The sequence below is a fragment of the Spirosoma sp. KCTC 42546 genome (assembly GCF_006965485.1).
Taxonomy (GTDB): domain Bacteria; phylum Bacteroidota; class Bacteroidia; order Cytophagales; family Spirosomataceae; genus Spirosoma.
On sequence record NZ_CP041360.1, the window covers coordinates 5,896,344 to 5,954,014 of the forward strand.

General features: G+C 45.2%; 46 protein-coding genes and 1 pseudogene (2 of these 47 cut by a window edge). 13 read left to right on the plus strand and 34 right to left on the minus strand.

Annotation, left to right across the window (positions count from 1 at the left end):
• Positions 1 to 1,045: the 3' portion of a phage integrase SAM-like domain-containing protein gene (locus tag EXU85_RS24355; protein WP_142774581.1), read on the plus strand. 293 nt of this gene lie to the left of the window's left edge; 1,045 of the gene's 1,338 nt are visible here — the last part of the coding sequence; its start codon lies off the left edge, out of view; its stop codon occupies positions 1,043 to 1,045.
• Between the two features lie 225 nt (positions 1,046 to 1,270).
• On the opposite strand, the gene EXU85_RS24360 is transcribed toward EXU85_RS24355, so the two are convergent.
• From EXU85_RS24360 to EXU85_RS24385, 6 genes are all read right to left on the minus strand, one after another.
• Positions 1,271 to 2,206, minus strand: coding sequence for a PLP-dependent cysteine synthase family protein (locus tag EXU85_RS24360; RefSeq protein WP_142774582.1), 936 nt, complete (start codon positions 2,204 to 2,206; stop codon positions 1,271 to 1,273).
• A gap of 21 nt (positions 2,207 to 2,227) precedes the next feature.
• A complete protein-coding gene (locus EXU85_RS24365; protein WP_142774583.1) occupies positions 2,228 to 2,830 on the minus strand; it encodes a DinB family protein in 603 nt (200 codons plus the stop codon).
• Between the two features lie 290 nt (positions 2,831 to 3,120).
• A complete protein-coding gene (locus EXU85_RS24370) occupies positions 3,121 to 3,570 on the minus strand; it encodes a hypothetical protein (RefSeq protein WP_142774584.1) in 450 nt (149 codons plus the stop codon).
• 211 nt (positions 3,571 to 3,781) lie between these two features.
• Complete coding sequence (locus EXU85_RS24375; protein WP_142774585.1) at positions 3,782 to 4,597, minus strand: tetratricopeptide repeat protein; 816 nt, start codon at positions 4,595 to 4,597, stop codon at positions 3,782 to 3,784.
• Between the two features lie 12 nt (positions 4,598 to 4,609).
• A complete protein-coding gene (locus tag EXU85_RS24380; protein WP_142774586.1) occupies positions 4,610 to 5,881 on the minus strand; it encodes a hypothetical protein in 1,272 nt (423 codons plus the stop codon).
• 231 nt (positions 5,882 to 6,112) lie between these two features.
• Positions 6,113 to 6,289: a DUF1059 domain-containing protein gene (locus EXU85_RS24385; RefSeq protein WP_142774587.1), complete on the minus strand. Its 177-nt coding sequence runs from the start codon at positions 6,287 to 6,289 to the stop codon at positions 6,113 to 6,115.
• Positions 6,290 to 6,429: 140 nt separating this feature from the next.
• Here EXU85_RS24385 and EXU85_RS24390 point away from each other — a divergent pair, with 140 nt between their 5' ends.
• Together EXU85_RS24390 and EXU85_RS24395 are read left to right on the plus strand one after the other, a co-directional pair.
• On the plus strand, positions 6,430 to 9,600 hold the full coding sequence (locus EXU85_RS24390) for a sensor histidine kinase (protein WP_142774588.1): 3,171 nt from the start codon (positions 6,430 to 6,432) through the stop codon (positions 9,598 to 9,600).
• Positions 9,590 to 10,234 carry a response regulator transcription factor gene (locus EXU85_RS24395; RefSeq protein WP_142774589.1) on the plus strand — a complete coding sequence of 215 codons (645 nt, stop codon included), beginning with the start codon at positions 9,590 to 9,592 and terminating at the stop codon, positions 10,232 to 10,234. Before EXU85_RS24390 ends, EXU85_RS24395 begins: the two co-directional genes overlap by 11 nt.
• Positions 10,235 to 10,615: 381 nt before the next feature.
• Here EXU85_RS24395 and EXU85_RS24400 read toward each other — a convergent pair whose 3' ends face one another.
• Positions 10,616 to 10,939, minus strand: coding sequence for a hypothetical protein (locus EXU85_RS24400; protein WP_142774590.1), 324 nt, complete (start codon positions 10,937 to 10,939; stop codon positions 10,616 to 10,618).
• An 858-nt stretch (positions 10,940 to 11,797) separates the two neighbouring features.
• The gene (locus EXU85_RS24405; protein WP_142774591.1) at positions 11,798 to 12,067 is read right to left on the minus strand and encodes a hypothetical protein; all 270 of its coding nucleotides are present in this window, start codon (positions 12,065 to 12,067) and stop codon (positions 11,798 to 11,800) included.
• Between the two features lie 83 nt (positions 12,068 to 12,150).
• On the opposite strand from EXU85_RS24405, the gene EXU85_RS24410 reads away from it, so the two are divergent.
• From EXU85_RS24410 to EXU85_RS24420, 3 genes are all read left to right on the plus strand, one after another.
• A complete protein-coding gene (locus tag EXU85_RS24410) occupies positions 12,151 to 12,453 on the plus strand; it encodes a hypothetical protein (RefSeq protein ID WP_142774592.1) in 303 nt (100 codons plus the stop codon).
• A gap of 339 nt (positions 12,454 to 12,792) precedes the next feature.
• Positions 12,793 to 13,224, plus strand: a complete 432-nt coding sequence (locus tag EXU85_RS24415; protein WP_142774593.1) for a response regulator — start codon at positions 12,793 to 12,795, stop codon at positions 13,222 to 13,224.
• Between the two features lie 134 nt (positions 13,225 to 13,358).
• Positions 13,359 to 13,793, plus strand: a complete 435-nt coding sequence (locus EXU85_RS24420; protein ID WP_142774594.1) for a response regulator — start codon at positions 13,359 to 13,361, stop codon at positions 13,791 to 13,793.
• Positions 13,794 to 13,857: 64 nt separating this feature from the next.
• Here EXU85_RS24420 and EXU85_RS36025 read toward each other — a convergent pair whose 3' ends face one another.
• From EXU85_RS36025 to EXU85_RS24430, 3 genes are all read right to left on the minus strand, one after another.
• Positions 13,858 to 13,980, minus strand: a complete 123-nt coding sequence (locus EXU85_RS36025; RefSeq protein WP_256366002.1) for a hypothetical protein — start codon at positions 13,978 to 13,980, stop codon at positions 13,858 to 13,860.
• Positions 13,981 to 14,024: 44 nt separating this feature from the next.
• Complete coding sequence (locus EXU85_RS24425; protein ID WP_142774595.1) at positions 14,025 to 14,468, minus strand: hypothetical protein; 444 nt, start codon at positions 14,466 to 14,468, stop codon at positions 14,025 to 14,027.
• 660 nt (positions 14,469 to 15,128) lie between these two features.
• Positions 15,129 to 16,214, minus strand: a complete 1,086-nt coding sequence (locus EXU85_RS24430; protein ID WP_142774596.1) for a hypothetical protein — start codon at positions 16,212 to 16,214, stop codon at positions 15,129 to 15,131.
• 458 nt (positions 16,215 to 16,672) lie between these two features.
• Between EXU85_RS24430 and EXU85_RS24435 the strand changes: the two genes are divergently transcribed.
• Entirely contained in the window at positions 16,673 to 17,230 is a 558-nt protein-coding gene (locus EXU85_RS24435; RefSeq protein ID WP_142774597.1) for an RNA polymerase sigma factor, read from the plus strand.
• 33 nt (positions 17,231 to 17,263) lie between these two features.
• Here EXU85_RS24435 and EXU85_RS24440 read toward each other — a convergent pair whose 3' ends face one another.
• The 5 genes from EXU85_RS24440 to EXU85_RS24465 form a co-directional block, all read right to left on the minus strand.
• Positions 17,264 to 17,503 (minus strand): hypothetical protein, encoded by a 240-nt coding sequence (locus tag EXU85_RS24440; protein ID WP_142774598.1) that lies wholly within the window; start codon positions 17,501 to 17,503, stop codon positions 17,264 to 17,266.
• Positions 17,504 to 17,508: 5 nt separating this feature from the next.
• Positions 17,509 to 17,835, minus strand: coding sequence for a hypothetical protein (locus tag EXU85_RS24445; protein ID WP_142774599.1), 327 nt, complete (start codon positions 17,833 to 17,835; stop codon positions 17,509 to 17,511).
• 1,043 nt (positions 17,836 to 18,878) lie between these two features.
• Positions 18,879 to 19,433, minus strand: a complete 555-nt coding sequence (locus tag EXU85_RS24450; RefSeq protein ID WP_142774600.1) for an RNA polymerase sigma factor — start codon at positions 19,431 to 19,433, stop codon at positions 18,879 to 18,881.
• Between the two features lie 1,168 nt (positions 19,434 to 20,601).
• Positions 20,602 to 23,448, minus strand: a complete 2,847-nt coding sequence (locus EXU85_RS24460) for a PAS domain S-box protein (protein WP_142774602.1) — start codon at positions 23,446 to 23,448, stop codon at positions 20,602 to 20,604.
• A 378-nt stretch (positions 23,449 to 23,826) separates the two neighbouring features.
• Entirely contained in the window at positions 23,827 to 24,246 is a 420-nt protein-coding gene (locus EXU85_RS24465) for a response regulator (protein ID WP_142774603.1), read from the minus strand.
• A 212-nt stretch (positions 24,247 to 24,458) separates the two neighbouring features.
• Here EXU85_RS24465 and EXU85_RS24470 point away from each other — a divergent pair, with 212 nt between their 5' ends.
• Positions 24,459 to 24,863 carry a response regulator gene (locus EXU85_RS24470; protein ID WP_142774604.1) on the plus strand — a complete coding sequence of 135 codons (405 nt, stop codon included), beginning with the start codon at positions 24,459 to 24,461 and terminating at the stop codon, positions 24,861 to 24,863.
• A gap of 292 nt (positions 24,864 to 25,155) precedes the next feature.
• A complete protein-coding gene (locus tag EXU85_RS24475; RefSeq protein ID WP_142774605.1) occupies positions 25,156 to 25,605 on the plus strand; it encodes a CHRD domain-containing protein in 450 nt (149 codons plus the stop codon).
• A 577-nt stretch (positions 25,606 to 26,182) separates the two neighbouring features.
• On the opposite strand, the gene EXU85_RS24480 is transcribed toward EXU85_RS24475, so the two are convergent.
• The 6 genes from EXU85_RS24480 to EXU85_RS24505 form a co-directional block, all read right to left on the minus strand.
• Positions 26,183 to 26,389: a hypothetical protein gene (locus tag EXU85_RS24480; RefSeq protein ID WP_142774606.1), complete on the minus strand. Its 207-nt coding sequence runs from the start codon at positions 26,387 to 26,389 to the stop codon at positions 26,183 to 26,185.
• Positions 26,390 to 26,755: 366 nt separating this feature from the next.
• A complete protein-coding gene (locus tag EXU85_RS24485) occupies positions 26,756 to 28,240 on the minus strand; it encodes a capsule assembly Wzi family protein (RefSeq protein ID WP_142774607.1) in 1,485 nt (494 codons plus the stop codon).
• 202 nt (positions 28,241 to 28,442) lie between these two features.
• Complete coding sequence (locus tag EXU85_RS24490) at positions 28,443 to 28,793, minus strand: hypothetical protein (RefSeq protein ID WP_142774608.1); 351 nt, start codon at positions 28,791 to 28,793, stop codon at positions 28,443 to 28,445.
• Positions 28,790 to 29,203 (minus strand): LytTR family DNA-binding domain-containing protein, encoded by a 414-nt coding sequence (locus EXU85_RS24495; RefSeq protein ID WP_142774609.1) that lies wholly within the window; start codon positions 29,201 to 29,203, stop codon positions 28,790 to 28,792. Before EXU85_RS24495 ends, EXU85_RS24490 begins: the two co-directional genes overlap by 4 nt.
• A gap of 221 nt (positions 29,204 to 29,424) precedes the next feature.
• Positions 29,425 to 29,697, minus strand: coding sequence for a hypothetical protein (locus EXU85_RS24500; RefSeq protein WP_142774610.1), 273 nt, complete (start codon positions 29,695 to 29,697; stop codon positions 29,425 to 29,427).
• 579 nt (positions 29,698 to 30,276) lie between these two features.
• Positions 30,277 to 30,444: a lmo0937 family membrane protein gene (locus tag EXU85_RS24505; protein ID WP_142774611.1), complete on the minus strand. Its 168-nt coding sequence runs from the start codon at positions 30,442 to 30,444 to the stop codon at positions 30,277 to 30,279.
• Positions 30,445 to 30,677: 233 nt separating this feature from the next.
• Between EXU85_RS24505 and EXU85_RS24510 the strand changes: the two genes are divergently transcribed.
• Both EXU85_RS24510 and EXU85_RS24515 read left to right on the plus strand, forming a co-directional pair.
• Complete coding sequence (locus EXU85_RS24510) at positions 30,678 to 31,220, plus strand: hypothetical protein (protein WP_142774612.1); 543 nt, start codon at positions 30,678 to 30,680, stop codon at positions 31,218 to 31,220.
• A gap of 957 nt (positions 31,221 to 32,177) precedes the next feature.
• Positions 32,178 to 32,615, plus strand: a complete 438-nt coding sequence (locus EXU85_RS24515) for a response regulator (protein WP_142774613.1) — start codon at positions 32,178 to 32,180, stop codon at positions 32,613 to 32,615.
• A gap of 638 nt (positions 32,616 to 33,253) precedes the next feature.
• On the opposite strand, the gene EXU85_RS24520 is transcribed toward EXU85_RS24515, so the two are convergent.
• The 9 genes and pseudogenes from EXU85_RS24520 to EXU85_RS24555 form a co-directional block, all read right to left on the minus strand.
• Positions 33,254 to 33,580, minus strand: a complete 327-nt coding sequence (locus EXU85_RS24520) for a hypothetical protein (RefSeq protein ID WP_142774614.1) — start codon at positions 33,578 to 33,580, stop codon at positions 33,254 to 33,256.
• An 805-nt stretch (positions 33,581 to 34,385) separates the two neighbouring features.
• Positions 34,386 to 35,477, minus strand: a complete 1,092-nt coding sequence (locus tag EXU85_RS24525) for a response regulator (protein WP_142774615.1) — start codon at positions 35,475 to 35,477, stop codon at positions 34,386 to 34,388.
• A gap of 45 nt (positions 35,478 to 35,522) precedes the next feature.
• Positions 35,523 to 38,819, minus strand: coding sequence for a PAS domain S-box protein (locus tag EXU85_RS24530; protein ID WP_168207863.1), 3,297 nt, complete (start codon positions 38,817 to 38,819; stop codon positions 35,523 to 35,525).
• Positions 38,820 to 39,423: 604 nt separating this feature from the next.
• A pseudogene (locus EXU85_RS35845) lies at positions 39,424 to 39,864 on the minus strand (DNA/RNA non-specific endonuclease).
• Between the two features lie 60 nt (positions 39,865 to 39,924).
• A complete protein-coding gene (locus EXU85_RS35850) occupies positions 39,925 to 40,155 on the minus strand; it encodes a hypothetical protein (RefSeq protein ID WP_246859228.1) in 231 nt (76 codons plus the stop codon).
• 79 nt (positions 40,156 to 40,234) lie between these two features.
• Positions 40,235 to 40,882, minus strand: a complete 648-nt coding sequence (locus EXU85_RS24540) for a hypothetical protein (RefSeq protein ID WP_142774617.1) — start codon at positions 40,880 to 40,882, stop codon at positions 40,235 to 40,237.
• 541 nt (positions 40,883 to 41,423) lie between these two features.
• Positions 41,424 to 42,806: a metallophosphoesterase gene (locus EXU85_RS24545; protein ID WP_142774618.1), complete on the minus strand. Its 1,383-nt coding sequence runs from the start codon at positions 42,804 to 42,806 to the stop codon at positions 41,424 to 41,426.
• A 553-nt stretch (positions 42,807 to 43,359) separates the two neighbouring features.
• Positions 43,360 to 45,231: a VWA domain-containing protein gene (locus EXU85_RS24550; protein ID WP_142774619.1), complete on the minus strand. Its 1,872-nt coding sequence runs from the start codon at positions 45,229 to 45,231 to the stop codon at positions 43,360 to 43,362.
• A 228-nt stretch (positions 45,232 to 45,459) separates the two neighbouring features.
• A complete protein-coding gene (locus EXU85_RS24555) occupies positions 45,460 to 49,668 on the minus strand; it encodes a PAS domain S-box protein (RefSeq protein ID WP_142774620.1) in 4,209 nt (1,402 codons plus the stop codon).
• Positions 49,669 to 50,096: 428 nt separating this feature from the next.
• Between EXU85_RS24555 and EXU85_RS35490 the strand changes: the two genes are divergently transcribed.
• Positions 50,097 to 50,240, plus strand: coding sequence for a hypothetical protein (locus tag EXU85_RS35490; protein WP_168207864.1), 144 nt, complete (start codon positions 50,097 to 50,099; stop codon positions 50,238 to 50,240).
• A gap of 323 nt (positions 50,241 to 50,563) precedes the next feature.
• Here the strand turns inward: EXU85_RS35490 and EXU85_RS24560 are convergent, their stop codons facing one another.
• Both EXU85_RS24560 and EXU85_RS24565 read right to left on the minus strand, forming a co-directional pair.
• Entirely contained in the window at positions 50,564 to 54,307 is a 3,744-nt protein-coding gene (locus EXU85_RS24560; protein ID WP_142774621.1) for a PAS domain S-box protein, read from the minus strand.
• 175 nt (positions 54,308 to 54,482) lie between these two features.
• Positions 54,483 to 54,905, minus strand: a complete 423-nt coding sequence (locus EXU85_RS24565) for a PleD family two-component system response regulator (RefSeq protein ID WP_142774622.1) — start codon at positions 54,903 to 54,905, stop codon at positions 54,483 to 54,485.
• A 1,569-nt stretch (positions 54,906 to 56,474) separates the two neighbouring features.
• Between EXU85_RS24565 and EXU85_RS24570 the strand changes: the two genes are divergently transcribed.
• Entirely contained in the window at positions 56,475 to 57,455 is a 981-nt protein-coding gene (locus EXU85_RS24570) for a peroxiredoxin (RefSeq protein WP_168207865.1), read from the plus strand.
• A 156-nt stretch (positions 57,456 to 57,611) separates the two neighbouring features.
• Here the strand turns inward: EXU85_RS24570 and EXU85_RS24575 are convergent, their stop codons facing one another.
• Positions 57,612 to 57,671: the 3' portion of an SDR family oxidoreductase gene (locus tag EXU85_RS24575; protein WP_142774624.1), read on the minus strand. It continues 951 nt past the right edge of the window; 60 of the gene's 1,011 nt are visible here — the last part of the coding sequence; its start codon lies off the right edge, out of view; the stop codon is at positions 57,612 to 57,614.

Sequence of the window (57,671 nt, forward strand, 5' to 3'; positions counted from 1 at the left end):
GAAAATAAATAAGCAAAAAGCCATCCCGGCACTACCCTTAGGCCTGCTTCATTTCGGCCGTACGGTTGTAATTCCCTTTTGGAAGCACAGAAATAATCTAGCTAATGCGGGTAAATATACCTTAGAGATAGATATTTTCGAAGATTTCTTAAAAACCCTTCAGCCGCCACGGACTGATATTTCTATGATTGATATCGACACAGAGTTTGTTGAGTCTTATCTCAATTACCTCCGTACTAAACCGGTGCCTTGCCGCAAAGACAGCACATTAAGACGACACTTGGCCCAATTAAAAGCAATTTTAAATATGGCCTTACGTCGGGGAATTATTCCCATCTTACCTTATTGGGAAATTGATCTGGACGTACTCAAGTCAAAAAAACAGAAGCTTACCAAAGAGCAGATTGAACAGCTTGAAATCTTCGCCATGGATTTTTCGCCACTCCCAGATCAAAAGATACTTAGGCATCGAGAGTCCATGCGTTTGTCTGTCCATACATTTCTGATACAGTATTATCTATTTGGAGCTCGGGTAGGGGATGTACTGTTACTTCGAAATTCGAATGTGATCTTGGTAGGAGGAAATCCCGCCCGGATCGAGTATTACCAACAGAAAGGACGCAAGAAAGGAGGGAAACAGATGTTAAGCATTTATATTAACCCGCGATTATTACCCCTAATTCGGATCTATTGGAACCCCGTTAACCCTGACGGTTTCCTTTTACCCTGGTTAACTTCTCGCTGGAAGGAGCGTCTAACCTTATCACCACCGGAGAATGCTTATGCCTTAAAGCTAGCTGTCAATCAGGCCACAGCATCCGTTAACCATAACTTAAGACGGGTTGGCGTATTTCTAGAGATGGATTATACTTTTTCGTCCCATTCTGCTCGTCACTCCTATGCCCAACGAGCCAAGCAGAAAGGGAAGCCAATGGAATGGATTAAAGATTCACTGGGTCATAGTAGCTATGATATCACGGCGAATTATCTACAAGATCTGGACACTGACGAATTGAACCGGGGAATGGCAGATGTCTATGACTAGTGAAGTAAATCAATACAAAGCGCAATTATCTGACTAACAATTACTTCTTGATGGACTTAAAGAGCCAACTCGAGCGACTTCGAACGGAAACTATTTAAATGATTAAGCAAGCTGTCTATAATCGGGTAAGGCCAGCTAGCTTGTGACTAGCTGGCCTCTATATATTTCGCCAATCACTCTTCTCTTTTCACCCGCATCTGTTCACTTTTGATTGACGACATACAGTTAATAGTCAAATAAACCACCTGCTAAATACTTCATGCCTGAATCACAGGCAACGGTCACAACGGTATAACCAGGGCCCAACTGGCAACCAAGATATAGGGCAGCCGCTACGTTAAGCCCCGTAGAGGTCCCGGCAAAGATGCCTTCCCGAGCAGCTAACAGCCTCGCTGTTTCTCGAGCCTGAGCTTCTGGTACAGCACGTACTTCATCGTAGGTTTCAGCCGATAACAGCGGTGGAATAAAACCTACTCCCACCCCATCAATACTATGGTTGCCTTTCACTCCCTGCGTCAATAGGGGTGATTCGGCCGGTTCAAGAGCAATTACTTGCGTGCCCGGACTGACCTGTTTCAGTTCCAGTGAGACCCCGCTCAACATACCCGCGGTGCCCACTGCTGCCAGGAAAACGTTTACCCCAGCAGGACACTGTTGCAGAATTTCCCGTCCCATTTTACGATAGCCTTCAATAGCATCCCGGTTTTCGAACTGGTGTGTCCAATAGTTTTCCGGGTGTTGGGCTAATTCCGAAGCTACCCCAATCATTCGAGGAATTAAGTCGGGCGTAATGCGTCCTCCCTCACTAGGGACAAGCTGAATATCCGCGCCCAGAGCACGCATAGACTGAAGTTTTTCTTTGGCAAAAGCATCCGACGAAATCACCCGGAAGCGATATCCTTTCACCGCGCAAACAAAGGCTAAGGCGGTTCCTGTACTACCCGCCGTACACTCTACTACGGTCATTCCGGGCCGGAGTGTACCGCGTTGTTCGGCTTCTTCGATAATGGCCTGCGCCATGCGATCTTTATATGAGCCCGTTGGATTGAGGTACTCCAACTTCAGGAAAATATCAGCACACTGTGGAGGAACGATGTTGCGTAACTGCACGAAGGGTGTATTGCCAATGGCCGAGAGTGCACTATATGCTGGTGAATACATGGGATGTGAGCGATAGAGGTGTCACCAGGGATCAAAATCGGCTTTGTTGGTATGAAAGACTCGGCTGTAGGTACCCCGAATGTAGCGTACCTGATACCGGTGACCGGACATATGTAAGGTGTGGGTTTGTAGCAGGCTATGAATGGTTACCGGAAACCGGCCAACATAGATAATTTCTTTTTTAAATGAATCAACGGTCAGTGACTCGATGAGTCTTGCTGAGCAAACTCGGGCAGCGTCAAACCGTTCTTTGAGTTTCGGCATGGAAGATTCTTGTACGATCGTTGGTTTTTTATCGGTTAAATAGCGCCCTGTATTCTCTAAGGCGTCGGCTACATACTCCTCAAACCAGCAAAGATGCCCGACCACCCAGCGCACTGAATTGGATTCAGGATTTGGCTGCCAATCGGCTTCCTTCTCGGTAATACCGGTTAAGTTTTTCCACAGATTGGCGTACGTGTCAGCCGCCATTTCCCGAAGGAGGCTGACCTTGTTTATTAATAGCTGATCATTTTCAGGGGTATCAGTCCCTGCCAGTATAGGTATCATACCGGACGAAGCGGTGAAAGCAGTAAAGCCCTGTTTCACAAAAGATCGTCGGGAAGGCAACTGTGAATCAGCCATAGGACACGGGAATAGTAGTTATAAACATGTGACTTTTTTTGAAAAAGAAGAGTTAATGTAAAACTAATGATGGAGCGAATCGCCCAGTCAAAGTAGTTGGCGTTAAATCAAGTCCTTAGCCCACATAGCTTGTCCTATTTAGAAAACGTCCCAGTTATAAAGGGCTAATCTTGATGTGAATAGTAAGCGCAACTGTAAATTATTTCCTAATTCAAAATCTCACTAGCCAAATTTAGAAACGCATTTATGAGAACTACTTTACGTCAGTAATCACTTAATCAAAACACGGGTTAGGAGCCGTGAATAAGTATACATTGGCGGAAGATGCCTGGAGCCGACCACCGAATTTGTAGTTCTTCCTTGAGCATGAATTTTTCATCGGTGTAGGGCAGGAGAACCCACTTACCGTCGATGCCTACTATGGGTGAATAATGACCCACATCCCCTTCGGCATTATAAAGAATGATGGGAATGCAACAGGAGTTAACTTTGGCTAATATGCTATCTAATGCGGGCGGCTCATTCCTATAAATACCTATTTCTGCTGCGCGCCCATAACACTCTACCTCAATGAAGTGCATGTCTGGATCAGCTTCGGAATAAAACTCTACCCCTAGCCCATGCCCTTGCTCATGAATGGCAACTGCCAGAGCGATTGCGAATGTGCCATGTTGATGGGTATGTCTACAAGCTTTGAGGAGACTGGTAGCAGACGTTCGTTTGCGAAAATGTTGTAGCACCCCCCATGCCGCGAGAGGTCCGCAGGGGCCGTCCACTGCATGAAGTGCAATTGGTGCTTCAGAAAGTTTAGGCAACTCGAAAGGTGACATCTCAGATCTTTAATACTAACAAACTATTTGTAAGAATACGGAGAACCAGTAAAGTCGCAATGATTTGGATAGACTAAAGCTTTCATTTTCTAGGCTAATTGCTACTCATTAATATACTAGTTCAAAACCGCATCCGAACGGCCAGTCCAGCAGTTTGCTGATAGGGAGTATAGTAGGGAGATAAGGTTATTTGTTTTTTCGTGCTATTAGTTTCCAATCGTTCAAGTTCTTGCCGATAAAACTTGTTTGTTCGACGTAAATTTTTCGCATTAGAAAATGAACTGATCGAACACATTATTAGTACTCCCGTTCCCACACCAGCAATAACTGGAAGGGATGCGTCAGAATCTTTATTACTGTCTTTATTTGAGATTTCCTGAGCTATAAAACCACCAAAAAGCCCAATACTTGCTAACATCGTCAGCCACCCTTTAGCTTTTTTACCAGTAATCCTACGCTGGTTTTCAGGAATAATTACACGGAGATTTCGCATCCTTTCAAAACTTGCCAAACGTTGCTGTTGCAATGCAGCCAATGAATCATCACTCCTTTTCTTAGTTTGAACGGCTTCGCGTTCTTGGCTTTCTTTCCTCATCCTTTCTACGAAAACTACATTCTTCACCATCTCATCATAACGAGCATCACGAGCTATTTCAGGCGTTACGGCAAAATAGGTTTTCAGTTCTGCGTCGGCAGCCGGGTATTCTTTGGCGTTGAGCAGCACTTTCACGAGCAGATACTGGATCTTGCTATTGGTCTTGCCCAACAGGTCGCGAGCTTGTTTGAGATAGCTGAGAGCCTCGGTGTAGTTTCCTTTTTCATAAGCATCATTGGCCGTTAGATAAGCAGATTGAGCTTTTTCATCGGTCGTTTGAGCCCATACTGGTTTGCTCCAAAGTAACAGGCAGAGAAAGCAGACATGTAATAATGATTTCATAGATGGTTGGGATTAATTGTTCCAGAAAGAAGTTTTTGATTTCTGCTTTTCAGCTGATTTTGACTGACCGGATGTGTCTTTCTTTTCCCCCCAGAAATCGGTTGATACGTTGTCCTGCCCTTCGGCATTTGGAGAGCCAAACGAAAACGGATACACCATAAAGCCAGTCTGTTTAAGACTGCGGATTGTTATTTCTGTGCGAGCCTGTTGTGCTTCCTCCATACGGATGTAGTAGCCACATAGGACGGGTAAAACGTCAGCTAAACCATAGTCTTTTTGAAGTTTGCCTTGAATTTGTGCTTCCACGTCTCTCAGTAACGGCCAGCTACCATCAGCGTACCGGGTAATGGCAAACGGCTCGTCGGCCAGCCAAATTTGTGTTTCGTTCAAAACGACGTAGGGGAGGTAATAAATCGACCGCGTCTGGCTATTAATAGAGGCCGATGGCAATTGTTTCGCTTTCGCTGGCGACAGAATGTAGTCGCGTTGCTGACGGATTAGCGCCAGCCGCTGCCGTTCGGCTTCGGCGCGGGCTTCTTCAGCTTCCCGGGCCTCTTCGCGTTTTTCAGCCAGCCGTTCCTCATAAGCGGCCCGTTTCTGTGCTGCTGCTTCAGCCTTTTCGCGTCTCTGCCGTCCCGCATCGAGAAGGCCAGCAATTAAACCCCCTACGGCTTCTACACTCTGATTGACTGCCGCCTGCTGAGACTGGTACTGATTGATGGTATTGAGGTAATCGCGCCGTTGCGTTGGGTCTTTTATGGTCTCCCCAAGCTGCTGTTGCTGTTCGTATAAGGCTTGGTTGGTAGCATTGGTACTACTGGCAGCCCGTTGGCGAATCTGCTGATCTACGGCATACGAATCTCTTTCCAAAGACTCACTACTGGCAAGAGATTGCTCATTATCATCGGCGCAATAAATCAGTTGCTGAGTTGGCTTAGTGCAAGTAGCTATCGAACCAATTCGCAACTGATCAGCTAAACAACTATGATAGGTTGCCTGGGCCGAATAAAAAATCCGATTGGCTTCGCACTTTGTTTTACGAGCGGCCTCCCCATATAACTGAGCCGCTTTTAGATACTGCTCCGCCATTTTCGATTCACCACCATCTCCTTCAACAACCGGATAACCCGTATATCCAGGGCTGCTGCTAGGGTTTAGGGGCTTGGGGGGCGAGGAAACTGGTTTTGTGGTAGTATGAATAGTGCCTGCCCATGACCCCTGGCTGAAAGCTTCGTACTGGATAAACAGGTAAACAGTTATAATACCGCAGAAGATCTTTTTCATAAGTGAAAATGGCGTGAATAGCCTGATAAATTCGTAGATGATGATACTTAGGCTAAATAAGAATGCTCATTAACAGTTTCTTAATCAGGAATCCATTGCTTTGACAACCCATTTGAGTTGACGATTTGGTATCGTTGTACACCCACCATAGACGAATAAACTGGCGGTACCTACCCGTCACTTCTCTGCTAAGTCAAGCGTACGGTCCTGTCGAAAAGCACTATTTTTAGGTCAATCCGCTTCATCCCGGATAAGCCCTTTCATTTGGTCAACCAGCACGGGTGTAAGGGTTACCTGATGGACCAGCTCAGCATGCTGAGTGGCCAGTTCGAGCACTTCGCTTTCGGTGGATGCCCGAATAATGCCCGCGCAATTGAATCCGGCATCGTGACAGTGTAATACTTTCATAGTAGCTTTGAGTAGCTTGACTAAACTTTTTCTACTGGCAAAGGTCGAATCGAGCTAGCTGCTGGACTATACCACGAAAGGGGTATTTTTACTCAAAAGTATGATACCTTACTTTGGGTGGTTCTTTCTATCGGTCAATCATGAATCGTATATCCCTGCACATCCGTGAGTTCATTAGCTCAGGAGTATCTCGTTTGATTTTCATCATCGGATGGGTAGTGGTTCTTTCACTGGGTAAGGGACGGGGACAAGCGCACTTAATTTATCCCATTGTTCCGCCCGAGAACATTAACTGGGTACGATTGACCACCATTGCCCAGGATCAGCAGGGCTATATCTGGCTGGGCGGTATGGGGCTGTACCGATTTGATGGCCACCGCTTTACCGCTTACCTGCACGATCCGACCAATTCCAATTCACTGGCAGGCGATAAGGCGGAGGTCGTCTACTGCGACCGCCAGGGCTATATCTGGATCGGGCTAATGGGGGAAGGACTCGACCGATTGGATCCGGCGACGGGAATCTTTACCCACTATCGGCACGATCCGCGTAACCCAAGTAGTCTGAGCCATGACGAAGTAACCACCCTTCTCGAAGATAAAAGCGGCAATCTGTGGATCGGTACCCACGGAGGGCTGAACCGTCTCAATCGCCGTACGGGTCAGTTTACCCGCTTTCTCCATGATCAGGCCAACCCAACTTCACTGAGCAATGATCAGATCCGGGTCTTGTATGAAGACCGCCATAACGTTCTTTGGATTGGTACTGGCAGTGAGTGGGGCCAGACAGCGCTCAACGCGGGTGGACTTAATCGGTTCAACTCTGCTTCCCAGACGTTTACCCGCTTCTTACATCAGAAAGGTAACCCGCGTAGCCTGGTCGACAACAAGGTACGCGCCCTGTATGAAGATAGCCGTGGCACATTTTGGGTAGGAACCTATGGCGATGGTCTGCATTCCATGGACCGCAAGAGCGGTCAGTTTACCCGCTATCCATACGATGAGAAACAACCAAACCGACTCAGTCGGCCGCTTCTAAAAAACAAAGCCTCCCGCGAGCCCGATGGTATTTCCTTTATTCGGGAAGATTCAACCGGAGCCCTCTGGATAGGGGCCTACAAGAACGGCCTGAATCGGTACGATCCCGTCCTGAGTAAAGTGCAGCATTGGGAAGCACAGCCCGGTCAACCCAATTCGTTTCAGGAAAACGGTCCCTGGGCATTTTTCACCTCAGCCGATGGCGTCCACTGGGTCAGCACCTTTGATGGCGGACTATACCGAATCGTTCCAACGCAGACGACGATCGGCTTTACTCGCCTGGGCACAACGGCTCATGCGTTCTGGCAGGATCGATCGGGTAAACTATGGATTGGTACGGCTTCGGGCCTACACTATCAGGATCCTTCCTCAGGGAAGGTGGGGTGGTTTACCCATAACCCGGACCAGGTAACTAGTTTAGGGGCAGATGATATTAGAGAAGTCTATCAGGATCGGAAGGGGACCCTATGGATTGGCACCAAAGGGGCTGGGCTGAACCGGTTTGACCCAACATCCCAAACCTTCTACCAGATTCCGTATAGCGGGAAAAACAACACCTCACTCATCACCGATAACGTGCATGTGATTCGGGAAGATCGGTTCGGTAAGCTGTGGCTGGGTACTACCCAGGGGCTGGATGAATTTGACCCAGCGACGGGCCGTTTTATCCACCATCAACATAATCCACTTGATTCAACGACGTTGAGCGATAATGGCATTCCTATTTTGCTCGAAGATCATCTGGGTACCCTTTGGGCGGGGGGCTACTTTAAAGGGGGCGTTAATCGCTACAATCACTTAACCCATTCCTTTCGGCGTTATCTGCCTGGGTTACGGGTAACAGGGATGGTGGAAGATCGTCAGGGTGTGCTCTGGGTAAGTGGTGTGGGGGGGCTGTTTCGCTATAATCGGGCCACTGATCAGTTTGGCTTAGCCTTTCCGACCGATCCCGACCGACCCACGAATATAACCAGTGTTCAACTCGATAAGGCGAATGGCTTATGGATCAGTGATCTGTCTGGCATCAAAAACTATGTGCCTCATCAAGGGCGATTCAACCGCTATGGCCCTCTACAGGGCGTTAATGGCCGGACGATGTGGGAGTTTTCAGGCTATCAGGCACCTGATGGGCAATTGTTCTTTGGGGATCGCATGGGCTACTACGCCTTCTACCCAAGCCGTATTGAGCACCGTGTTCGACTAGCAAAAACGGTAATCACGGCTCTGCTGGTCAATGGCCATTCGTTCCAACCCTCTGCTACCGACGGACCAACGGATCGACCGTCTAATCCACTACAACTAGCCTATCATCAGAATGACCTATCCTTTTCGTTTGCTTATATGGATTATCAGAGCCCGGAAACGAATCGTCATCAATTTAAGCTGGAGGGTTTCGATCCAGCATGGCACCTCGCTGGTCCAGACCGTACGGCCTCGTATCTGCAAGTCCCCCCGGGGACCTATACATTTCGGGTTCGGGGGACCAATACTGATGGGGTCTGGGTTGAGCAGCGACTCCGCATGGTTATCCATTCGCCCTGGTGGGAAACCCTGTGGTTTCGGCTGGCCGTTATAGTGGGCTTATTGCTACTGACAGCCTTGTTAATCCGGCACTATACCCGCGCTAAATTAAGTCGGCAACGGGCCGATCTCAAACGGGTACTGCACGTCCAGGAGGAAGAACGGCAGCGATTGGCAGCGGATCTACATGATGATCTGGGTGGTACACTGGCCACTATTAAAGGGCAGTTGGAACTAATGGCTCAGTCCAGTACTGGATGGCGTAATCCCATTGAGTTACTGGAAAAAGCGATTCGTGATTTACGGTTGATCTCCCATAACCTAATGCCGCCTGAATTTCGCAAACTTGGCTTAACTGAAATCCTTAGGGAGGCCATCCAACGGTTGGATGCCACTAGTCCTACCCGCTTTTTATTCGTTACGTTTGGAGCGGTTCGCCGACTCGAACCGGAAACCGAACTGATGATCTATCGCATCGCGATTGAGCTGGTTACCAATGCTTTAAAACACGCTCAGGCATCGACCATTACGGTTCAATTGCTTTTCCACCCTACCTTTCTATCGTTAATGGTGGAAGACAATGGAATAGGAAGTGGGGCGACGGTAACTCCCTCGGATGGGCTTGGGTTACGAACGATTCGATCTCGAGCGAATTATCTCGAAGCAGCCCTACTGGTTGACACAAACCAAAACGGAACAACCATTACGCTCACGGTTCCTACTGAGCAACAGACCGTAACTTATGGAAAATAAAACCAGTTCGACCACTGTTCTTATTGCTGATGATCATCAGCTGTTCAGTGATGGTTTGCGTACCTTACTGACCTCCGTCAGCCCATCCTACACTGTAATCGGGCAGGTGTACGATGGGCGTGATGTGATTCCGGTCGTCCATACCCTTCAGCCCGAGCTGGTGCTGCTGGACATTAATCTACCCCATCGCAACGGGATCGATATTGCCCGGCAACTTCAGCAGGAATTTCCCCGGGTCCGGGTGGTGATTATTACCATGTATACTTACAAAACGCTTATTGAGGAGTTACGGGGAGCCGGGGTGGCGGGTTACCTACTCAAAAGTGCTTCTCCCGATCGGCTGCATACCTGTTTGGTAAACGTAATGAAGGGCCAATCGGATTATGATCTGCCCGTACCGGGGTTTAGCCCAGACTTACATCGTGGCGATTTGTTCATCAAACAATTCAGTTTAACCCCCCGGGAAACTGAACTCATCAGCCTGATGCGCCAGGGCTTGTCAACGCCCGAAATGGCAGATCGATTGTTTTTATCTGAAGAAACCATAAAAACGCATCGCAAAAATATTTACTTTAAATTAGGCATCAGCAAGTTGTCCGAGCTGATCCAGTTTGCTCATGGTCATGGGCTTTGAGTAAGTCAAATCTGCGTCAACCACTAGTTTTTTAGCTAGTCAACCTACTGTTTTGTCAAACAACGGGCCAAGTGTATCCATTGATAAATAGGTGTGTAGTGCTACTAAAGGCCATAATTTAAATAACTGTCAACCACAATCCGTAGCATATACCATTGCCTGGAAGAAAAAGTAGACCTATTCGAGTAGAAAGCGGCCTTGCTCTCGGAGCGTATCGCTCAGTACGAGATTGCCTTTTTGGCTCAGGCAATCAATGATGTCAGGCGACTGAATTGAAGCTGGGCCTTACACATCTGTGACTTTCTCTGTTCGATAGAATCAAATAAGTTTGACGCCTACTTTAAAGCCCGGAACCCAATTTGCGGCCGGGCTTTTTTATGTTCATACTAGCAGCGAGATGGCTAAGTCAAGTTGCTCCATAAAATGGGTAAATGCCATCTCATACGTTTCTATGGCCTGAGCAGAGAACTCAACCCGTTGTGAATTGGCAAACGATTCTTGAAGTGTCTTCAGATCAGATGGAGCATAATAAGTGACTAGATTCCAGGCTAGCAAATAGCGAGGATTGTGCTCGTTGGTCTGCCGGAGCCGGTCCAGCAACTCTTGGAGTTGAGAAAAGGCTTTTTCCAGGCTGGCGATTCCTTTAGCAGGGGTCATTTGCTGAATGGCCGTATTGAGGTGGAGAATCTCTCTAGTTAGCGGCATAGATCGGTGTGGTAACGTTGAGATGAAGTGACCCTATAAACTACGTTCAGGAACAAGACCTGGATTCTCATTCCCTAATGAAAGCTTGAAAAGAGGCCAGTTAAAAGACTAGTTAACGTTCTATTGCTTTAACAGGCGTAGTGGGGCTCAGCTACCATATAATTGATTTTGATGAGTTTTTGGGTGTTAAAACTAGGCCAATTGGAAGCCTTTTTGCATATTGTGACTACATATATGGGTAAATAAACGCTGGTTCTCCTGGGGCCAGCATTTTTTTTGTGAGGTGAGGTAACGATCTATAACTAATTGAGTCTTAAGTGGTAATTACCCATATATGTAAAGGAGCGCCTGATAAACCAGCGAATGCCTTTGCCGCCTGGCAAAGGCAAACACCTTAACGGGTTCGTTGACAAGTCAGGTGCTTCCTTCCTCATTGCTAAATGAAGAACTAGAAGTTCCAAATGAGGCTTCACTATGCTCGCTAAGCGGCAGAGCATCGAGCCCTACAACAATCGGCTGGCTGGCCTAAAGATGTGAAAGCAAAGGAGACTAGGCAGAACGTTGACCACCAGGTAGTAATTGGTCCGGCGACAATGAAGCCGGTCGAGTAACTGATTTATAGAAAAACGCCCCACTCAATTGAGTCAGGCGTTTGGGTAATTTCCGTAACTTAAATAAGTTATTGGCAAATATCACGTAAAAAACTTGATTCAACACGGACGCGTGTTTCCATTCCTTCCTCTTTTAATTAACTACTCAATTATTTAGGCCGCTTTCTGAATTGTAGCGTTTGCACCCTTGCTCCAAAATTGGAAACACCAACCCTTTAGCTTATTGGCGTCAAACCCATGCAAGTCATTAACGACCCGTCGAGGAGTAAGACTTAGCCTTGCTGGTTTTGCTTGTACTCTTCATTTTTCGACTACTGCTTTTCGATCCACCCCGGCTCATGGTGCCTGAGCCGGTCTTGGTACCCGAAACGGTAGCGCCTGTCGAGCCATTTTGGGCAGGGGTGGATCCTGTTGTTGGCGTTCCGGTATTACTACTGCCGGAAGCTGTTGATTGTGCCTGAGCGCTAAAGCTGGCCAGGCTCACTAGTAAAGCGCCTAGTATGATTCCCTTTTTCATAATCTTGAGTCAATTTAAAACCACTGCATACCCTAACCACCTTGATTAAGGCATTGATTAATTAGTAGGCACTAATTGAGTGAATGGCTATTGTATTGTTGCTGGGAAACGAACGTGGTCAGGGAGCATACCGGCTGACGGGTCTTTGCTGTGAATACATTATCCTTCCAGAAATCAAGCTGGACAATAATCGCGCGTTTTCTACGCAAGGAACCTATTTTACCTTCACTGGGGCCGGTTTCGCTAGCATCCCAATCACCATCAGCGGTCAAGTATCACTCAATGGCAACCTATTGACGATCCGTTATTCCGTCAACTCTACATTAGCGACCTATTCACTTAGACCAGGAAAAGCGACGATGGCTTATTTATGTGGTTGTGATTAATCCCAATTCGGGTTTTACGTCGGTGTAATTGTCAGGCCGCTTTATAAATTTTTGGTTGGCGGGCCTACTTTAAGCGGAGCAACTTTCAGTGGTTAATTGGCAGTTTATTTGTTCAACAATAAAGCATATAGAAATTCCGGCAGCTTCCGAGAAGACAGGGAGGGTAGCAACCGTTCAATCTAACATCTAATGATGGTTTGGCTATAGCTTTGGTTGCTGAACGATGTAGAAACTGACGTAGACACTTATCCGAAAGAAAAACCACATTAACAGCTGGGGAACACTAAGCAACTTATGGGTAAACAAGTATATTTGCGCATGACTCCCTGACTTGGTTCAATGCCTACTACCTTCACCATTCTTCTTGTCGATGATGATCCTGAAATAGCTGACATTTTAACGCGGGTATCCATCAAATCATTTCCAGAAGCCAGGTTCATCCATGTTAGGCACTTCGCCGATGCAGTAAAATACCTTGATAATTTGAATGGCCTTGGGCCAAATGTTGTCCTGTTGGATATCCACCTACAGACTGAACCCAGCGGTTTCGAATTTTTAACCTTAATGCGCAATCATCCCATTGGTTGTCTAGTCCCCATTATTATCCTGACGGCTACTTCAACCAAAACCTTAGCGTTAGAAGCCTATAATCGCGGAGCTACCGCTTTCACCGTCAAGCCTTTTACCTATCATGATTGGAAAACGTACGTCGATCAGCTTCGGCTGTACTGGTTTGAAACAGCTACGATTCCCAGACTCTATTTCAGGTAATACGCTCATCAACGTTGCCAAATCAATTGCCCAAAAGAAACAGAGTTGACTTCACATCCTTTACCAGCCTCACGCCAAAAACAAGTTAGTTAATTCGCCTGTTAAGTCCTACCTTGTTTCAATAGTCATCTAGTATGCCAGACGTAAAGCCCTTTACAATCTTAGTAGTGGATGATGAGCCACCCATCTGCGAGTTATTAGCCAGACTAGCTAATCAGCTTTTTCCTGAAGCCTCGTTTGTCAATGCGCGGTCGGCCCAGGAAACGCTTTCTTATTTAGATAAGCATTATGAAGAACCTCCTCAATTGATTTTGTTAGATATTGACCTTGGCCACTCGATTAATGGGCTAGACTTGATCCCTCAACTGAATGATCACTTAAAAGGACGGGTCCCTATTGTCATGTTAACCTCCACGCTTGAGCAACCTGTCGTAAAGCAGGCGTATGAAAAAGGAGCAGTAGCCTATACCCGCAAGCCTGACCAATTACAGCAATGGAAGAATTATGTGTCAAGTCTACGATCCTACTGGCATGATACCACCCTGTTACCGACAACTGCCCAACCTTAGTTAATAACCTGTCCACCCTGATGTTAAGATCGATACGAGGGTTTTCATATACCTCGCCATACGCTCAAAACGAATAGCCCAGACTAACCCCTGCCCGCAAATCCAGGCGATGATAATCGAAGCCATTGGTGGAAATGACGGTACTGTAGCGCATGGTATGCTGGTAGGTGCTTAATCCGGCAGGCATAGACCCAAGTCCAAAGAATAGATCGCCCGTAAAGCCGCTTCGGCCTACCCACTGATAGCCGACCGTTCCCCAAACCCAATGGACTGAATAATCACCTCGTCCAGATCACCAACTTTGTTAAAACCCCAACCAATTTCATTGATATACTTCAGCGAGCGGGCTTTTAGATAAGGGCTTACATATAAACCAGCCGGATGCGCTTGTTTGGCCAGCCAATGGGCATCGTTCAAATAAAATCGGGCTTCCAGGGCAACATTGACAAAGTGTACAGGATGCCGTTCGGTATAGCTCAACCAACGGATACTTCCCTGAAGGGCAAACCGCTCGGTGAGCGCCCGCTCAAAAAAGAGGGACACAGGTGCCAGCAAATTCGTTTTTATGCCGTTTGGTCTGTGCCAGTGGCGAGTCGAATCCTGGGCAGACAAGTCGCTATTGGTTGCAGCACTAACGAAAATAATATAGACTGTTAATCGTAGTAGGACAGCCATGGGATAGGTACTGAAGTCGTGTTAAGTATGGATAGATTGGGAGCGTACATCAGATGATAAATTACTGTCGATTGTTGAGGGGTAACCTGCCTTCTGTGCGCCTACAATACTATCCGATTAATTCGATTAGATCAATCAGATAAATATATGATTGGACTTTGGAGATCCTGCTTCGGCAGCAGTTAGACTATGGGGCCTTATTAAATGGGATAGTAAGGCCAAAATATGTGTCTTCAAACCTCTTTTCGCAACCAAAGGTCCCAACTCTAAAAGGGCTAGATTTTCAAAACCCACTCTATGAAGGCTACTCTTATAGTTGTAATTCGTGTTTTCTGCTTTCTTATAAATATGCGCACTGGGAATTGCACCACTAGTAACAGGAGTCTCCTAACAGCATAGAGGGGTTCTATCCACTTCAAATACATGGCATTCAGTTCTTCGTTACTGGGAGAGAATCTTGCGAATAGTTAGTAGTCTATGTCGTTAAATCTAACCAACTTGTAAATTTTCGAACACCTCGGCAGCCTCATGTTTAATCTGAATCAGCAGCTATACTTTTCTTGCTTATAAGTCGATTCATTAGCTTAGCCTGAGCTAACTGTAGTGCTCAGTTCTAGCAAGACTACTACGTAAAAATCAGAGATATAGGATACCAAGGCCCTATTTCTTGTGGGCAACCAGCCACCGATCTACTTCGGCGCTCACCGTGAAGCGGATGCCTTTAAATCGTTCGGGAGGTGGGGTGTTCAGGGCCTGCTGTAGTCTGAGTACACCCGGATAATAATCAACGCCCTGTTGCTGAAACTGATCGTCAATGGCTCTTAGTAGATGACCGATTCCATACGAGTCAAATGTCCAGTCCTGGAGGTTGTTGCTGTCGTCAATACCTGTTTGTATGCTGACCGATAGCCTATCAATGCTCAAATTTAGTGGCTGGGCAAACATTGCGGGATGATCGACCCGATTACTACCTAAAAAGGAATACACTTCCTGGTAGTAGTACTGATTAGCCAACAAGGCCAGGAGTTTGGCTTCCCAGTCAGGATGAGCTTTGATTTTGGCTAGAGCAGCCTGACGCACATCCTCCTCATGGTAACGAGTCGTAAACACTAATAGTCCGACTAGGGAGTCCTGGGGTTTGTAAGCAGCTATCTCGTTTAAATTTAGTTGGTGCTGCTGGGTCTGCTGGTCGATTTGGCGGGCCACTTCGGCCTGTGCCCTCTGGTCAGCCTCCCGCACATAACCGACTAATAACCCACTACTAAAAACGGCACTCATACTCAATCCAACCCAAAAGGGAATGGTAATCAGGGGCAGCGAAAGGGTTGTTTGCCAGCCTGGGTTCAGAGAGAGTAAACACGCTATCAGCCAGGGTAAGGGTATCCATAGCTGGCCCTGGGTGAGGGCTATCCAGTGCAAAAAGGGCGGATACAGGGATTCGGCTCGCCATTCCCATTTGAAAATCGTACAAAAAAAGATCGTTAGGGCTATCATCAGCCAAGCCAGCAATACCACTGCCGTACGAGTGGCTGCTTCTTGGGCTACCCAATCAAAACTACCTTTAGAGCGAATCAGGATCGTGAGCAGCAAGCTGGAGATGGCAAAGCCAATCGTTAAAAACAGCAATGCCAAGCCATATCCCATAGCATCATTGCCATTCAGGGTGGGCTTGGACATATTCAGTATAGCCAGACCTACGTAGAAGATGGCCGTGAGGATAAAGAAAATGAATCCAAGTAGTTGCATAGTATTTTTCTTCGATAGACACACTCTTCACCGTTTTAAGCTGTTCCTATCTAGTTGACAAAGCAACTTCTTTCGCAGCTACCCTTAAGCCAGTAGTGAATAGAAGGCGGAAATGAATCGATAAGTCGCGGGTTTGAGCCAATTTCAGGCAACCTGGCCTTAGCCCCAAGCTGGCTAGACAACTCAATCCTAGGGGGATTATTAGCCCTACCGTCTAATAAATTTCACGTAGGCTCTCCAAGCACTTGAAATAAAGCGCTATTAATTAAATAGGGTATATACTTTACTTACCACTACAAATAGGCCAATTTATTATTCGGTAGGTTATATTTTAGATTAACCACAAGTATAGACACTAATTGTATAAACACTATTTGGTATAACATCTAGTAAACTATTTATACATCCAGCCTGGTTATGTAACCATTATCAGTATCTAACCCATAAAATAGCTCTTCATGAAACGCACTTCCTTAACAGCTGACCAGCTGCTGAGTCGGCATGGCTTTAGCTCACCACCTAACACCTTTGAATCCCTCTACACTCAATACGCCAGTAAAGTCTATCGAAAATGCCTGAGTATGACTAAGGATGCGGACATGGCCCAGGATTATACCCAGGACATTTTTATCAAAGCCTTTGAAAAGTTTGCTTCCTTTCAAAATCGCTCCTCCTTGTCCACCTGGCTTTACTCGATTACATACAACTATTGCGCTGACCAGATTCGATTAGCCAAACGATTACCCACCACGAATTGGTTACCAGAAAACCCTACCCATGACCGGGCGGATACATCAGAAACTGATCTGCATGAAGAAACGCTTCAGGTAGTCCGACAGGCGTTGGGACGGCTTTCGGTTGAGGAGCGAACTTTGCTTCGTTTAAAATATAATGAGGGTTTGACCATTAGTGAGCTTACCACTTTATACGCCCTCAAGCCCAGTGCGGTCAAGATGCGACTGAGGCGAAGTCGAAAGCGAATACAGCTGCTGTATGCTAAGCTTACTAGCGACTGATGCTGAACAGGTAAAAAGTGAGTACTCGACGGCCTACTTCTCAGGACTGATTCTTATATAGCTCGCCCTAATCAAATCATCAATAAAATGATCCGGGGTATCAGTTCGGATCAATTCGCCCCGCTTATTCATCAACTGAGTGGCAAAGTGGATCATAAATGCCGATAAAGACAGGTTTTTTGGGGGGTGACTCATGGCTTGCAACTGTTCAACCAGTTGGGTCGAGGAACTAGCCTGAAGCTGGATGGAGCCTTTACGGGGTGAGTGAGCCATGAGTTTTAGGCATCGGCTCGCAGGAGGCTTTCGATTTCCGTTGCCCTGATCTGCAATCGTTCTAAGATTATCTTCCGTTCATCAATAGATGAGTTGCTACTCGTCTCAGCAGGCGAGAAATAAAGTAAGTCCGCTTCACTTTGCCCGTGTGCCAAATTGTAAGCTTCTACCTCAGGCTGTGTCTGCGGGGCAGGATAAACCGGTAATTCATCGGCAAAGACCTTTATGGTTGTAAATAAAGTGGTGATGGTTTCATTATCGGCCGTTGGTTCCAGCTGAACAAATTCATGGATGGCTTGGTATAAATCCTGCTTAACGGTTTGATTATCCATAGGCTTGACTGGAAATAGAAAAATGGAGAAGCTACTTTTCTATGTGGATTGCAGAAGATTAGATATCTTAGGAGTCTTGGGTTTAAGCTGAATTAGACCTGCCCGTTTTTCATCATGACTGACTTATTCATTAAGTTAGAGCAGGCTTAACTTAATACCCAGTTAAAGGAATAAGTACTAAGTGTGTAACTGAAATCCAGGGCTTACTTCTTATTAATGTAGTCTATAATAGATGATACAAGTATGTAAATTATGGCAAGCTAAAAAAATAATAGAGAGCCCAATGAAATACCAGCGGTGATACAGCAAGTTAACGTAGAATGGATCGCCGATTAGGCCAATTCCAGTTAGCCACACCAATGGCGTGTAAGCTGGAGCCACAAATCCTGGCAAGCTAGTACTCCAGACGCTATGAGGGAAAAAAATCAGAACTAGCCAGGACATGAAGTAGATCAAGGTTCCTGAAAGATATACCCAAAGGCCTTGTTTCTGTGCAGGCCTTTCGATGCCCAAAGGCATCAGTATCGCCATAATAAACACACCCATCCTTGATGTATTTTCAGCGTACACTAAAACCAAAGGGATGTTGTGCCAAAACACTTCCGCTTGAAAAGCTTCCGGTAATTTGTTGGCTAAGATGATATTCCAGATCAGAATTGGCAGGGTCAACAGGGAGCAATTATAGAGGTATCTTTTGGAGCTGCTTAAGGTCATATACAGTTCATTTACCCGTTACCAAGAGTGTATATTGTCGAGGAAGGTCTTTAGAATCAATAGTATCCCAATGGCACAGGAGTCCTTATCCATGCCAAGCCGATCAATATTTCACCCATCATTTTCTCAACCCGTTAGGCTCGCAAAGAAGACCGGATAAGTTTGACAAAGTTAATTTGGCCAACAGGTGAATCAACTGACTTTTCTGACCACCCAAACTGATAGATATCAGCAACTTTTTTACTAAGTTGAAGAAGCTAGCTCACCTCTAATAGCCATTATGGGCTAATAAGCCACTCTTACTCGCTGGGAATGAGACTAGTAAGCGGTCAACTTACACACTGTTGAACACATAAACTTTTTACCTTTTCCCGGCTCCTCTTGAGCCGCATCTTGACCGCACTAGGCTTGAGATCATACAACTGAGCAAGTTCGTCAATACTCATGCCGTCCTCGTACTTCAGGCGCAGGAACGTTCTCTCCTCGACCGAAAGAGTAGTCATGGCTTGCTGAACGACTTGGAGGGTTTCCTCATGCAACTGAGTTTCCTCCTCATCAGCAGTATTGTGGTCAATGCCGGCTTCTTCCCAGGTAGTGGTGGGCAATCGCTTGGCCATACGGAGTTGATCAGCACAGTAATTATACGAAATTGAATAGAGCCAGGTCGAAAAACTAGACCGTTCTTGAAAGGCATCCAGTTTGTTGAATACTTTCAGGAAAATATCCTGTGTAAAATCCTCCGCCTGTTCAGCATCTTTGGTCATTGATAGGCACCGCTGATAGACCTTTTTCACGTATCGGGAATAGAGGGCTTCGAAGCATTGATTGGGTTGACTAGGCAATAATTGACGAATAGTTTCTTCGTCGGATAAGGAAGCGTACATGAATAAAAGAAACGTTATAAGTTTAAGCTTTCATGTATGATTAAATAGAGAGGCGTTTATAATATACTTTAGACAATAATCGAGTACTTAAGACACAATTAATCTACTAGGCGGTATACAAAGTTAGGCTTACGAGTCAGGGCGAGTTTTAGCTCGATCCGTAGAATTACTTAATCACAAGAAGCCCTGGCCAATCCAGTCCACTTAAGGTGCGCACCGGGCATATAACCCCTGCTTATCGTTACTTTTTGAGATTCTTACCGTCTAAGGAATATGAGTATTCATACTTCCATTTCCACTATACTTTTGGTTAATAGCGGTCAACCTCAGCTACTATTTATTGAAGGGCCTTTAGTACAATCATCCTTTAACTAGCTAATCTTCTGGTCGATAGTTGCTGTCAGTGACTCCCTTGTTCTTCGACGCAACCTTTCTGCTAATACTTCCGTATCCAGGGATAGGCTTGAAAAGCTCCTATTGGTAGCAAACGTCAAGCCCCATTTTACCAGTTGAGGGCTACCCTATACTAATTTTTACCCTTTACCATCTATGGATACTAACTCCTTCCAGAGCCACCGACTCCACGCCAAGCCAGTAAAAAGCCAAACACTGATCGCCCATTGGGCCGAATCGCTAGCCACATTTACTAGCAACTATCATAAAGTGTTAGCCTGTCTGCACCACCAGCCCAGCGTCGGAGAGTGCCCCTCGAAATACTCCCAAGAGACATTTGAGGCGTTGCTGATGAAAATGCAGACAGAGGTACAACTACTCAATCAAGACATAGATAATTTTGACCCCTTTACAGCTGAGCCTAATCAGTGCTTTCACAAAAAGCTAGCCACTCACACTAGATACCTAACTCGATTGAATCAGCGTGCTTTTCTGCTACTGGTTGATCAGTCCCCCAATTAGGTGTTTTACGCTTGCTCAGCTGCTCAAGCTTCGACCGTGACATTCGCAATCGGCATCCCAATGGCGACCCGGCCGCATTACCCTGCGTCTATGCCACTACAGCATATCGGGTTATTCAGGTTACATTATCCGTTCCTACTGGCAATACCACCATCATCTTACCCAGCTTGGCAGGAACTCTAAGCTTTCTATATACAAGCCTGTGGCTCAGCTTATTTTCTCACTACTGCTTCCAGAAGGTTGCAAAAATAGGCTATATCGGCAAGTAGACACTGAAGGTAGCCCCTTGTCCTGGCTTACTGGTGGCCGTGATAGCTCCGCCATGATTTGTTACCACTTTTTGACAAATGGCTAGCCCAATTCCCGTCCCGGCAAATTCATTCTTGCCATGTAGCCGCTGGAACACTTGAAAAATGCGATCCCTGTATTTCTCGTCAAAACCGATGCCGTTATCCATAACCTCAATACACTGGTAAATTCGGGCCAATCTTGTCGGCTTCAGTAAAGCCGGTAAGTCCGAAGCCAATACCTGATGAGTCCGCACGATGATGCGAGGAGGCTGGTTACGGTCCAAGTTATCGGTACGACTAAATTTGAGCGCATTACTGATCAGATTTTGAAACAATTGCTCTAGTTGTAGAGCATCACCCGGCACCATCGGTAATTCGGCCACTATAATTTCCGCCTTAGCTTCCTTGATGGCTACCGCTAAATTATCGAGTGCGTTAAGAATAACCTGACTAAGAGCGACCGGATCGGTAGGGGCGGGTTGGGTTGAAATACGGGAAAAGGCCAACAGATCTTTGATTAAGCGGGACATCCGGCTGGCCGCCACCTGCATCCGTTCCAGATGAGATCGCCCCTCTCCTAACTCACTACCGTACCGGTTGATTAACAAATCACCAAACTGTTGAACCTTGCGTAAGGGTTCCTGTAAATCATGGGAAGCAATGTAGGCAAACTGTTCGAGGTTTTGATTGGAACGGATCAACAGGTGATTGGCTTCTTCAAGCCGTTGATTGGCCCGCATGACGTCTTCACTGGCAGCGATAAGTTCCTCATTATTGGCGGCCAGTTCTTCATTGATCGCTTCCAGTTCCTCCGTGCGTTGTTGCACCTGCTGCTCTAAGGCTAATTGGACATTGCGTTGCTCGGTAATATCCTGTACGGTCCCACTGAGTCGATAGGCAATGCCTTCGGCAGTAAAGTAGGCTTTGCCCTTGGCCCGTAAGATCCGCTCCTGGCCTGTCAGATCAGCGTCCACCGTATATTCGATATCATAGAGGCCTGAAGAACCCGGTATCATGGCTTTGGAAAGTGCTTGTTGAATCCGAGGTAAGTCCGTTGGGCGAATAGCTGCTACTGATTTCGGTTGGGTTAACGGTTCATCCGAATCCAACCCATACCAGGCCCTGAGCCGGGGGGAATACTCAATGGAACCCGTTGCCAGCTCAATTTGCCAAGTCCCTAACTGAGCCAGTTCAATGGCTTCCTGTAGGGCCGCTTCGGTTTCTTCCACTTTTTGGCGGGCCAGTACTTGCCCCGTTACTTCGGAGGCCGTCACAATTACCCCATAGGTTTCACCGGCCGTATTGCGTAACGCTTTGTAAATGCAATCATAATACCCCCATTCCGCTTGGGCTGACCCGCCCAGCTGGATTCTAACTTCGGGTTGGTAATTAGTTTCTCCGGTGGTAAATACTTGATCTAGTGGCTGGGCAAAAGAACTAGCCAGTAAGGTAGGCATCGCTTCCTTGAAAGGCTTTCCAATGATCGAGGTAGCTGTTCCCAGCAAAGTCAGCATCTTTTCATTGACGGTGCGGACGACCATCTCCTCCCCTACAAAAACCACCTTAGCCACTGGTGAATGATGAAACACATTCCGGGAGAACAACTCACTTTCTTCCAGCGCCCGTTGAGCAAGCAGTTCCGGCCTTCTATCCCGCATGACAGCACCTACGGCTATGGGCTGTCCATCATGGGGATCGTCGATGCGAATGGTATTATTAAACACGGGGAAGATCTCGCCCGTTTTTAGATGGCGAACCAGCATTTCCCCCGACCAGCGCCCAGTATTCATTACCGACGGCAGCACCTGTCGTTCAACCAGGTCAAAATGTTCAGGCGCATGAAGCTGGGATATAGGAGTTTGTTGAACTTGCTGGGCATTATCAAAACCCAGCATGGCTATTCCTGCCTTGTTGATATAGGAATTTTTGCCATCCATTTCCAAAATAGACATCAGCTCAATGCTGTTATCGACCAGCGTCAGCAATTTTCGTTGCATTTCCTGGGCCGCTAGCTCGGCGCGTAAGTCCCGTAGGGTGAACCCTCTTCCGATTGGCTTTCCCGAATGAGGATCATCGATCCGAATAGCGCTTGCCTGACAGGGAATTGTTTCGCCGGTTATAAAATGCCTTACCTCTACCCGGCCTGTCCAGTGTCCCTGACTCAGCAGGGTTGGCAGGGCCAGTTCCTGGATCTGGCGGTAGTGTTCGGGAGTATAGAAATCCGCTATCTTTTTATCAACCAGCCTAGCGTTATCCAAGCCGACCAGCCTCCGACCAGCCTCATTCATATAGGTGACCCGTCCCTCCCAATCAGCGATGGTCATAAAGTCGAGTCCATTGTCAACCAGCGCTACTAATTTTTGCTGTTCATCTCGTTGGGTTACCTCTTGGGTAACTTCCTCAACGATCGAAAATAGGCTTTGGATTTGGTCTGTTTCGGGCTCAAGGATCGTTGTATGAAGTTTGACCCATATCTGATGGCCTTGTTTATGGAGGCAACGTAGGTGGATAACTGGTGAACCCGGTCTACTCCTTATTAATTCACTCAGGTGATGCTCATAGTACCTCTGATCATCCGGGTGAATCACGAACTCAAACCGGTTGTTGATCAGCTCATTTAGTGAGTAACCCGTTAGATGCCCGTATGCGTTGTTAACGTGGATAACTGTTCCGTTTATCTGAGAAATTACCAGGCCTAGGGGTGCCTGGCTAAAGGCTGTAGCGAGGTGTTTTTCTATTGGCCGCAGCTTACGCTTCCCGACTCTTCCTAAAGTAGTTTGTTTCTTAACCAGGTTCTTGTCGTTTGCCACACGTCTTTACGTCAAGGGAGAAGTACTAATTGATAGTTTGTCTGGATACTAACGGATTATACAGGTAAATCTACTCGGTCGCCAAATAACTCAGTACTACTTCAACGTAATAATAAGACCCGGTTGATTCTGGGCTTTATTTGTTGATGAAAATACCGTGGATTAGGCAGTTATGCGGAGGTTTGGGATTGAGGACTACGGTTTGGCGGATAGTGAGAGAGTAGAATAAGAGGAAAATTTTAACTGGATAAAAACCAATCAAGCCTTTCCTGCGTATACTGCTATGACGCCAATGCTTTCTTAACCAACCTAATCAAAATAGCATATCCTTGTGATTAGAGCCTATTTTTAGAGTAACAAACAGCCGTAAAAGGAGGATTATTCGTGTATATTATCTTGCCAGATAAGTTGGGGGAGCTGAACTAGTTTTAACCAATAGGTACAGAAAGCATCTATATCCTCTAAAGCCGTTTGTTTTAAAAGTAGCGAATTAACCCCCGCCCGATAATATCGCGTCACTTCACGCTCTGAGATTTCACCGGTCCAGATCACAATCGGTATATGCCTCCAGGAGGCAGAATCCATTAACCAAACGACTAGTTCATACCCATCCATTAAAGGCATCTGTACATCAACTAGAATTAAGTTAGGGTGTAAGCCATTTATCAGCTTTTGGGTTGCCTCCAGTCCATTCTGAGCATAGTGTAGGGTTACATCTTGATGGCACTGCTTGATTAAACTGGATAATAGCATAAAGTCATCGTCGTCATCATCGACTACTAAAATAGTATACTGCATAAGTAGTTGAGTAGGAAACTGACAAAAGATAGGACTCGCCCAAAAGCCAAACTCGTAAAAACATTAGTTAGACATGAACTTATTAACAGCTATTATTAAGAATAGTTTTAAACTGATTATAATGGAGTTAAACACTAACTTACCCCTATGTCAGTGCTTGTTTATTGATTGTCAATCCGGTAACATTGTATCTATCCGTAGCTTATCACATCATGGCCTTATCAATACCACCCACCGTTTGGATTATTGACGACGACGAAGATGATCAACTTTTCATTCGCTATGCTTTCCTGGATGGGGAGCCTTCGATTAGTGTCCTGTCGTTAAGTGATGGGGTCGATCTGCTACCTAGGCTGGCTGAATGTGTTGAGTTACCCCGCTTACTGCTACTAGACATTAATATGCCGCTGAAAAACGGTTTTGAAACGCTGAAGGAATTGAGGAGTATACCTGCTTATGCCCAACTACCTGTGGTCATGTTAACAACTTCATCCGATGAAGATGATCGTCAGCGTTGTTTATCCCTGGGGGCAAATCAGTTTTTGACTAAGCCTCTTACGTATGAGCAGTTACGTGAAATGGCGCAGGAATTGAGCAGCAACTGGGAGTTAATCTAACTCGGCTTTGTCGTTTGCGATTGCTTAAAGTTTTGATCTAACCGCTCCAGCGGCCTGGCGCAACAGCTTGTACGCTGGAGCGGGACTGTAAACTATAATACAAGTGATAAATTCTCCGGTCGGCTGCTACCGTTTGAAACAGCAAAGCGACCTAAATGCCTAACTTCTATTACTTTATACTGTTTTTAAGGGCAAATAAATAATTCTCTTTGCTTGATGATTCAAAATACAGTAGGTTAATTTGTAAAGCTCAGGATTTTCAAGGAATACATAAGCTCAATCCCAATCCTTTATGATCCTTAAATACACGATTCTATCCGCTACACTCGCTTTAGGCCTACCTCTTTTGTCCTGTCAGGATCACCGAGATCTATCCGTTACCCTGAAAGCTACGCTCGATGGCAAATCGGTAAAGCCATTACCGACCACTTCGACGGCGACTGGTTTATTTACGGCTAACCTTGATTTGACAACCAGGGAGTTAGCCTACACCCTTTCCTATTCAGATTTGTCTACGCCATCCGTAGTGGCTCACCTGCATAAAGCTACGGGGGTAACCGGTACGGGTCTGGTTGATATTATTATTCCAACGCCGAATAACACATCGGGTAGTGTCAATAGAACCACATTTCCGCTGAGTCAGAATCAGGTTGACAGTCTGGTAGCAGGCTTTTACTATGTTGATGTGCACACGCTATCTTATCCAGCTGGCGAAATTCGCGGAGAGGTCATAAAGCAATAGGGTGTTATTGGTGTCAAGAAGACTTGTTATTTATCATCTGTACTACTTAATGGCTTAGCTATATCCTTTTTAGGTTGCTTTTAGGCCATTATTTATCCTTCCCACGAGCTGTACCGACTTAGTAAAAAAGCGGGAAAGTGAGAAAGGATGAATTTGGTATCTCAAAGTATTGCCTGTATAAACCATCAGGGTAGCAACCGAATTGCTTCTCTTACTTTATTCTGAAAAGCCTGCTGTCATTACCTTGCTGAAAATCCAGAAGGTCGACCTTTGCGTAGAGGTTGATCAGGTTTCAGGTTTGGGTAAAGGGATCAGGATCAGGAGACACTTCAATTACAGTCCAGAGTAATTCACGGAACTCTTCGAACTGCTGGGTAATCACTTCGGCTCCTGATCCAGGGGGCAAGCGTATTTATTTATCTGCTGCCAGCATCAGTTGCGCAATAGGCGAATCGGCTGGCGGCTTAGGCTTACACATGAACAGGGTTTGTTGTATAGTCTACAAAATTAGTTTGATTGGATGAAGTTGCTCCTTTACATAAGAGATGACTGGAAACCTATCTGATCAGTTTCTACATCAGCTATTAAGTTTTCTGCTCGTAAAACGAAGGCCAAGAACGGTATAAACAACCAGGGCTGAGGTTTCACAACAGGCTTCAAAAGGCTCCCGATGATAAACTCCTGTTCGATAATCCTGCACCCAATCAATCAGGGCATAGCAGTAGCCAGCGAAGCCAAGCAAAGCGCCTAACCCTAACAGAAATAGAACGAATGAATATTTCATAGTGCCCCTAGTGGGTGAGGTTTTATGTGAATTATTAACATTATGGTGTGACTGCGATATAGACCGTCAATCCAGTAGAAAGTTAAAGGGGGCTTTGCCAAGCCGTGCGTTAATCCAGGTAGCTATTGGTAGGTTGATCAACGTTTTCTTATTTTGTCTTATTCAATATGGAAACTTGACCTAAGGCCACCGGCCAGTTTGGTTGCTTATCCACCATTGAGTAAAATAGTTATTTGATTCAGAAAGGCTATCCGCATTGTGGGTAGCCTTTTTTAGTGTTTTAGCACACCTAAAAACCAGGCAAAAACCTAAGCCGTAGGGAGTATCTTGCCTGGCTTTGCAAGGACTGTTTCAAGGACTAGGAGGTCAAAACAGGCCTTCTTTGCGAAAGCCCACATAAAAGCCCATTCGATTCTCGTACAGCTCACCCTGGTCGGTCGCTAGAGAAGCCGTGGCCGTGGTTCCTTTTAAGTGTCGGACTGGTGAGGAGATCGATAGTAGACCAGAAAATTGATAAACAGGATTTAAAAACGGCACTTCATAGGTACCTATATTCTCACTATAGGAAGCCTTCAGATAGAACCGAAAATAATCCATGATCAGCCCCGATAGCCCCAGATGCATTACCGCCACCCGGTTGTTGTTAGTAAAACCGTACCGGGGTAATTCAGCACGGCTGTCAGTGGTTGGGCTAATAAACGGGGTGCCAAGCGTTAAGCCGTAGCGCGACCAGCCGTCCTGATATTGCGAATGATTGAAGTAATTATCCCGGCCCCGCTGTGCGTCATTTTCCAGAAATAAGCTGCCGCCCTGGCTTTGGGTATATACATATTCCAGCAGAACATCCTGAATCTGTAAGCCGTTGGGATTGCGGGGGCGACGGTTGCGAATCCGCAGCCCATTTAGTCCATCCGCCAGATTGGTCAGGTGAAATAGAGAGCCATCTTCGTATATATTTTGCCGGTAGGCAAACACCGAAAACGAGCGGGCTGTGTATTCAAGCGCCAGATCAACGGTTCCCAGATGATTGCCAATCCGATTCTCATGATCAAACGTACTGATCCGACTGGTGTCCAGATCCGTCCGGTCGCCCAATGGCCGGGCCAATACGACATTGATATAGTCACTGAATTGGTTGGGCAATTGATCATTCTTGATCACCGACTTACCCGCTAACTGGTTCGTCGTACCGCTCCACATGACTTCATGATTCATGCCGGTGTAGAGCTTAAACCGCCAGTTTGGCTTTCCCAATCGGCCATAGAGCGCTTTTTGATGGAGCAGTACATGATTGACTAATCGATCATTTTCAAACCAGCCATGGGCATAGAATCCTTTAATGCCAAACAGGGCATTTCCGGGTACGTAGTCTGGCAAGCCAATCTGGAGCTTAGTCATGGGCAAGGCGTTGCCCGACCAGGCGTAGGAGCCCGACGAAAGGGTTGAGTCCACCAATCCAATGATTTCCCGTCGTCGGCCCGCCCACACTTCCAGGTTTTTGCCAAACTTGACCTTTACGTAGGCAACGGGAAGGAGTAGTTTATAGCTAGCGCCCGCATTCAAAACGCCTTCCACTCCCCAGCCCCAGTCAATCCGTCGCTTGTGGGCTGGAAGACTGTCGTTGTTTCTGGTTACACTACGATATGCCCTACTGAAGCCTTGACGCAAGGTCACGGAGGGTCCCTGGCTGGGTACAATACCATACTGATTGGCGCGTAGCCAGAACGGAATGCTCGTTCCGTAAAAGCCCACTTCGGTTTGATATTGGACTGGGTGGGTAGGCTGTGCAAGGGCCGAATAAACCGCCAACAGGCTACTCGCGAACGGAATACAAAGCTTAACGTTGGTCATACTATCGGCTATCGCCGGGATACAAATAAGTTCGTGTGCGCTTTATTGTTGAGGAAGGAAAGTGCCTGAATAGAGGCCCGCCATAGGAGGATGTGGAAAACCTCATTCGGGGAATCCCATACGGTTGATATAGACAACATCAATGCCCCGAGCTGATCGCTACCCATCCCGGTATAGGGAAGCGACCAGCTTCAATATGTTTTTAGGCCTTGCGGGGCTGTACAGGGGCTGGATTACCCGTTGGCCACTGGGATACAGTCGATCCAGTTGCCTCCTTTTTGGTCCAATGAATAGGAAAGGATTTACCCTTCGCCTTGGCGACACCTGGTTGGTTCAGTAAGGGGATACTTCGCTTTAACCGGCTCGTAATAAACTGATAAGCCAGATAGCAGTAGGCCACAACAACAACTATCTGACAAACGGCCTCTAACGGATCGCTATCATAGCGGCCGGTTTTCATATCCCAAAACCAGTCCAGTACTACCCAGCCATAGGCCGCCCCACCTACCAGGGCCACCAGAATCAGGCTTCGCTTTACGATGGGCTGTCTCATACTAATTCGGGAATAAGAGTTGATTTAGGAAGCGTGTAAGCTGGCCCCTTCCTCTTGGGGCTAGCGAGCCGATTGAGTTTAGCCACCACTTGTTCCAGGCGTCTACGGGACACCTTTGCTTTATACTCGCCGAGCAGACAAACGGTTGATTGCAGGGCATCATCAAATACCAGAGCCCGAATGAAAGCAGGATTAATTAGCTCGGATTTATGCACCCGCACAAAGCCGGGCAGTTGAGCCTCAAACCATTTAAGGGTCAGCGCGACCAGCATGGGCCTGGGTTGTGTACTAAGGTATACCCAGGTATAATTACCAAACCCTTGCAGGCGAACAATGGCTTTTAGGGCTAGAGGTCGGTCCTGGCCAGGGAGCTTGATGGAGCCCGCTGATGAATTGACAGACTGATTCATGAACTTATTATTAGGTAGTGATCTTGGAATTGGAAAAGCCGCACATATAGCCCTAGCTAGCCTCAAACGAGTCGATTGACTACCGTTGGGGCAAGAAAGGGAAGGTAACCTATCGGCCGGAAAAACCAGTTGACCGAGATTGACGCACGGAGAGACGATCAACGCGTCGGTTGACGGATGATTTTTCCTGGTAACAGGTTATAAACGAAAAGGAGTAATCCCTACGACGAGGTGGGGTAATCGATCAAGCGTTTAAGCCGACGTGGAGAATAGAGAGTCAGACTAGTAGAAGCCTGAGAAAACGAGCCGCTATGCGCGTGCTGGGGAGAGGAATGCGCCTGGGCGCGTGGCAGGTTGCCAATTGAGTTTAGTGCGAGGGTAGGCTGTCCGGAGAAAGCCAATGGCTGAGCGCTTTTCTGTCGATCCTGGATCGAGGGAGAGGTCTGTCCTAAAGCCAGGGCGGACCTTCTGAAAACACCACGAAAACGATTCATTGGAGTTGAGTTTAAATTTGACAATTATACCTAGTTTACACGTGGTGAAGGATTGAAGCCAGGGAAGGACTAAAAGCCATTTCTGGTTGATAGGATGTTAAACGGGCTAGTCTAAAAAATGTTTAAAGTATACAATATGCAGAAAGAATCTAGTGCAATTACATAATATAAATACCTACCTCAATCACTCGTTGCGCACGCTGTAGCACATTCGATAATATTTATACTTCGTCTGATTCTTTACAGTAACTATCGACTTCTTTACAGTAACTATCGACCGTTCTAGGGGAGCTAATCCGTTCGTTTGTTCATGGAGATTTCACGGACATAGATCACCTGATTTTGTCACCAATTGACCAGTGTATCTAGTTCATCAAGCAGAGGCTAACGTGCTAAAGAGAAATAGGGTGGTGAATCATCTGCGAAATCGACTGATCTGACGTTGACGGAATGGGATGGCCAATTTGCCCGTAATTACCAGTCAACAACTAGGTCTTTTACAGTAAGAAGTTAGGCCAAAAGAGCAAACCCATTTTAAAAACAAATTTCCTCTTTTGGCGTAAAAATTAGGGGAACTAATTAGACACTTCGGCCTTGAATCAATCGAAAGATAATGGCAATTACGGCAATCACTAATAGAATGTGAATAAGGCCACTAGCTGCAATGCCTGCGCCCAAAACCCCTAAAAAACCTAAGAGCCAGATGATGATCAATACCACGGCGATTGTATACAGAAGATTGCCCATTCGTTTAGCGTTTAGGGGTGAAACTTAATTGATTTTCAAGTAAAACTTTTTAGTTATGAGTATGTTACGAAATCTAATCCAACGGTAAAAGCTCATAGTCTCCGAAAATAGCTCCCCATTTTCCTAGCCCTTACCGTTACCTCAGATTGTTTGAACATAGCGATCTAGCTTAGGTTTGTTTGTAACCGGCTAGGCTTTTTTAGCGGGTTTACACAACAAAACCAAGAAATCTCATGATCAGTCAACCAGACAACACCAGCCTAAACAGCACATCGACTACCGGATCATCAACCCTGATGACGGCTATTTTCACCAATCGTGAAGCGGCCGAAACGGCTTATGACTCGCTTTTGTCACATGGTTTTTCGACAGATGATGTCAATATTGTCATGACGGATGAAACCCGAAAACAGCATTTTGATGCAAGCGATTCGGACGATTCAGCTTTAACCGATAAAGCGCTGGAAGGGGTCGGCAAAGGGTCGGCGATTGGGGGGACAGTGGGTGCCGTGGCAGCCGCCATTGCCGCCATCGGGACGACATTGGCTTTGCCAGGCTTGGGTTTACTGATTGCGGGGCCGCTGGCAGCTGGGCTGGCGGGTGCAGGTGCAGGTGGTTTAGCGGGTGGCTTAATCGGGGCTTTAGTCAATTCAGGTATTCCAGAAGAAACGGCCAAAGCGTATGAATCGGGCCTAAAAAGTGGGGGTATTGTTGTTGGGGTGCATCCTCGGGATGAAGCGGATAGAGTATATTTAACCCAGCAGGGTTTTCATTGATCCCAAGCTTGAAAATGAGTAGAGGTTCGACTTCATTGTAAGCTAAATAAATGGTTTTTCAACAGAGTCAAAGCAACTTTAAGTAGGTTGCTTTGACTCTGTTTGCTATTCCTGGGCAAGCCTTTTTTATAACATCCAAAAGACTGGTTTGCATCTTGTAGGCCTATTGCTCCACTGCCCGTGTTGGGTATTATCTTGCTTTGCAATAATGTGCGTCCTGGTTTGGTTTCCAGTAAAGTTAGACTCTCAGAACGTACTTGTCCTATCAATAACAACCGGTAAGTAATGTGACTTGTATATTCTTCCTTAAAAGGCTAGGTTGCTTCTTCATTAACATATGCTCTAGGGTATATGTATGGTGTGGATAGAATGCTTTAACGCTGACCCCATCAGAATCAGCGTTTTTTGTGATGTATTCCCTGAGTTGTCGTCTAAGTTGTGCGATTGCACAATATATATGCAATCCTTACGGTAGATCTTAACGCTGACTTCTCTTGAGGTCAGTGTTTTTTTATAGCAATTTCCCTAAAGACTTTTGGCATGAGTTCAGTTATTTTTTCTGGTTATCGGGTAAATGACGAGAAGATAATGAGATGAGAAGATAATGAAGAGTATATCTAATGCAATAGCATAGGCCGCTTTGGAAAAATACAACGTTGGTATGCCTTTCTCGTAAAAATTAATACGTACTTTAATTAGTAAAGTACGTATTAATTTTTACGAGAAAGGCATACATCAGGATCGAATTGTGGGTAATTGACGACCTACTAGACTTGACTTGCAACAAATAAGATATTGTATAGTTGGTTAGATAGGCTTACCACTTCCTGAAAGCGTTCAGCTTATTCGCCCAGTTGCTCAAGGTGGGACTACAACTCGTTGACGAAGCCGTGACAACCGGTTGTTGTTATCCGATCAGTGAGCTTTACACTCAATTGATTGGGCAAGTGTGGGTTTATGAATAAAAAAGGACCGATTCTGGTCATCGAAGATGATGACGATGACCAGATGTTGATAGACTTAGTTTTCCAAAAATTGGCCTATCCTAATAAAGTCATTTACTTCCCAGACGGCCAGCAAGCCTTAGATTTTTTAGAAACGAGCCTTGAGACGCCCTTTCTAATCTTGTCTGACATCAACATGCCCAAGTTGGATGGGTTTGCTTTACGGCAAAAAATCCATGTCGATGCGCAACTCCAACTCCGATGCATCCCGTATCTGTTTTTTTCCACGGCAGCCACCCAACAAATGGTCATTGAGGCCTACAGTTTATCGGTCCAAGGCTTTTTTATTAAACAGACTAGCATGCAGGAACTGGAAAAAACCATCACCGTCATCATGGAGTATTGGCTTCGATGCGCAGCCCCTAACAGTTTTGATAACCCCATTTCTTGATCGTCAGCCTACTTTCTGGGTACTTGACTTTCAAACGTGCAAATACCAGCAATAGAGGTTTAAAGGTTTTTGTTCATTAAATGAGGGCTTTCACATATTGGATTTGGGTATTCAGCTACCTTTAATGGCCCTATATAAAGGCGAAGAGGCATGTTTGTCACCGAGACCCTTAGGTCATCGAGGGTTAATTCTTAGGGTATTACCTAAAAGACTGCTTACTTTGACAGTCTTCTTTTGTATCAGGTTGCACCTGAGCTTTCGCGAACTGGTGACTTATTTATTGTTTCGACACCTGCCTGTCCCACCGTTTGTTAATTCCCCCGGGCGCGTACCTCCAACCTGCTCAACTGTGTGAAGCTGGCCGTGGCCACTGCTCAGGATAGCAACAACTCAAGCATTCGGCGGCTACAACTGATCCGCCACCGATTGTAAGTCAACAGGCAGTAAGTGTAAAGTATTCAACCCTGCCGTTACTTTTTTGAAACTCCACGTCAAAAAGGTACTTTCTCCAAAAAGTTACCCGTAAGTGCTAAAAGTCTGACCGATAGGGGTCATTTGTAATACTTCACTCGTAGGGAGGGTGAACATTAGAAACGTTGATTCATTTGGGGTCAGCGTTTTTTTGTGGCATATTGATATTAATTATTATTGGCTAGATAGCTTTCACCCAAGGAAGGATAAAGCTTTAAGAGGATGGCCAGTTCACGCCAGTAGTCGCTAAGAAACCAATGCAAGTCAAGCGATTCTGTTTCCTGGATTTGATCGTAAGCTAAAATCATTGACCGATCCTGAAGAGGATGGGCTTTATCGAGGATAAATTTTAGCCCAAAATGGATGGCACTCAACTCCGATTGACTAAAGGGTGTCCCCCATTGGCGAGGCAGAATACCGGGGAAGACGACTTGGGTTGCAAAAAATGTCTTGATGTACTCCTGAAGGAGATGGATGTTTTTGGTTAAGTACATGGTATGGTGGTTTTTTACCTAAAAAAGGAGCTAAAACCTTGCCAATGGATGGTATGTGAATGCCCCTCCCCAGAGAAAATGGCATAAATTTTTTAAACGGTAAGGCACTGTTTGTCTGTTATTTACACCTTTGGATCAGCGGTAAACTAAGGAGATCAAAGTAACGCTGATTCATACACGCTACCACTATTTATGCCAGTTTCGTTCTGAATATAAAACGCTGGCTTTGTGACTGGCGTTTTAAGTAAGTCATAAGCCGCTAAAGTTTTAGGTATATAAAATCAACTGCTCGTTATGACAGCTTTGGCTTCAATCATCGTCTGCACATTCTGCGACACATTCGACCGCTAATCATACCCCGACAGTTTCTCCACGGCAACGGCCGACCGTCTCATCCACGTTTACCTAATAATCCAGTCAGGCCTCTTTGTAGCCACATGCGTATTAAATTAAACAGATCGGTGGCGGTCCTTCCTAGCGAGAGGATAAGGCTTGCTTTCAATCTACTCTAAACCTTACTATTCAGCTAGAACAAATCAGCACCACCTCGATTCGAAGTGGCTTGAATACAAAACACACCGTATCGTAAACTTGCTTCCATAACTCTTTGGAGTTAGGCAACAAGCAAAATCAAAGCCACCCCGAACTTGAAGCGGCCTGAATAGAAAACCTTTCAATAGCTGAATACTTGCCTGTAACCCCAACAATGAGGCCCGTGGCTTGGAGAGTCAGGTAATGGTAAGCCTGGTATCTGAGTGGGCATTGATCACAGGCATGCTACATATCCAACCCGTTTAGATATTAATTACAACAATTCGCGCCGAAAAATGACCAGTATGGACGTTTCGCCAGTTGGCTGACTTTCTATTACCATTGAGCCCTTTGTTAAAGTCAACAGTTTTTGGACGATTGCCAAGCCCAGACCCAATCCTTGCTGTTCATAAATGTCACGGTCGAATTGCCTATAAGGAGCAATCCGGATAATATCCTCGGGTTTAAATACCCGCCCATGGTTCGAAATCGTCAACTGATAGTTTATTTCTCCCCGGCGACCACTTAGCTTAACCGGATGAGATCCATCTGAAAACTTGAAGGCATTGTCAAGAAGCTCTTCAAGGATGACTCCCAGGCTAGTCTCCGAAAGGCTAATCTGAGCGCTTTCCAGATCAAGATGACAAGTTACGTCTAGCTCCTGTCGATCGTTTATACGGCCTATGGCTTTGTTTACCAGCTCTTTATCAAACATAGTACTACCAGTCGTATAAGAAGAGGGTACCCTATCTATTTGTTGCAACTCCTCCAGTAACCGAGGGTTATCTATTGATCGCTTTAAGCGTAGGCTGGACGCTTTGATCATGGTCAGCATCTCAAGGCTATCTTCCCGACTAAATTCGTCGTAACTATCTAGCAATAAGGTAGTAAATCCAATAATGCAGCTTAGGGGCGTGTTGTATTCATGACTTGACAAACTATTGATCGAACGGCGAAGTTCAGCTAGGCGTCCTTGCAAATCGGTTTCCCGCAGAGCCTCCCGCTGAAGGCGGCCGGCGATGGCCGTTAACAGCCCACTCAGGGTGAATGGTTTGGTCAGATAATCATCTGCCCCTAGAACCATTCCTCGGCGAATATCTGATTCTTCTGCTTTGGCCGTTAGAAAAATAAAGGGAACTGTTTTTAAGGATCGGTAATCGCGAACGGCTTCTAGCACTTGATACCCATCCATCTCTGGCATTCGGATGTCACACAAGATCAGATCAGGGCGGTGCAGCATTGCCTGAATGAGGCCTTCCCGGCCTGTAGAAGCGGTTACAACGTGGTAACCATTCAACCTTACTAACTCGGCTACATTTTCCCGGATCAGGGTTTCATCTTCAATAATTAATATTTTCGTAGCCATAGGCGTTGATTCATTAGATAGAAATGGTGCAGACTATTAATACGCCTAAATAAGTGCTTGAGGGCCTGGTTCAGTGGGTAGTATGATGGTAAACGTGGTGCCTTTGTTCTCTTCACTCTGAACCAAAAGTTTACCGCCGTGGAGCTCCACATACTGCCGGGCAATAACCAGCCCTAACCCCGTTCCGGGAATAGTGGCGGAGTTACGGGCCCGAAAAAACGTCTGAAACAAAGCGGGCAAATCGCTAACCGGTATGCCTATTCCCGTATCGATGACGTTAATAATCAACTCCTTCTTCAGAAAACGAATCGTTAAGCTGGGATCATCTTTCGAGAATTTAAAGGCGTTTGATAGCAAATTGATCAATACATAACTAAGTAGTTTTTTATCAAAATAAGTACGGTAAGGTGTTTCCTCCACCGAAATATGAACTCTTCGTTGATCGGGTTGGTGACTAAAATGACTGGCAACAACCTGTTGACAAAGGGTCAGAACGTCGCCCCAGTCAGGATGAAATATAATTTTCCCGGCTTCAATCTTTTCGATGCTGAGTATGTCCGAGAGCAGTCCATTCATAGTCTGGATTTGACTGGCAATTATCCCCAGGTATTTTTGAATGAAGGGGGTAGCAACCGCTGGCGGTTGTTCCAGGTACATCCCAATCAAATCAGCGCTGGTTTGGATGGTCGTTAGGGGGGTTCTGAACTCGTGGGAGGCCGTGGAGACAAATTGTGATTTGAGGAGATTTAACTCCTGTTCCCGCTCTAGTGACTGCTGTAAAACCAATTCTTTTTCTTTCTGGCTGGTAATATCATTGGCAATGCCGATATAGCGAAGTGGAACTCCGTGTAAATCATTCATGATGAAGGTGCGAATTTGCAGCCACCGGATTGTTTGGTGAGCCCCCTGCACCCGACATTGCACTCTCACCTCTTGTCCTTGTCGGTATTTGTCAAACTCGACCATCACCCGATGGCGATCTTCCTCCAGTATGGTATCCAGAAACGAGTTGGAACCGTTGGTATCTCCACCCGGCACAATACCAAATACCCGTTCATAGGCCGGATTGATGTATAATAGCTGGAATGAGTCCGCTGAGTGAATCCAAAAGACCTCATCCACATTTTCGGCAATTTCGCGAAACCGTTGTTCACTTTCCCGCAATGCTTCCTGAGCCTTCTCGTACTCGGTAATATCACGGGCTGACGAATAAACGATCTCCTCATATCGATACGCGCGCCATTGGAGTAGTCGATACTGACCATCTTTGTGTCGATACCTGTTCACGTATCCATCAATAACCGGTTGCTGGAAGACTTGCCAGGACGCAACCTGATCGTCTGGGTGGACCCACTCGATAAACCGATGCCCTTCCAATTCGTCTATTCGATAACCCAATGTCTGAGTCCAGGCCTGGTTTACCTTCGTTAAAGTGCCCTCCATGGTGGTAATACAATACATATCGAGAGCTCCTTCAAAGAAGATCGTTAGCTCCCGACTTTTTTGCTGCAAGGCCTGTTCAGCTGCTTTTAATAAGGAAATATCGGTGGCCATTCCTACGAAGCCCGTAACTGCGCCGGCTTCATCTTGTAGTGTACTAGTTGTCAATAAGACAGGCACCCGTTGTCCCTGTTTGCCTTCAATCAGGCATTCGGATTGAAAATAGCCTTGCTTGAGCAAGATCGGCTCCAATAAAAACGAAGGCCTAAAATCTGTTTCCTTAGCCTGGTAAGTCAGGATTGGCAGCGATGTTTCAGAAGGCTCAAACCGAGCCGAAGGATGCCTGCCGATCAATTCATCCGCCTGATACCCTAATACCTGCTCAACGGCAGGATTAGCGGATATGACAACGCCATTGGTATCGGTTGAGATAATGGCCTGACCCGCGTATTTAAGAATGGCATTTTGGAGGGCCGACAGTTGCTGGATCTCCTGAGTGCGCTCTAAAACACGTAATTCAAGTTGTTCTGTATACTGCTGGAGCTGTTGATTGAGTTGCTGCTGGCGTAAAACAATGGCTAACTGGCTCCCCACTTCCTGAGCAATCTCCAAATGATCAGCTGTAAAAAAATGAGAGGAATAGGCCATCAGCACAAAAGCCCCGATATACTGTTGCTGGCTGAATAGGGGAATAATGATCATTGATCGAAACCCACGTTCATATAGAGCCAGTTCAGGTGGGATACCAGCCGTCGTGGACTGTAGCTGATCGATGACAAGAGGTTGTCCACTTAGGAGTGGCTCAATCTCAAAGAGATGGATAGGCAGTTGGGATCCCGCCCGGACGATCCTTTCTCCATTAACTAACCAACTTTTAGCCTGAGCCATACCGGTTGTCAGGTCAAACTGATAAACGACCAGCCGTTCACATGGAATGAGTTGTCGGGCGTGTATCAAAGCAGTTGCCTGGGGTGCTTGCTCGGTCAGACTCTGATTGAGTAGTGTCCGCTCAATGGCCTGTAGTCCTTGAAGCCGCTGATTAGTTCGCTCCAAAGCCCTATTGGCCTGATGCAGCTGCTCATTTTTGTATTGCAACAGGTCGGCCTGCTCCAGTAAGACTTGTTGCTGTTGTTTAAGGGACGAATGGTCCGTATAGATCAACAATACTCCGTCATCAACCCGAACCATATGGCTATCCAGCCACAAATCCACCCCATCCGCCTGATAGTGAGTCTGGTAATGCTTAGAAACGTCCGTTTGAAACGCGTCAATCAATCGCCCAAAGGTACCTTGCTGCTGAGCAGAAGGATATACCTCCAATAAATGTCGGTTGATTAGTTGTCCCGTGGGATAGCCCAGCAAGCGATCATTAGCCGGGTTGGTTAAGCCATAACAAAAGTCAATAATACCCTTTTCTGGAGTGCGAATTGGATGAAATAGGACAAGGCCAGCGGGTAGCTGCTCGACAATGTTTTGCAGCAATTTAGTTTGTTGCTCCAACGTCTGCTGAGCTAGTTTGGACTGGGTAATGTCGATCGCGGTAATAATGAGTCCCTCATATTTTTTATTAACCGATACATCGACCCATTGCATAAGCTCACCAATGGGATGCTGTCGTTCGAATCGTTGTGGTTCGCCTGTTTCCCATACCTGGACATACCGATTAAAGATACCTGAATCTACAAAGCTGGGAAAAAGTTGAAGCATGGTCATCTGGCCAAACTCATCTGGGCTCAATGCGGACATCTGATGCGCCATTCGATTCCCCCATACGTATCGAAAGTCCAGAACCTGATCATGCTGAAGAATGGGCTGACAATGCAGGACCGCCACCGGGATTACGTCTTGAAAGGTCTCCAATTGTTGAGCTTGGAGCGTAGCGTCAAAATCAGTCTTATCCATGATAATCATTCGTTAATACCAGTGCTAAAAGATACCTGACAAGTGTTGATTTTTGCTTGGATAACTAGCCAGATGTCCCATAATCGATTTTACAAGTTGAATGAAAAGCATTTCAAAAAAGAAGTGTCCGGCTGACACAAATGTCTTCGCCAGTTTAATCAGGTTGATTGATTTTTAAGCCTAAAGTGGGCTTGAAAACCTACTCTAATCGAACCAGTAAGACAAAAAAAGATGAATATTTTTACCAATCTACCATTAAAGGCTCGTAAATATTAGTAAAATATATATTTTGGTAACAATGTGTGTTATAAAATAAAGTAGAAATATATCATTAGGCGTGTTCGACTGCTGGAGTTGTTCCTTTGTCACCTTTTGCCTCATACTAGAAGGAGGCATGAGTCAAGTAGGCACATATTGCTCACTAAAAATAAGCCGGTCAATCGCCGGGCATTTTTATGTTTTAATATTAATTCTATCAATACCTAACTCAGCTACTTGTTGCACACTGTCCAATACATTTGACAGTAAATCATACCCCGTTTGCTTCTCCACAGCAACGGCTGACCGTCTCATCCATGCTAACGCGATAGCTTTCCCAGGCTCCTTAGCCGGTTGCATTCGTGTTCGGCATCCAGACTGCAATAACTCGCGTCTGTGCGTTTATCCTGTTCACATCATCCGTACCCACAGGTAGTACCACAATCACCTTCCAGAGAGCAGCAGGGACGGTTAGCTTGCCACTGGCAATAGTTGTAGCCTTTCCGCTGTCGCACTCACCACCTTTGCCCGCTGTTCCAGCAATAATATATAGCTCATTACCCTGAACCACTAGATTACGGCAGTAGTCCTCCAGTCGCAGCCAGGATTGCCGATTCAGTTGAGGTGCCTGGGGCACGATGTTGGTTAGAATGAAAGTCGTCTTGTTTTCCTATGCCGTACTATCCCGATCACCCGAGTGGCAGAGGTGGCCACGGTCAAAGCCGGTATTCTTATAATCCGCATGGTGATCCTGATACCACCCAGTAGGTAGTGATTGGTCTGGTATGAAGTTACCGACTTAGTGAGAAGCTACTCCCTTCCAGGCTGAACTCAGATGCCAGCTTCACTAGTGGGCTATACCGGTCGATTGGTTATAAGAAAGTGAGTATGTTGAACGGGTAATCAGATATGCGTTCGGGCTGGACTCTGAGGCTTTTGCTTCGTCAGGATGACCCATCGCCATATTATCGTCACGAGTAGGCGTTGTATTGGCCGGAATCGGAACACAAGCTTGCTTACACTGGTCTAATGAAAGGAACAATAGCAGACCAACGCAGAATCGAGAATACGATGTCATCGACCTGGTATAATTAATTTTTAGCAACACAGCGGAGGAGAGGTTCGTGATAAAGTAGATGTAATAAGTCAACAAACAGCTATTGGATTGGATTAATAGCCGAATTAATAAGGGCTAATAAATCCTGCAACTTACTAAAAACATGGGCAATGATATGCCGATCTGTATCAGGCAGCGGGCTACGTACATTCTTTACGAAGTTAAGCCATCGGTTTGCAGCCTGAGACCCAATATCACTCACCGTCTGTCGAACAGTTAACTCTTTCTGACTTCGCAGCAGTTCTTTTAGGGTATCCTGCCGCCGTTCGTAAGGCTGTCCATTGGCAAGCGCGAGCTGCTCACTCAACACCGTAGCCATTTTTTGCAAGTGAATAATAATCTTGCGTAGCTCGGTAGACGAAAAATTCAGGTTTGGTATGTTGGGGCGGCCTTGGCGGCTACGATTGGTATCATTCTGCCCTCGGCGTAATGTGTACATCTCGTCGAGTTTACCAAGAAAGGCAGTGTCTTCATCAAAGGCAGTATGTTTGATTAACGGATCGTTGATGATCTTCAAAATCAACTCCTGTTGTTCACGCTGCTTTTTAGTTAATGATTCAGGTTTTTTGTAACCGGCCTTAAAATAGAAATCTGGAATCTCTCCTTCCTTCTTCCAACGGTACTTAGTGGTACGGCCAAGCCCATGCTCAGCAATCACCTTAGCAGCTAGCTTTTCTGTGTAGTCCATCAATGTGTTCGGAATGGTGTGGCAAACTGTTTTAATGAATTTGCCTGAACACAATGCGCTGCTCACCAATTAAAAAAGTACTTAACCGTTCTGATAAGCGGTTAATTGCTATCTGGTTTAGGATAAGGTTTAAATGTAAGACTGAGAGTTAGTTTTGCAGATTTTGTGCACTATTTGTACCCTAATCTATATTTTCAATTAATAATTCATTGATTATCAATAGGCTATTAACTATAATTACTTTCTGTATTGGAAAGTAAGTGTCCTGAACAAGCCTCTGGATCTAATCAAACAACAGCACCTAAAGCCCTTCTTAGGGCTTTAGGCATATATTACACTGCCAGTTTAGTTTATCATAGCGGTTGGAATTTCTTTATAAACCAACCGAGCCGCCCTACTGGTCCGATAATAGTCATTAGCCGCTATTAGTTTAGCTGGTTCCAGTTGCCATTGTCTAACCACAAATGAAGCCTAAGGTAACCTGAGGCTCATATAGTATAAACTGCCTATGGTGAGCTATTGGCACTTGCTGGCCAGTCGATTAAGACGACCAGGCAAGCGTGCCATCCTGATAATACCACGTCTCCTTAACGGTATCCTGGCCAAATTCCAATAGCGCAAACCCATTCTTGATCCGCAATGCATTACGAGGATCTGTATCGCCAAGGGGCGAATTCGTATAAAAGGAGATATTCGCATTCGTATCGTACCAGGAGGCATGCCCAATTGGAATAGCGGAATTGCCCTGGCACCTGCACTTCACGGACCCAGCCGCTGACTTTTCTGAATACACAATACCATTATGCACATGCCCCCAGTACCAGTAGTCTGGGTTTTTCCCCAGGGCTGATACTACATTATTCCACAGGTTATTCTGGATCGTTCCGGTTTCGTTTATTGGATTATGGTGAGTAAAAATCATGATTTTTTTTCCACTAGTCCCCGCGTCCTTCAACAGTTTTTTCTGGGCCGGATCGGTTATTGCTCCGTCCAGGTACATGTTACGTTGAGGGGCATTATAAGCAGAGTCGAGTCCCAGAATCAGCCAGTTACCAAAGCTAACGCTGAAAAACGTCGAGCTACCCTGCGCCTGAAATAAGGGTGTACTAGCTGGATTGAGGGCAATGTTGAACAGACCATGTCCTCCATAATACATTTCATGATTTGAATTTAGGGTAAAATTTCCCAGAGGTGCTTTATACGTCCAGCTATCTACCAGCCTAAGATGCTCTTCAACATCCATTCCGGAGTAATACACATCGCCAAGGTGAACGGCCATATCCGGAGCCTTTTTTTGAATCTGCTGCATTACCAGTTGCGAAGGACTGGCGGCTAAATTCCCATCCAGATAAGGCCCAGTTCCCCAATCGCCAAACAGCGCCATCCGTAAGGGAGTTGGGCGAGTGACCTGAATTGTTTTCCCGACTGGATTAAACGGTACGATCTTTCGTATACCTAGTTTAAGCGATAAAAAATTGAGCAGAGAAAGCGCCCAGCCTGGATCGATAAGTGCGTAGCGGGCCGTTGACACCAACGTACCATCGCCCTTTAGTACGCCCGCGCTGTCTAACTGAATTAACCAACGCTTCCATTGAGCTGAGGTTATCCTGCTGGTGGGCATACCCCCTATACTCGTCAAAATCAACTTAATGCCCTGAAGACTAGATTGAATCAGAGGTGGAACATTAGGCATCATTCCATTTAGGAAATAAAGGCACCACCCAAACTCTATATTTCCGGAGGCATCGGGTTCAGGCGGTGTTGGGCCATCCATCAATTGAATAAGCTGGCGTTCACTATCTTTCAGGAACGACCAGATTGAGGGGTCGAATCCCAGCCCTAAATTCAGGCCCAGAGCCTGGGCAAGATTGAGCTGGTTACGCTGATCTTCTAAATTAATGGCGAATTTTTCTGTAAATACCATGATGCGATACGAAGGTTAAGGAGCGAACTGGACAAATCGGATTTAGCGAGAAACAATCGTGTACGTGAAATTTTGAGACGCTGCCATTCGGCAATAATTTACTATATAGCCAACGGATACCTTACGCATGTACCCGACTGTATATGGCCTTATCCGCTGGGCAACGACTTATCCCTGCCGTTTATTCAGCACACATACTACGGTAAATCAGCCAGTTACCACTAGTCTAGTGGTACGTTTAAATCGCTCAGGAAATCCCTATTCCTTTAACCAGATATGCTAAAAATTACAAGTACTGGTCTATAAAACCGGCTTCAGCGGTATTGTTAATGGATCAGCAAAGTATGGTTTTACCTATATAAAAATCAGCGCTCAAAAAAGAACGATACAGAATACGAGGGGCGTATTTGAACTGCTCACCCCTGTAGGTAGCAAGCCGCCTGGATGACATACAGATGTGTATAAAACACAAAAACGACCCGACCACCGATTAGGTTAACGGGTCGTTATGACGGATAGTCTTCCAATTTTAGTTTCTATTTTTTGTCAAGTACTAGTCGTTTTTCTCTTCATCAACTACCTCGCCTGATGACGTTAACCCGGAGGCCGTCTTGACTAATCGCACAAATTCGCTCCGGTACCCTTCTGAATCGTCAGTAAGGGCTCCCTTTGCCAGTTTAACCACCTGCCCATAGCGCGCTGATCCTTTGTAGGCGGATTCGCTCAATAGTAAGCCAAATTCGGCGACGGCAGCCGCAAACCGGAAATCAGCCGTAGCCCGGTCAAATGAAACAGTCTGCGTTTTAACTACGTGTTGAAGTTGCTGACTAACAGAATCGGCAGGTTGTTTATACCGGACTTTAAGCGTTAGCAATTCGCCCGATTGTGTAGACGCTTTGGTATCAACAAATGTCTGGTATTTTAACGAGTCTGTTTTCGGAAGATATTTGCTTTTGGCACCGGCTGGAATCAGTTCGTAGAGGGCTGTAACACTGTGGCCCGCCCCCAGATCACCCGCGTCTTTTTGATCGTTTTTAAAATCTTCGTTAGCTAACCGTCGATTTTCATACCCCAACAAACGATAGGCTTTCACATAGGTTGGATTAAACTCCAGTTGTAGTTTTACATCTTTGGCTACCGTAAAAAGAGTACCCCCAAATTCATGAATGAATACTTTTCGTGCCTCAGGAAGATTATCAATGTAGGCATAGTTACCGTTTCCTTTATCGGCCAGCGTTTCCAGATTAGCATCTTTTAGATTCCCCATTCCAAAGCCTAATACGCTTAGAAAAATACCTTTTTCCCGCTCCTGTTCGATCAGTCGCTGTAGCTCACCTTGCCCCGAAATGCCTACGTTGAAATCGCCATCGGTAGCCAGAATAACCCGGTTATTGCCGTTGCTTATCAAATTATCCATAGCCACTTTATAAGCGAGTTGAATACCCGCCCCGCCCGCCGTAGAGCCACCTGCCTGTAATTGGTTGATGGCATCTTTAATGCGCTGGGGTTGATTGCCAGGCGTTGGTGGCAACACTAACCCAGCCGCTCCGGCATAAACAACAATAGCCACTCGATCTACAGGACGAAGTTGATCGACGAGTAGATTGAGGGAAGCTTGTACCAGAGGTAGTTTATTGGGGGCATCCATCGAACCTGATACATCAAGCAGGAATACCAGATTTGATGGGGGAAGCTGGTCATTTTTAACACGACGGGCCTGTAGCCCAACCCGAAGTAGTTGCAGCCCTGAATTCCACGGGGATTCAGTCAGTTCGGTTGTTATAGACACCGGCGCTTCACCGGCCGGTTGTGGATATTGGTAGCTGAAGTAGTTGATCATCTCCTCCAGTCGAACGGCATCTTTAGGAGGGCGTTGGCCGTTGTTAAGCAGCCGGCGGATGTTACTGTACGAAGCACGATCTACATCGGCCGAGAAGGTTGTAACGGGCTGTTGACGAACCTCCTGAAAACCCGTTTCCTCAGTGGCTTTGTAGCTTTCTGTTGAGGGAGTAGACTGGGGGCGGTATAATCTGGGTTGAGAACCAATCGTGGCAACGCTACCCGTGATACTTCGTTTGGCTTGTGTCTTATACCCGGTCACAACGACTTCGCTTAAGGCCTGAGCATCGGGAGCCAGTGCTACGTCAATCGTTTGCCGATTACCAATGGCAACCTCCTGCGTTCGGTAGCCAACAAAACTGAATACCAACTGCGTAGCGCCTGTAGGGACCTCTATGGAGTAATTGCCTTTTACGTCCGTAGTAGTTCCTTTGTTCATGCCTTTAATCCCTACGACCACGCCCGGCAATGGACTGCGCGAGGTTTGTTCGGTTACGGTCCCCGTAATAGTTCGTACCTGAGTGGATTGGGCCTTAGTACTGGTGATTAACCCCAGTAGTAGCCAGCATACAATGAAATTTTTCATAGTCTATGGAATTTAGGATAGCTTACTTCTCCGAAAACGCACTGCCACTATCTACCTGGATACGTTTTGGCTGTGATAAATTTACCATTTCCTATTGATTCATCACAGCCGCACGAGCGAACTTGTTCAATCGAATACAAAGGCATTGAAAACAGGCCATTAAAAGCGCTGAGCCGTTAAAGAAGGAAGTCCTGGTCAGGTGAGATTTACCGATACGACAAGCTAAAATCAGGGTACGAGTGAAAAGGTAACCTTGAAGGTTGTTCCTACTCCTTCTGTACTGTCCACCTCAATACGGCCATTCTGCAAGGCTATATATTCCTGACAGATAGCCAAACCAAGTCCTGTTCCCTGGAAGGTATTGGCATTACTAGCCCTGAAGAATTTACCAAATAAGTTAGGCATGTCTTTTTTAGGTATGCCAATTCCTTCATCTTTAATAAAAATGCAGACTAGTTTCTTTTGAAAAGAAAGGTTTAGGGTCGGGTTTTTTGTCGAAAATTTAAAGGCATTAGCCAGAAGATTGGTAAGAATATGCTCCATCAGTTTTTTATCGATCAGGATGTCTACCGGATTGCCATTGACTATAAAGTCTACAAAACGATTATCCAGCCGATCGCCAAAGTAAGATTTTACAATAGTTTCACAAAGGCTCGCCAAATTTGTCAATTCTGGATGAAATGCTATTTTACCTTCATCTATCTTACTGATTGTTAGTGTATCCGCTATAAGATCGTTGAGTAGAAAAACTTTTTGATAAATATTTTCAATATGTTTATTAATTACGGGTTTCGAAGATAGTTCGTCTATTTTATCAATATAATGTTTTACCAATTCTACACTTGAACTAATGGTGGCTAATGGCGTTCTGAACTCATGCGATGCGGTTGTTATAAATTGAGACTTAAGTACATTTAAATTTCGTTCTTTTTTTAATGATTCGTTCAGAATTAATTCTTTTTCAATAGTCGTAGTAATATCTGTAGCAACTCCGATTCGGCGAGTTACGATGTTATTTTCATTTTTGACAGTAAATAGTCGAACACCTAAATGACGAATACTTCCGTCCTGATGCCTGGCCCGGAACTGAAAGTCCAGGTCTGGATCTTTATGCAGAAAGAAATCCATCACTTTCTGCCGGTCTTCTTCCAGGATAAAATGTAAAAATAGAAATGGGTTTTCGTACAAGAGCTGGCGATTTTGCCCGCTGAATTTTTCGTAAGCCAGATTCATATAAATAAATCTGGGCTCATTAATGTCTCGGATCCAAAATATCTCGTCCACATTTTCTGCAATATCACGAAACCGCTGCTCACTTTCTAAAAGAGCTACCTCTGCTTCTTTACGGCCTGTAATATCTGTCAGCGTTCCGGCTATTCCCGTAATTTGATTGTCCTGATCCTGTGTTACCTGAGCAAACACTTCGATCCACCGGTACCCCCCATCTTTATGAATATATCGAATAACATGCTCGCAATACTTTTTTTTACGAGCTAGCAGCAGCTCACATAGTTCCTGATTATGCGCCCGATCATCTGGAAATACGAAATCCAGAAACGGTTTACCCAGTGATTCACTGACACTGAAGCCCATTACCTCCTGCCAGGCAGGGTTTAAATAAATCCAATGGCCTTCTGTGTTGATTTGAAAGACAACCTCTTTAAGGTGGTTAACCAACGAGCGATATTGTGTTTCGCTTTCTTTCAGGGCCTGATCCGCTCGTTTCGTGGCTGTTTGATCGCGAATTACCCCAATTATACGGTCCGTTCTTCCTGGTTCATTTTGAAGAACTAAACCGTCCGCTTTTACATAATGGATCGACTTACTTTTAGGTAAAATAACTCTAAATTCAACATCTAGCGGGGTTTGTTCTTTAATGGCTTGTTGTATATGTTGATAAAGCAATGGCAAATCGTCGGGGTGAACCAGGCGCTCAAAATCACTCATTCGATTGCCTTCAAGCTTTTTTGCCATGCCGAATAGGGTGAAAAAATTCGTATCAAGTACAAGCTCGTTCGTACCTAAATTCCACTCCCAAATGCCCAGTTTACCAGCTAAAGTTGCCAGTTGAATACGCTGATTGGCCTGTTTCAGCTCCTGTTCAATAGCTTTTAGCGTAGATATATCTGTGGCTAAATCAACAAAGCCGATCAGCTTACCCTGGTCATCATAGAGCCCGCTGGAAGTTGACAGTACCCGTATACGTTTACCCTCTTTAGTTAAAAGGGTATTCTCTCGCTGTAGAAAATCATTCTCTCGTAAATAAGCCGCAATTAGCTCTTCCCCATTCAGGGATGAGTTGTCCATTTCGGGCTTCAACTGATCGATTTGCTGTTGATGGATTTCGGGGTCCCTAAGCGCGCCAAGGGTTACTTTCCCGATCAATTCATCGGCTTTGTAGCCGATGAGGGCTTCAAGAGCCGGATTAACAAGCTGGATGACGCCAGTTGTATCACTCACCGCAATGGCCAGACCGGCGTACTTCAGAATAGCCCGCTGCATGGCAGAAAGCTGTTGAATTTCGGCTGTTCGATCGGCTACCCGCTTTTCTAAACCAATGTTTGTTTGTCGAAGCTGTTCCTCAATCTGTTTAAGGTGCGTGATATCATTTATGGTCAGTAACAGGTTGTCTCCAACCCAAACCAGTGAGAAATCACCCCAGAAGTCGCCCGCAGGCAGTTTGTCCATAAACTGGAAACGTTGGGTTTTTCCCGATTCTGCCCGTCTGACTAATTTATCAAATAGCCCATTTTTGAGAACATGTGGGAACAGACTAATATAGGATTGCCCAACTAGTTCTTCCTGGCTTAACCCCGTAATGGCTGCACTTACCGGATTGATTAATAAATATGTAAAATCGACAATGGATCCATTTCTGCGGATTGGCTGCCACAGGGCTAATCCAGCAGGAATATTATCGATTACAGCCTGTAAAAACTGGTTATTTTCGTTTAGTTTATCGGCCTGCCTGGTTAGCTGCAGATTTACCTCTTCCTGGAATAATAATATGGATAACTGATCGGCAACCTCACGGGCTATAAATACAGATTCCTGGGTAAAAAAATCAGGCGATTTGTCGAGCAACACCAGTATCCCAACGTATTGATGTTGAGCAAACAGCGGAATTGCCAAAAAAGAACGATGACCCCATTTGTAAGGGTTAAAATCGGCGGGAAAGCCAGTTGGTTGTAACTTATTTAACAGAACCTCCTGGCCGTTTGACAGTGTATCATAGTAAAGATATTTAGCCAGAACACGGATTCTTGGCAATGACTCCCATTTCCCTTTCCGCATTCTATTTTCTGCGTATGCAAACTGGCCATCCTGATCAATACGAAAAACAATTCCCATTTCACAGGGAATCATTTCATGCATGTATTTCAATGCAATCTGATCAGGCTGTTCATCCAATAAACTACTTCTCTTCAGAGCTTTACTAATTCGGTTTATCCCCTCAAGCCGATCGTTCGTGCGTTGCAGGAGTTGTTCACGGCTAACCCGCTCCGTAGTCGTTACAATCAAGCCAGAAAAAGTAGTCAATAAGTCAATGTCATTTTTATCCCAGTGCCGCTGTTTTCGAACCGTATCAAACCCAATATAGCCAACGAGTTTATTGTCGAACATCATAGGCACGACCAGTAATGATTGAATGTCCTGTGCCCTCAGACTCTCTTTCTCAGGAGCGGCACTGGTCGGTAAATCATCAAGTGATGTTATCAGAATAATTTCCTCGTTTGCAATTTTCTGATGCCACCAGGGGAAGCGATTCGTGGGTACATGTTGAAATTGTTTCTGGAATGGCTCGATACCTTCAGCACACCATTCGTAGGCACAATTCATAAAATAACCATCTATCGAGTAATTAAAGAGATAGGCTCGATCTGCACCAGTATATACACCGATCAGGCCCAATGACTTAGTAATATAGGCATCTAGCTTAGCAGGTTTGATATTAATTAAACGGCTGGATATTTCTGAAATAATAGATTCAAGCTGTAGTCTGCGCTGTAAATTATTTTCATTCTTCTTTTTGGCTGTATTATCCTGTAAATAGATAATACAGCGTTCATTAGTTCGATTAATTGAACTCGTTATCCAGTTTCCGTTTTTTGGCTCGTAGGATTCTACAGAAAAAGGTATGCCCGTTTCCATTACAGTACAGGCTGGATTCAAAAGTGATTTCAAGTAAGGCGATTCGTCCAGAAAAAGAGCTTTTTTTCTGGACGAATCAATAGAAAGTAAGGCTGAGGCAAATGGATTACAATAGGTAATAATTAAATTTACAATAGCCCCGTTATCATCTATCAGGGGAGTACATACGATAATGCCGACTGGCAAATTCTCAAAATCCGTTATGGACAACGTAGATAATACTAACCCCTTCTTTACCTTTGCGTTTTTTTGTGCGGATTTATGCATCGAATTCTTTTTAGGCATGGCGGTTTCTCAATTCTACTCACATTTGTATTCCAATCGTATAAATGAAAATCATATATGTAGTTAAATTTATTTGATCAGGAAATTTGTTTTGTTTCCCAATCCGCTAGTTATAAGTGATAGTTTATTTGCTTGTGCCTGAAGCAAAAATTAATACAGGTTGCGGCAACAGAAGTCGAGAATAACAACTACTCACTCCTTAATCCATATTTTTTCACCAAGACAACCTAGCCATGGAAAAATTAATTTGTGCTGATTTAGGGGCAATCAGGTCGGAGGACAAGAACTGAGTTAGGCCACTAAAGATATATGCAAATCATATGTTAAACAAATAGCAATATAGTTAACATCTGATTTAATCCAGACCAAATGGAGGGCTTTATATGTATTGCCAAGTAAAGTCAACTGACAATAGGACAACTAGCTATATGACAGCTATACCTAATTACAAAACAGGTGATAACGAAAACACAGAAGCTACCCTCAATTCGCTAGATCAGTGTGGAAACCTGCCACTTGCCATCCTGAATGGCTTTATGAAGTTTATCCGCGAAACGTCCACCGCCAGTTGACAAGCGGCTTATCCTGACCTGATCAACCTTTGAGGAAAGGTCTACGCAAGAGCAGCATCCAGCTTTATTGAGCCTATACTCCCGCTTGGTGCTAAATGGGTAGGATTATAACGGGTTATTTTAACTGAGGATGACAAACTAGTTTTAATCAATGATCGATGGACACGCTGGTCTCGCTTTCCGATAGACTTTCCATTGCCCGCCGACCCTGATTTAACGTTAAAATCTTTTTTACAATCGATCATCCCAGGCCAAACCCCTGCTGTTCATACTGATTACGACCATATTGTTTGTAGGGAGTTACCTGATCGAAATACCCGGCTTTAAAAACCTTGCTTACTTGGTAAGTTGATTGTACAGATAGTTCCTACTTTTTCCTGACTCTGTACGTTGAGATTGCCACCGTGGAGTTCCACAAATTGACGGGCAATAACCAGTCCCAGGCCTGTACCCGGTATACCAATTGTATTACTAGCCCGGAAGAACGGTTGAAACAGCGTAGAAAGCGCTCGTTCTGGTATACCAATCCCTTTGTCAATTATCTGTAAAACAAGGCTTTTATCCGTAAACGAGATGCTCAGACAGGGGTCTTCGGTTGAAAACTTAAAGGCATTTGACAGTAGATTGACAATAGCATGACTAATCAATTTATCATCCAGATAAACCTCGTGGGGCGTTCCCTCCCATACTAATCGAACAGAACGTGAACTCCCCGGTTGACTAAAATGAGTGGTAATGATCTCTTCGCAAAGCAACACAACATTAACCCATTGAGGAGTAAAGTTGACTTTCCCCGACTCGATTTTGCCAATTGTCAAAATGTCGGTAAGCAGTCGACTAAATTTGTCTATTTCTTTTTCAATTACAGCCAGGTGCTTTTGAATGGAGCCCCGTGATTTAGCAGCCGGCATGGCCAGATATAGCTTTATCAATTCAACACTGGACTGGATTGTTGTCAGCGGGGTACGAAACTCGTGGGAGGCTGTGGAGACAAACTGTGATTTGAGTTCGTTCAGCTCCTGCTCCCGAATTAGCGATTGCTGAAGAACAAACTCTTTTTCTTTCTGGCTGGTCACCTCACTAACAATACCGATGTGGCGGAGTACTTTCCCCGCTTCATCGCGAATGATAAAACTGCGGGCTAGTAACCAGCGCAGGGCTTCGCCTTTTGGCTGTATCCTATAGTATAATTCACTTTCTATACCGGCCTTATAGTGATCAATGAAGGTCAATACAGCAGGTTTGTCTTCTGGTAACACAGTAACCATAAACGCCAATGGATCCTGTTGTAATTGCTGAAAAGTTATGTTCCACACGCGCTGGCAGGCCGGGTTGATATAAATTAACTTGAAAGGGTTAGCCGAATGAATCCAGAAAACTTCATCTACATTTTCGGCAAACTCCCTAAACCGCTGTTCACTTTCCCGAAGGGCCGCTTCGGCCAATTTTCGTTCCGTCACATCCCAGACAACCCCCACGCCCCTAACTAATTTACCTTGTTCATCCCTGATTAATAGCCCATTGGTTTCAAAGTAGCGAATCGTTTCATCAGTCTGTCGTATAACCCGAATAACATCCGAGATCTTCCCTCCGGATAGATCTCGGTTAAAGCGTTCCGCAAACGCGGGTAGATCTTCGGGATGGATCAATTTTGAAAATTCCTGAAAGTTCCAGTTATCCTGGCGCGGTTCCAGTCCATGTAATTCCCATAAGCGCTCATCCCAAATCAGGCTTCCCTTCTCTACATCCTCCTCCCAAATTCCCTGACCAGCCGCCTGAGTAGCCAGTTGAAGCCGCTGGTTTAAATTTCGCAACTGATTTTCAGCCTCTTGCCGATCGGTAATATCCCTGGCCGATCCATACACGACGTTGTTAATACCGATGGCATTCCACTCAATGATTCGGTAGTTACCATCCTTTCTACGCATCCGGCTGACCTGGTTGCGAACCGGACGCTGAAGAATATCTACGAGTAAATTCTTGTAGACGTCTTTCTGCTCATCAGGATGAATCAGATTCAGAAACGGGATAGCCGTGAGTTCGGCGGCCGAATAGCCCAGCGTTACCTGAAAAGCCCGATTGACCTTCGATATATTCCCCTGACTGTCGGAGATGCAATGCATATCCAGAGCCCCTTCAAAAAAGGTATTTAATTCCTGATTTTTTTGACTGAGTTTCACTTCGGCTGTTTTTAGCGCCGAGATGTCCGTCGAGATTCCAACATAACCAATAACAACACCCTGACCATTTTCTAATGCGCTGGCCGCTAATAGGATTGGGATCTTCCGTCCTGTTTTCGTGAGGGCACTACATTCAGTATACAAATAACCTTGCGTAGCGAGTGCCTCCATGAACCTATTGGGAGGTGGAGGAAACTGCACACTAGACTGATAAACAATACACGGGACCGAATCCTCGGGGGAGGGAAGTTCAAGGTGAATACACTGGCCAATTAGTTCATCGACCCGGTAGCCTAGTAAGCTTTCACTAGCCTGGTTGGCCGTTTGGATTACCCCATGGATATCTGTCGAGATAATAGCCTGGCCAGCATGCCGCAAAATGGCCTGGTGCAAGGTCGACAAACGCCTGATTTCGCTGGTACGCTCCTCTACCCGTTGTTCCAGTTCCTCGGTGTATTGAGCAAGCTGTTCATCCAACTTTTGCTGCTGAAGAACAATAGCGAATGGACCAGCCAGTTCCTCAGCAATTTGACGATAGTCATCCGTAAAGAAATAAGGATTAACCGAGACCAGAGTTAAAACGCCAATACATTCTTTCTGGCTGTATAACGGTATGGTAACTAATGAGTGCGCCCCCGCTTCATAGATAAGCAACCCAGGCACAACCCCTAAATTATAGGCCCGTAAATCAGGATAATAATTTGATTGATAGGGAACCTGAGTTCCCTGAAACTGCTCATAGAAATACTGTGCCGGCATAATAAACTGGGGGTTCATATCCAGCTCTCCTTCAACAATCCGGTATTTGGCGGTTGACAGTCCCGTGTTTTCATCGATTTGGAATAACGTTATTCGATCACAAGGGACCATGAAATTTATATATTTCATGGAGGTGACCACAGGCGATTGATCCGCTAAACGATAACTTAATAGTGTCTGGTCAATTGCATGTAAACTTTCCAGACGCTGGCTGGTACGCTGGATCATGGCTTCCTGCTGTATACGTTGAAGCACACTGGCAATCAACGTACTGAATGTCTCCAGCAACAAAATGTCATTCTGATCCCATTGCTGCGGATGCCCGATTGTGTAAAAAGCGATAAACCCAAACGTTTTTCTGTCCTGAATCAGCGGAAGATTGATGACCGAATAAATCGACATGGCTTTAAACAGGGCTTCCTCCTCTATTGCATGTGGGGGAAGCTTGTTGACTTCCAGGCGAATTGTTTTCCCTTGCTCTAACTCCTGATGTGCCCATTCGAAATTGGTAATAGGCGCATTTTTTAGTTTATCTTTCAAGGACAGAATACCAGGCGCACACCACTCATGAATACAGCTCCCTCGTGTATAGCCATCCGAATACATGAAAATAGACGCCCGCTCGGCGTTTATGTGGGTACTGATCTGTTCCAGCGCTTCTTCGATATATCCATCAACGTCAGTAGCCTTAATAGTCAGTAGCTTACTTGACACCCGTGATATAATAGATTCCATCGCCAGCCGTCGCTGTAAGGTAATCTCCGTTCTTTTTTGCGCACTTACATCCTGAATGTTCACCAGAAGCTGGTCGTCTATCCGGCTTAGGCTAACCTTGAGCCACATATCTTCCCCTTCTATAGCATGGCATGTAAGCAATTGTTGGGCTTCTCCTGTCTGGATAACCGTTACGGCAGGGTCAAAAAAACTGTTCTCCTGACCGGGTTGAAAGACCCATTTAACCGGCTTATCAATTAATTCTTCCTGTGTTCGCCGGAACATGTGGGCGAATGCATCATTAACCATCTGATACCGAAAATCGGTTACTTCTCCCAGGCTATTGCAGATAGGCTTCACAAAGGCGACCCCTTGTAAAGATGTGTAAAACCATCTTTGTAGTAGCTTATCCATTTCTAACGAGAAGGGTATCGCCCAGCAATTAATATCCTGATTATCAGTATTTTTTCAACAAAAAAAATCGACAGTGAGTAGCTGGATAAGCGGCCTGAAAAACTAAAAAGGAGCATTTTTCGTGGCTGATCAGGTCGTTGATAAACAGGATAGAATACATAGGAAACCAATAGATTTAATTGTCACTATATGTAAGGTTGACATTTAAATAATTAGCTGACAAACGTCTAGCACTTTTTCGGTGACCATTATATTTGTCAAGGAAAGCTGTACAATCCAGATCGGTATAATGGATACTATCTACGGTTTTGGCTGATGCATTGTAGGCAATAATTGGGATTGACTTCCAGGCTGTATCTCTTTTGAGCAAAAGCAGTACTTCATAGCCTGTCAGGATGGACAGTTGTAAGTTCAATAAAATCAAGTCAGGAAGTCGGTTGTCCAGGCGGTGGGTAAGTTGAGTGAGCAATTGAGTGCCATCGCTAAAAAATCGCACGTTACAATTTTCCGGTTGATCAGCAAGAATAAGCTTAAGCAGATAGTGTTCCTGCTGTCCATCATCAACCACATAAATCAGAGAGTTTCGATAATTATTCATACGGTAGATAGTAATTATTCCGTTAAATTTAATTCTCCACAAAAAATTTTTTTAACTAAATCAACCTACATGCACTACTAGTTCATAAAATTTGGTGGTTAGCTAAGTAAAAAATAGTACACAGAAATGCCTATTCTTTAGCTAGCCAACTGTTTTATTTACCACCACAAAGCATCTGTATTTTTTCAAGTACTATGTATAAAATTTTAATATATTCCCCAAAAAAAGCGATTTTTCCATAACAAATTAGAGTAGGTAATCAACTTTTACGACTAACGTATTAGTATAAATCAAGTCATTAGTAAGTCAGGAAGTGCCAAACAATAATTTACTTGCCAATAAAAAGCAATGAACAGCTAAAATTATTTTCCTTGTTTATTGTGGCTGATGATTATTAACTCTATGTAAACCTAGTATATGTAGATATAAGGACCTAACAGCCATACTCAGGTTTTGCGTGAAATCGCCAATTTCCTGGTCGAAATGACCTAAATAGCCGTAAACGATATATCATATGTGTTTCATATCATACAATACATAAACAGGCAGTAAATTATAATAATATCTATTTTTACATAACTATACATATAATTTTACCCTAAATTAGTGACCTCTATAATAGACATAAAGCATAGTACACTGAATTATAGCCAACTTAAGTTTCAGGTACCATTCAGTATCAATTACCCGACCAAGCCAATTTGAGCCTTCTTTTTAGTAAATGTTTTTTAATCTATCATTGTTAAGTTCTATATAATTACTTTTAACTCTTTTTATTAGAGCTGTTGCCATTCACCTAAAGCTAACAATTCGAATTTACGTAATCAAAGACTGTATAATTAAAATAAATTTCAGAATATAAACAGTACAAATCATTGACTTTTCCATTGATAATAAAGGTAGGATTACAAATAATAGTAAGTAGCAAAAACAGACAGCGCCATTTTTTATTTTTACTGTTATACAATCATATTTCCAAATCTTCGTGGTTGATCATGCTTGAACTTTATAACTGACTAAATCATAATACCTACTTCCGCATATAAGCCCTACAAACGAAAGAAGGTAAAATCAATATTCACTTTTGGATTGATTTATAAATAAAAATCTCTATTTACGCGAAAATCAGTTATTCGAAAATAAAACCTAAACCGTACTTTGTAATAATAAACCATTTACTTCTGAGCCTATTGCTAGCTAGTAGCTTACCCGGCCTGGCGCAAAAAGCGATTCCCGGCAAAATTGAAGCTGAAAGCTATTCTGCCAAACAAGGTGTAAGTACAGAAACTACGACCGACACTAATGGTGGGGTGGATGTGGGGTGGATTGGAAAACAAATCGTTGCATCCTGGCCACCCTGATCGCCGAATTTCCTGTGCTGAACCTTTGTGAAGTGGATGACGTCTACTTATCAGTTTTACTGACCATCAATCATCCATCAACAACGAGTCCATGCGTTTTTTTCTTTTCTTATCTAGCTTCTGGGTCCATGTAGCCTTCTCCCAATCGGCTATGGTGAAGGGGTTACTCCCGGCAAAATTTTCCGGGAAGCCGGTGCAATTAACCCTCATGAATTATGAAACACGCAAGGACAGGAAAGTCCAGGAAGTAGTTGCCGACGCTAAAGGATCATTTCAATTTACGATACCGCTGAAAGAACCGCTCATTTATACAATCAGCGTGGCGGATTCGGGACTGGTGCAGGTGGTAGCCAAGCCAGGTGATGCGCTCAAGTTGGAATTCAAAAAAGATGAAATCGTATGCTCCGGTTCTAAGGACACACAATACCTGATCGACTACGAGCGTAATCGCCGGGATGTGTTTGCTAAATACCTGAAGCGCACCTATGATTCATCGGCAGTAGCGGTAAAAAGTGGTAACAAGGCCCGGATTGAGTACTGGAACGTTGAGCACGAGAAAGCGTCTGAAAATTATAAAGCTGAGCTGGCCACCTGGGTTGAACAGCCTTTCTTTATCAACTCACTCGCTGCGGTTCATCACAGCATGCGCTGGCATTCGGATAATGACATCAACCTGATGGACCAGATGGTGGCCATCTTTCAGAAAAAATACCCTGGTTTTGAATTAACACGACAGCTTGTTAGCAAAGTGGCAGCTACCAAACGTATTGCATTAGGCGCTATAGCCCCGGAATTCATGGCAAAGGACACGGCTAACCATACCGTCGATTTGAAAAATTATCGAGGTAAATATACGCTGGTCGATTTCTGGGCTTCCTGGTGCGGCCCCTGCCGACAGGAAAGCCCAACGCTGGTGAGACTTTACAAAACGTACAAAGACAAAGGGTTTGCTATTTTAAGCGTGTCGATCGACACCGATAAATCCAGGTGGGTGAATGCTATCAAAAAAGATGGCTATACCTGGGAGAATGTATCTGAGTTGGATGGCTATTCGGGTTCAACGGCCGCGTTGTACACGGTTACCGCCATACCTAATAGTTTTTTGCTTGATAAAGACGGAAAAATTATCGCCAAAAATCTGAGGGGTAAAAACCTGGAGGACAAATTAATTGCGCTCATGGGCCAGTAACCAGGGAGAATGGAGGTAACTGGTAAAGAGAAGGTCAGGGAATATACCTATTGGGGCTTTCGTAGTTAGCGGCTTAATTTGGGCAATTACTAGAAAAGCCGCGTCAGCATAGGCTGAGCGCGGCTTTTCTAGTAACAACGAATGAACTGGACTAGATTAGGGCTGTCCTCCCCCACCAGCCGCTCCGTATACCTGGCCTGTAGCATAACTGCCATC

Bases quoted from the DNA above. Each gene is read 5' to 3' on its own strand.
- EXU85_RS24360 (WP_142774582.1), bottom strand. From the start codon at position 2,206: ATGTATTCACCAGCATATAGTGCACTCTCGGCCATTGGCAATACACCC.
- EXU85_RS24365 (WP_142774583.1), bottom strand. From the start codon at position 2,830: ATGGCTGATTCACAGTTGCCTTCCCGACGATCTTTTGTGAAACAGGGC.
- EXU85_RS24375 (WP_142774585.1), bottom strand. From the start codon at position 4,597: ATGAAATCATTATTACATGTCTGCTTTCTCTGCCTGTTACTTTGGAGC.
- EXU85_RS24380 (WP_142774586.1), bottom strand. From the start codon at position 5,881: ATGAAAAAGATCTTCTGCGGTATTATAACTGTTTACCTGTTTATCCAG.
- EXU85_RS24385 (WP_142774587.1), bottom strand. From the start codon at position 6,289: ATGAAAGTATTACACTGTCACGATGCCGGATTCAATTGCGCGGGCATT.
- EXU85_RS24390 (WP_142774588.1), top strand. From the start codon at position 6,430: ATGAATCGTATATCCCTGCACATCCGTGAGTTCATTAGCTCAGGAGTA.
- EXU85_RS24395 (WP_142774589.1), top strand. From the start codon at position 9,590: ATGGAAAATAAAACCAGTTCGACCACTGTTCTTATTGCTGATGATCAT.
- EXU85_RS24400 (WP_142774590.1), bottom strand. From the start codon at position 10,939: ATGCCGCTAACTAGAGAGATTCTCCACCTCAATACGGCCATTCAGCAA.
- EXU85_RS24405 (WP_142774591.1), bottom strand. From the start codon at position 12,067: ATGAAAAAGGGAATCATACTAGGCGCTTTACTAGTGAGCCTGGCCAGC.
- EXU85_RS24410 (WP_142774592.1), top strand. From the start codon at position 12,151: ATGGCTATTGTATTGTTGCTGGGAAACGAACGTGGTCAGGGAGCATAC.
- EXU85_RS24415 (WP_142774593.1), top strand. From the start codon at position 12,793: ATGCCTACTACCTTCACCATTCTTCTTGTCGATGATGATCCTGAAATA.
- EXU85_RS24420 (WP_142774594.1), top strand. From the start codon at position 13,359: ATGCCAGACGTAAAGCCCTTTACAATCTTAGTAGTGGATGATGAGCCA.
- EXU85_RS36025 (WP_256366002.1), bottom strand. From the start codon at position 13,980: ATGCCTGCCGGATTAAGCACCTACCAGCATACCATGCGCTACAGTACC.
- EXU85_RS24425 (WP_142774595.1), bottom strand. From the start codon at position 14,468: ATGGCTGTCCTACTACGATTAACAGTCTATATTATTTTCGTTAGTGCT.
- EXU85_RS24430 (WP_142774596.1), bottom strand. From the start codon at position 16,214: ATGCAACTACTTGGATTCATTTTCTTTATCCTCACGGCCATCTTCTAC.
- EXU85_RS24435 (WP_142774597.1), top strand. From the start codon at position 16,673: ATGAAACGCACTTCCTTAACAGCTGACCAGCTGCTGAGTCGGCATGGC.
- EXU85_RS24440 (WP_142774598.1), bottom strand. From the start codon at position 17,503: ATGGCTCACTCACCCCGTAAAGGCTCCATCCAGCTTCAGGCTAGTTCC.
- EXU85_RS24445 (WP_142774599.1), bottom strand. From the start codon at position 17,835: ATGGATAATCAAACCGTTAAGCAGGATTTATACCAAGCCATCCATGAA.
- EXU85_RS24450 (WP_142774600.1), bottom strand. From the start codon at position 19,433: ATGTACGCTTCCTTATCCGACGAAGAAACTATTCGTCAATTATTGCCT.
- EXU85_RS24465 (WP_142774603.1), bottom strand. From the start codon at position 24,246: ATGCAGTATACTATTTTAGTAGTCGATGATGACGACGATGACTTTATG.
- EXU85_RS24470 (WP_142774604.1), top strand. From the start codon at position 24,459: ATGGCCTTATCAATACCACCCACCGTTTGGATTATTGACGACGACGAA.
- EXU85_RS24475 (WP_142774605.1), top strand. From the start codon at position 25,156: ATGATCCTTAAATACACGATTCTATCCGCTACACTCGCTTTAGGCCTA.
- EXU85_RS24480 (WP_142774606.1), bottom strand. From the start codon at position 26,389: ATGAAATATTCATTCGTTCTATTTCTGTTAGGGTTAGGCGCTTTGCTT.
- EXU85_RS24485 (WP_142774607.1), bottom strand. From the start codon at position 28,240: ATGACCAACGTTAAGCTTTGTATTCCGTTCGCGAGTAGCCTGTTGGCG.
- EXU85_RS24490 (WP_142774608.1), bottom strand. From the start codon at position 28,793: ATGAGACAGCCCATCGTAAAGCGAAGCCTGATTCTGGTGGCCCTGGTA.
- EXU85_RS24495 (WP_142774609.1), bottom strand. From the start codon at position 29,203: ATGAATCAGTCTGTCAATTCATCAGCGGGCTCCATCAAGCTCCCTGGC.
- EXU85_RS24500 (WP_142774610.1), bottom strand. From the start codon at position 29,697: ATGAATCGTTTTCGTGGTGTTTTCAGAAGGTCCGCCCTGGCTTTAGGA.
- EXU85_RS24505 (WP_142774611.1), bottom strand. From the start codon at position 30,444: ATGGGCAATCTTCTGTATACAATCGCCGTGGTATTGATCATCATCTGG.
- EXU85_RS24510 (WP_142774612.1), top strand. From the start codon at position 30,678: ATGATCAGTCAACCAGACAACACCAGCCTAAACAGCACATCGACTACC.
- EXU85_RS24515 (WP_142774613.1), top strand. From the start codon at position 32,178: ATGAATAAAAAAGGACCGATTCTGGTCATCGAAGATGATGACGATGAC.
- EXU85_RS24520 (WP_142774614.1), bottom strand. From the start codon at position 33,580: ATGTACTTAACCAAAAACATCCATCTCCTTCAGGAGTACATCAAGACA.
- EXU85_RS24525 (WP_142774615.1), bottom strand. From the start codon at position 35,477: ATGGCTACGAAAATATTAATTATTGAAGATGAAACCCTGATCCGGGAA.
- EXU85_RS24530 (WP_168207863.1), bottom strand. From the start codon at position 38,819: ATGGATAAGACTGATTTTGACGCTACGCTCCAAGCTCAACAATTGGAG.
- EXU85_RS35850 (WP_246859228.1), bottom strand. From the start codon at position 40,155: ATGACATCGTATTCTCGATTCTGCGTTGGTCTGCTATTGTTCCTTTCA.
- EXU85_RS24540 (WP_142774617.1), bottom strand. From the start codon at position 40,882: ATGGACTACACAGAAAAGCTAGCTGCTAAGGTGATTGCTGAGCATGGG.
- EXU85_RS24545 (WP_142774618.1), bottom strand. From the start codon at position 42,806: ATGGTATTTACAGAAAAATTCGCCATTAATTTAGAAGATCAGCGTAAC.
- EXU85_RS24550 (WP_142774619.1), bottom strand. From the start codon at position 45,231: ATGAAAAATTTCATTGTATGCTGGCTACTACTGGGGTTAATCACCAGT.
- EXU85_RS24555 (WP_142774620.1), bottom strand. From the start codon at position 49,668: ATGCCTAAAAAGAATTCGATGCATAAATCCGCACAAAAAAACGCAAAG.
- EXU85_RS35490 (WP_168207864.1), top strand. From the start codon at position 50,097: ATGACAGCTATACCTAATTACAAAACAGGTGATAACGAAAACACAGAA.
- EXU85_RS24560 (WP_142774621.1), bottom strand. From the start codon at position 54,307: ATGGATAAGCTACTACAAAGATGGTTTTACACATCTTTACAAGGGGTC.
- EXU85_RS24565 (WP_142774622.1), bottom strand. From the start codon at position 54,905: ATGAATAATTATCGAAACTCTCTGATTTATGTGGTTGATGATGGACAG.
- EXU85_RS24570 (WP_168207865.1), top strand. From the start codon at position 56,475: ATGAATTATGAAACACGCAAGGACAGGAAAGTCCAGGAAGTAGTTGCC.